At 65.9% G+C, this 54,630-nt stretch carries 55 protein-coding genes, 2 tRNA genes and 1 pseudogene (2 of these 58 only partly in view); 33 read left to right on the top strand and 25 right to left on the bottom strand.

The genetic code is table 11. The features are described from left to right. Positions 1-614: the 3' portion of an SDR family oxidoreductase gene (locus NFE57_RS05340; RefSeq protein ID WP_353653864.1), read on the top strand. It extends 211 nt beyond the left edge of the window; 614 of the gene's 825 nt are visible here — the last part of the coding sequence; its start codon lies off the left edge, out of view; it ends in the stop codon at positions 612-614. Positions 615-823: 209 nt separating this feature from the next. After that, positions 824-2,761: an alpha/beta hydrolase family protein gene (locus NFE57_RS05335; protein ID WP_252134523.1), complete on the top strand. Its 1,938-nt coding sequence runs from the start codon at positions 824-826 to the stop codon at positions 2,759-2,761. Between the two features lie 155 nt (positions 2,762-2,916). On the opposite strand, the gene NFE57_RS05330 is transcribed toward NFE57_RS05335, so the two are convergent. Then, a complete protein-coding gene (locus NFE57_RS05330) occupies positions 2,917-3,369 on the bottom strand; it encodes a copper chaperone PCu(A)C (RefSeq protein ID WP_252134522.1) in 453 nt (150 codons plus the stop codon). 91 nt (positions 3,370-3,460) lie between these two features. Here NFE57_RS05330 and NFE57_RS05325 point away from each other — a divergent pair, with 91 nt between their 5' ends. The 5 genes from NFE57_RS05325 to NFE57_RS05305 all read left to right on the top strand — a co-directional run bounded on the left by NFE57_RS05325 (position 3,461) and on the right by NFE57_RS05305 (position 7,175). Then, a complete protein-coding gene (locus NFE57_RS05325) occupies positions 3,461-4,528 on the top strand; it encodes an ABC transporter substrate-binding protein (protein ID WP_353653863.1) in 1,068 nt (355 codons plus the stop codon). Next, positions 4,525-5,163 carry an SCO family protein gene (locus NFE57_RS05320; RefSeq protein WP_252134520.1) on the top strand — a complete coding sequence of 213 codons (639 nt, stop codon included), beginning with the start codon at positions 4,525-4,527 and terminating at the stop codon, positions 5,161-5,163. The genes NFE57_RS05325 and NFE57_RS05320 overlap by 4 nt, the downstream gene beginning before the upstream one ends. Further along, positions 5,108-5,620 (top strand): cupredoxin domain-containing protein, encoded by a 513-nt coding sequence (locus NFE57_RS05315; protein WP_252134562.1) that lies wholly within the window; start codon positions 5,108-5,110, stop codon positions 5,618-5,620. The genes NFE57_RS05320 and NFE57_RS05315 overlap by 56 nt, the downstream gene beginning before the upstream one ends. A 63-nt stretch (positions 5,621-5,683) precedes the next feature. Further along, positions 5,684-6,454 carry an ABC transporter permease gene (locus NFE57_RS05310; RefSeq protein ID WP_252134519.1) on the top strand — a complete coding sequence of 257 codons (771 nt, stop codon included), beginning with the start codon at positions 5,684-5,686 and terminating at the stop codon, positions 6,452-6,454. Next, complete coding sequence (locus NFE57_RS05305) at positions 6,444-7,175, top strand: ABC transporter ATP-binding protein (protein ID WP_252134518.1); 732 nt, start codon at positions 6,444-6,446, stop codon at positions 7,173-7,175. Before NFE57_RS05310 ends, NFE57_RS05305 begins: the two co-directional genes overlap by 11 nt. A gap of 246 nt (positions 7,176-7,421) precedes the next feature. Here the strand turns inward: NFE57_RS05305 and NFE57_RS05300 are convergent. Next, positions 7,422-7,935: pseudogene (locus tag NFE57_RS05300) on the bottom strand (NAD-binding protein); the annotation flags it as partial. 66 nt (positions 7,936-8,001) lie between these two features. On the opposite strand from NFE57_RS05300, the gene NFE57_RS05295 reads away from it, so the two are divergent. Next, on the top strand, positions 8,002-8,913 hold the full coding sequence (locus NFE57_RS05295) for a LysR family transcriptional regulator (protein WP_252134517.1): 912 nt from the start codon (positions 8,002-8,004) through the stop codon (positions 8,911-8,913). Positions 8,914-8,928: 15 nt separating this feature from the next. Here the strand turns inward: NFE57_RS05295 and NFE57_RS05290 are convergent, their stop codons facing one another. Then, positions 8,929-9,696: an AraC family transcriptional regulator gene (locus NFE57_RS05290; RefSeq protein WP_252134516.1), complete on the bottom strand. Its 768-nt coding sequence runs from the start codon at positions 9,694-9,696 to the stop codon at positions 8,929-8,931. 155 nt (positions 9,697-9,851) lie between these two features. Here NFE57_RS05290 and NFE57_RS05285 point away from each other — a divergent pair, with 155 nt between their 5' ends. Next, a complete protein-coding gene (locus NFE57_RS05285; protein WP_252134560.1) occupies positions 9,852-11,066 on the top strand; it encodes an MFS transporter in 1,215 nt (404 codons plus the stop codon). A gap of 13 nt (positions 11,067-11,079) precedes the next feature. On the opposite strand, the gene NFE57_RS05280 is transcribed toward NFE57_RS05285, so the two are convergent. Continuing rightward, the gene (locus tag NFE57_RS05280) at positions 11,080-12,081 is read right to left on the bottom strand and encodes a LacI family DNA-binding transcriptional regulator (RefSeq protein ID WP_252134515.1); all 1,002 of its coding nucleotides are present in this window, start codon (positions 12,079-12,081) and stop codon (positions 11,080-11,082) included. 126 nt (positions 12,082-12,207) lie between these two features. Between NFE57_RS05280 and NFE57_RS05275 the strand changes: the two genes are divergently transcribed. The 9 genes from NFE57_RS05275 to NFE57_RS05235 all read left to right on the top strand — a co-directional run bounded on the left by NFE57_RS05275 (position 12,208) and on the right by NFE57_RS05235 (position 20,414). Continuing rightward, positions 12,208-13,461: an MFS transporter gene (locus NFE57_RS05275; protein ID WP_252134514.1), complete on the top strand. Its 1,254-nt coding sequence runs from the start codon at positions 12,208-12,210 to the stop codon at positions 13,459-13,461. Then, complete coding sequence (locus tag NFE57_RS05270; protein ID WP_252134513.1) at positions 13,458-14,522, top strand: sugar phosphate isomerase/epimerase family protein; 1,065 nt, start codon at positions 13,458-13,460, stop codon at positions 14,520-14,522. The genes NFE57_RS05275 and NFE57_RS05270 overlap by 4 nt, the downstream gene beginning before the upstream one ends. 35 nt (positions 14,523-14,557) lie before the next feature. Continuing rightward, positions 14,558-15,706: a Gfo/Idh/MocA family protein gene (locus tag NFE57_RS05265; RefSeq protein ID WP_252134512.1), complete on the top strand. Its 1,149-nt coding sequence runs from the start codon at positions 14,558-14,560 to the stop codon at positions 15,704-15,706. Then, the gene (locus NFE57_RS05260; RefSeq protein WP_252134511.1) at positions 15,703-16,092 is read left to right on the top strand and encodes a c-type cytochrome; all 390 of its coding nucleotides are present in this window, start codon (positions 15,703-15,705) and stop codon (positions 16,090-16,092) included. The genes NFE57_RS05265 and NFE57_RS05260 overlap by 4 nt, the downstream gene beginning before the upstream one ends. Positions 16,093-16,142: 50 nt before the next feature. Then, entirely contained in the window at positions 16,143-16,982 is an 840-nt protein-coding gene (locus tag NFE57_RS05255; RefSeq protein ID WP_252134510.1) for a 3-keto-disaccharide hydrolase, read from the top strand. Continuing rightward, on the top strand, positions 16,979-17,548 hold the full coding sequence (locus NFE57_RS05250) for a gluconate 2-dehydrogenase subunit 3 family protein (RefSeq protein WP_252134509.1): 570 nt from the start codon (positions 16,979-16,981) through the stop codon (positions 17,546-17,548). The genes NFE57_RS05255 and NFE57_RS05250 overlap by 4 nt, the downstream gene beginning before the upstream one ends. After that, positions 17,548-18,390: a sugar phosphate isomerase/epimerase family protein gene (locus NFE57_RS05245; RefSeq protein WP_252134508.1), complete on the top strand. Its 843-nt coding sequence runs from the start codon at positions 17,548-17,550 to the stop codon at positions 18,388-18,390. Before NFE57_RS05250 ends, NFE57_RS05245 begins: the two co-directional genes overlap by 1 nt. Positions 18,391-18,432: 42 nt before the next feature. After that, a complete protein-coding gene (locus NFE57_RS05240; RefSeq protein ID WP_252134507.1) occupies positions 18,433-20,106 on the top strand; it encodes a GMC oxidoreductase in 1,674 nt (557 codons plus the stop codon). 74 nt (positions 20,107-20,180) lie between these two features. Beyond that, complete coding sequence (locus tag NFE57_RS05235; RefSeq protein ID WP_252134506.1) at positions 20,181-20,414, top strand: hexameric tyrosine-coordinated heme protein; 234 nt, start codon at positions 20,181-20,183, stop codon at positions 20,412-20,414. 3 nt (positions 20,415-20,417) lie between these two features. Here the strand turns inward: NFE57_RS05235 and NFE57_RS05230 are convergent, their stop codons facing one another. From NFE57_RS05230 to gltX, 4 genes are all read right to left on the bottom strand, one after another. Further along, the gene (locus tag NFE57_RS05230) at positions 20,418-20,912 is read right to left on the bottom strand and encodes a methylated-DNA--[protein]-cysteine S-methyltransferase (RefSeq protein ID WP_252134505.1); all 495 of its coding nucleotides are present in this window, start codon (positions 20,910-20,912) and stop codon (positions 20,418-20,420) included. 100 nt (positions 20,913-21,012) lie between these two features. Beyond that, the gene (locus NFE57_RS05225) at positions 21,013-21,213 is read right to left on the bottom strand and encodes a hypothetical protein (protein ID WP_252134504.1); all 201 of its coding nucleotides are present in this window, start codon (positions 21,211-21,213) and stop codon (positions 21,013-21,015) included. A 3-nt stretch (positions 21,214-21,216) separates the two neighbouring features. Further along, positions 21,217-22,500, bottom strand: coding sequence for a citrate synthase (locus NFE57_RS05220; protein WP_252134503.1), 1,284 nt, complete (start codon positions 22,498-22,500; stop codon positions 21,217-21,219). Positions 22,501-22,525: 25 nt separating this feature from the next. Continuing rightward, the gene (gene gltX, locus NFE57_RS05215; RefSeq protein WP_252134502.1) at positions 22,526-23,959 is read right to left on the bottom strand and encodes a glutamate--tRNA ligase; all 1,434 of its coding nucleotides are present in this window, start codon (positions 23,957-23,959) and stop codon (positions 22,526-22,528) included. Between the two features lie 28 nt (positions 23,960-23,987). On the opposite strand from gltX, the gene NFE57_RS05210 reads away from it, so the two are divergent. Then, the gene (locus NFE57_RS05210; RefSeq protein WP_252134501.1) at positions 23,988-26,207 is read left to right on the top strand and encodes a ComEC/Rec2 family competence protein; all 2,220 of its coding nucleotides are present in this window, start codon (positions 23,988-23,990) and stop codon (positions 26,205-26,207) included. Positions 26,208-26,320: 113 nt separating this feature from the next. On the opposite strand, the gene lexA is transcribed toward NFE57_RS05210, so the two are convergent. Then, positions 26,321-27,004, bottom strand: coding sequence for a transcriptional repressor LexA (gene lexA / locus NFE57_RS05205; protein ID WP_252134500.1), 684 nt, complete (start codon positions 27,002-27,004; stop codon positions 26,321-26,323). 54 nt (positions 27,005-27,058) lie between these two features. Continuing rightward, positions 27,059-28,258 (bottom strand): molybdopterin molybdotransferase MoeA, encoded by a 1,200-nt coding sequence (locus NFE57_RS05200; protein WP_252134499.1) that lies wholly within the window; start codon positions 28,256-28,258, stop codon positions 27,059-27,061. 257 nt (positions 28,259-28,515) lie between these two features. Here NFE57_RS05200 and NFE57_RS05195 point away from each other — a divergent pair, with 257 nt between their 5' ends. Beyond that, the gene (locus NFE57_RS05195) at positions 28,516-29,427 is read left to right on the top strand and encodes a hypothetical protein (RefSeq protein ID WP_252134498.1); all 912 of its coding nucleotides are present in this window, start codon (positions 28,516-28,518) and stop codon (positions 29,425-29,427) included. Continuing rightward, positions 29,424-29,798: a GNAT family N-acetyltransferase gene (locus NFE57_RS05190; protein ID WP_252134497.1), complete on the top strand. Its 375-nt coding sequence runs from the start codon at positions 29,424-29,426 to the stop codon at positions 29,796-29,798. The genes NFE57_RS05195 and NFE57_RS05190 overlap by 4 nt, the downstream gene beginning before the upstream one ends. 67 nt (positions 29,799-29,865) lie before the next feature. On the opposite strand, the gene NFE57_RS05185 is transcribed toward NFE57_RS05190, so the two are convergent. The 3 genes from NFE57_RS05185 to NFE57_RS05175 form a co-directional block, all read right to left on the bottom strand. Further along, complete coding sequence (locus tag NFE57_RS05185) at positions 29,866-30,678, bottom strand: sterol desaturase family protein (protein ID WP_252134496.1); 813 nt, start codon at positions 30,676-30,678, stop codon at positions 29,866-29,868. Between the two features lie 178 nt (positions 30,679-30,856). Then, complete coding sequence (locus NFE57_RS05180; RefSeq protein ID WP_252134495.1) at positions 30,857-31,552, bottom strand: Crp/Fnr family transcriptional regulator; 696 nt, start codon at positions 31,550-31,552, stop codon at positions 30,857-30,859. Then, on the bottom strand, positions 31,539-31,871 hold the full coding sequence (locus NFE57_RS05175; protein ID WP_252134494.1) for a DUF6522 family protein: 333 nt from the start codon (positions 31,869-31,871) through the stop codon (positions 31,539-31,541). The genes NFE57_RS05180 and NFE57_RS05175 overlap by 14 nt, the downstream gene beginning before the upstream one ends. 106 nt (positions 31,872-31,977) lie before the next feature. Here NFE57_RS05175 and NFE57_RS05170 point away from each other — a divergent pair, with 106 nt between their 5' ends. Next, positions 31,978-32,454 carry a hypothetical protein gene (locus tag NFE57_RS05170; RefSeq protein ID WP_252134493.1) on the top strand — a complete coding sequence of 159 codons (477 nt, stop codon included), beginning with the start codon at positions 31,978-31,980 and terminating at the stop codon, positions 32,452-32,454. A gap of 12 nt (positions 32,455-32,466) precedes the next feature. On the opposite strand, the gene moaC is transcribed toward NFE57_RS05170, so the two are convergent. From moaC to NFE57_RS05150, 4 genes are read right to left on the bottom strand one after another with little or no spacing between them, the layout of a single operon-like run. Beyond that, positions 32,467-32,934 (bottom strand): cyclic pyranopterin monophosphate synthase MoaC, encoded by a 468-nt coding sequence (gene moaC / locus NFE57_RS05165; RefSeq protein ID WP_252134492.1) that lies wholly within the window; start codon positions 32,932-32,934, stop codon positions 32,467-32,469. Positions 32,935-32,936: 2 nt separating this feature from the next. Further along, positions 32,937-33,722 (bottom strand): indole-3-glycerol phosphate synthase TrpC, encoded by a 786-nt coding sequence (gene trpC, locus NFE57_RS05160; protein ID WP_252134491.1) that lies wholly within the window; start codon positions 33,720-33,722, stop codon positions 32,937-32,939. Beyond that, a complete protein-coding gene (gene trpD, locus NFE57_RS05155; RefSeq protein ID WP_252134490.1) occupies positions 33,719-34,714 on the bottom strand; it encodes an anthranilate phosphoribosyltransferase in 996 nt (331 codons plus the stop codon). The genes trpC and trpD overlap by 4 nt, the downstream gene beginning before the upstream one ends. Beyond that, complete coding sequence (locus tag NFE57_RS05150) at positions 34,711-35,313, bottom strand: anthranilate synthase component II (protein WP_252134489.1); 603 nt, start codon at positions 35,311-35,313, stop codon at positions 34,711-34,713. The genes trpD and NFE57_RS05150 overlap by 4 nt, the downstream gene beginning before the upstream one ends. A 169-nt stretch (positions 35,314-35,482) precedes the next feature. On the opposite strand from NFE57_RS05150, the gene NFE57_RS05145 reads away from it, so the two are divergent. Next, positions 35,483-35,923, top strand: a complete 441-nt coding sequence (locus tag NFE57_RS05145; protein WP_252134488.1) for a hypothetical protein — start codon at positions 35,483-35,485, stop codon at positions 35,921-35,923. A 140-nt stretch (positions 35,924-36,063) separates the two neighbouring features. On the opposite strand, the gene trpE is transcribed toward NFE57_RS05145, so the two are convergent. Then, positions 36,064-37,569, bottom strand: a complete 1,506-nt coding sequence (trpE, locus tag NFE57_RS05140; protein ID WP_252134487.1) for an anthranilate synthase component I — start codon at positions 37,567-37,569, stop codon at positions 36,064-36,066. Positions 37,570-37,723: 154 nt separating this feature from the next. After that, entirely contained in the window at positions 37,724-39,667 is a 1,944-nt protein-coding gene (locus tag NFE57_RS05135) for a peptidylprolyl isomerase (protein ID WP_252134486.1), read from the bottom strand. 114 nt (positions 39,668-39,781) lie between these two features. Between NFE57_RS05135 and tpiA the strand changes: the two genes are divergently transcribed. Then, positions 39,782-40,537, top strand: coding sequence for a triose-phosphate isomerase (tpiA, locus tag NFE57_RS05130; RefSeq protein WP_252134485.1), 756 nt, complete (start codon positions 39,782-39,784; stop codon positions 40,535-40,537). Positions 40,538-40,679: 142 nt separating this feature from the next. Here the strand turns inward: tpiA and NFE57_RS05125 are convergent, their stop codons facing one another. From NFE57_RS05125 to NFE57_RS05100, 6 genes are all read right to left on the bottom strand, one after another. Further along, complete coding sequence (locus NFE57_RS05125) at positions 40,680-41,354, bottom strand: CDP-alcohol phosphatidyltransferase family protein (RefSeq protein WP_252134484.1); 675 nt, start codon at positions 41,352-41,354, stop codon at positions 40,680-40,682. 77 nt (positions 41,355-41,431) lie between these two features. Beyond that, entirely contained in the window at positions 41,432-42,817 is a 1,386-nt protein-coding gene (locus NFE57_RS05120; protein WP_252134483.1) for a leucyl aminopeptidase family protein, read from the bottom strand. Between the two features lie 12 nt (positions 42,818-42,829). Beyond that, the gene (locus NFE57_RS05115) at positions 42,830-44,239 is read right to left on the bottom strand and encodes a serine hydrolase domain-containing protein (protein ID WP_252134482.1); all 1,410 of its coding nucleotides are present in this window, start codon (positions 44,237-44,239) and stop codon (positions 42,830-42,832) included. Positions 44,240-44,262: 23 nt separating this feature from the next. After that, complete coding sequence (locus NFE57_RS05110; protein WP_252134481.1) at positions 44,263-44,862, bottom strand: methyltransferase family protein; 600 nt, start codon at positions 44,860-44,862, stop codon at positions 44,263-44,265. Positions 44,863-44,864: 2 nt separating this feature from the next. Beyond that, positions 44,865-46,613 (bottom strand): M1 family metallopeptidase, encoded by a 1,749-nt coding sequence (locus NFE57_RS05105; RefSeq protein ID WP_252134480.1) that lies wholly within the window; start codon positions 46,611-46,613, stop codon positions 44,865-44,867. After that, complete coding sequence (locus NFE57_RS05100; protein WP_252134479.1) at positions 46,613-48,340, bottom strand: M1 family metallopeptidase; 1,728 nt, start codon at positions 48,338-48,340, stop codon at positions 46,613-46,615. The genes NFE57_RS05105 and NFE57_RS05100 overlap by 1 nt, the downstream gene beginning before the upstream one ends. Before the next feature lie 139 nt (positions 48,341-48,479). Here NFE57_RS05100 and lon point away from each other — a divergent pair, with 139 nt between their 5' ends. The 9 genes from lon to NFE57_RS05055 form a co-directional block, all read left to right on the top strand. Continuing rightward, the gene (gene lon / locus NFE57_RS05095) at positions 48,480-50,873 is read left to right on the top strand and encodes an endopeptidase La (RefSeq protein ID WP_252134478.1); all 2,394 of its coding nucleotides are present in this window, start codon (positions 48,480-48,482) and stop codon (positions 50,871-50,873) included. 143 nt (positions 50,874-51,016) lie between these two features. Then, positions 51,017-51,289, top strand: a complete 273-nt coding sequence (locus NFE57_RS05090) for an HU family DNA-binding protein (RefSeq protein WP_252134477.1) — start codon at positions 51,017-51,019, stop codon at positions 51,287-51,289. A gap of 100 nt (positions 51,290-51,389) precedes the next feature. Next, positions 51,390-51,464: transfer RNA gene (locus tag NFE57_RS05085), tRNA-Val, on the top strand. Positions 51,465-51,645: 181 nt separating this feature from the next. Beyond that, positions 51,646-51,722, top strand: a tRNA-His gene (locus tag NFE57_RS05080). A 137-nt stretch (positions 51,723-51,859) separates the two neighbouring features. Continuing rightward, positions 51,860-52,912 carry a Glu/Leu/Phe/Val dehydrogenase family protein gene (locus NFE57_RS05075; RefSeq protein WP_252134476.1) on the top strand — a complete coding sequence of 351 codons (1,053 nt, stop codon included), beginning with the start codon at positions 51,860-51,862 and terminating at the stop codon, positions 52,910-52,912. Positions 52,913-53,084: 172 nt separating this feature from the next. Further along, positions 53,085-53,807 (top strand): heme ABC transporter permease CcmC, encoded by a 723-nt coding sequence (gene ccmC, locus NFE57_RS05070; protein WP_252134475.1) that lies wholly within the window; start codon positions 53,085-53,087, stop codon positions 53,805-53,807. Continuing rightward, complete coding sequence (gene ccmD, locus NFE57_RS05065; protein ID WP_252134474.1) at positions 53,804-53,929, top strand: heme exporter protein CcmD; 126 nt, start codon at positions 53,804-53,806, stop codon at positions 53,927-53,929. The genes ccmC and ccmD overlap by 4 nt, the downstream gene beginning before the upstream one ends. Then, positions 53,926-54,360 carry a cytochrome c maturation protein CcmE gene (gene ccmE, locus NFE57_RS05060; protein ID WP_252134473.1) on the top strand — a complete coding sequence of 145 codons (435 nt, stop codon included), beginning with the start codon at positions 53,926-53,928 and terminating at the stop codon, positions 54,358-54,360. The genes ccmD and ccmE overlap by 4 nt, the downstream gene beginning before the upstream one ends. After that, positions 54,357-54,630: the 5' end (the start) of a heme lyase CcmF/NrfE family subunit gene (locus NFE57_RS05055; RefSeq protein WP_252134472.1), read on the top strand. Its footprint extends 1,700 nt past the window's final position; the window shows 274 of its 1,974 coding nt (coding positions 1-274); its start codon is at positions 54,357-54,359; the stop codon falls past the right edge of the window. Before ccmE ends, NFE57_RS05055 begins: the two co-directional genes overlap by 4 nt.

The raw sequence follows: 54,630 nt of genomic DNA, 5'->3' as shown, positions 1-54,630 counted from the left end.
AGGTTCGGACCATCGCGCTCGACGTGACCGATCCGGCCAGCATCGCGAATGCCATCGCGGCGGCGGGCCCGATCGATGCGCTCGTCAACAATGCCGGCATCGGCTTCCTCAATGCTCTCGAAGGTACGCCGATGGCGATCGCCCGCGACATGTTCGAGACCAACACGCTGGGCACCATCGCCATGACCCAGGCCGTCATGCCGCAGTTCCGCGAACGTCGGGCGGGCGTCATCGTGAACGTGACTTCGTCGGTCACGCTCAAGTCGCTGCCATTGCTCGCGGTCTACACGGCCAGCAAGGCGGCGGTAAATGCCTTTACCGACAGCGTTGCAATCGAGCTCGAGCCGTTCGGGGTGCGGGTCCGCGCCGTGCTGCCCGGACGCGCGCCCGACACCCGCTTCGCCGAAAACGCCGGGGCGCGGATGGTCGACGGATTTCCCGAGCCTTATGCCGAGATGGTGCAGCAGGTCTTCGCGAGCTGGGAGCAGGATAGCGGGCCGGTCACCGCGGCCAGCGACGTGGCGGAAGCGGTGTGGCGGGCCGTGACCGAGGCAACGTCGCCCGCCTATATCCCGGCTGGGGCCGATGCGGTGATCTGGGCGCAGGAACGCTGAGACGGCGGGCGCCGGCGAGGTGTGATCCCGTCGGCGCCCACACAGCATGGCGACATCGTTTTCGAGAAAATTCGTTATTTTTTAACACGAAAGCACTCGAATTGTGCGACGGACCGGTCTAGCGTGTAGACATACGGATTCGAACTGGCTTTTCGGCCAGTTAGATGAGTGAGGGGGGAATGATGCGGGCGGTCGCCTTGGCCTTGGCCATGATCTTGGTTGCTGTTCACGCTGTCTCGGCACGCGCACAAGATGTCGATGCCAAGACGGCAAGCCAGACCACGGCAACCACGCAATTGTCCGTCAGCGCGTTTGCGCGACTTCCCTTTGTCGAACATGCCGCGCTCTCGCCCGACGGCACCCAGATGGCCGGACTTTTCGCGATCGACGGCCAGCAGCACATCCTGATCACGCCGGTTGTCGGCGATCGAAGCGCAAGGGTCGTCGTTGGTATTCCGGACCAGACCCAGGTCGGCTGGCTGCGCTGGGTCGGCAACGACAATATCGTCGTCGGGCTTACCGCCTTGCTGCGTGTCCAGATGGACAATTGGTATGTTTCCCGCCTGATCGGCGTCAACCGCGCCACGGGCAAGGTCACCAAGTTGCTGTGGGATGCCGGCGGCCAGAATGCGGCCGACGTCTTATGGGTTCCAACCGACGACACGACCGAAATACTCGTTGCGGCGCAGCAGTCGATCTACAGCAATCTGCCCGAGTTCTGGCCGACGGTGTACCGGGTTGACGTGACCACCGGGCGCAAGCGGATCGAGGAACGGCCGCGAACCAATGTCCTGTCCTGGGGAGCCGATCACCTCGGGCACGTTCGCTATGGGATCGGCTATCGGGACCATTCGACCCGATCGACGCTAGTGTATCGGCCGGACGGCCGGGGCGCCTTCAGGACGATCGATCGTGCCAAATTGATCGACGAAGAGGAACTGGCCGTTCCTTTGCTGTTCAATCCGGGAAGCGACCACGGGTTGGTCATCAAGGAAGACGAGACAGGGCGGTCGATCGTCGCCGAGGTCGACCTTGTGAGCGGCAATGATATCCGGGTCGTGTACGCCGCGCCCGAGGCGGACGTCGAAGCGATCCGGCTATCGCTCGATGGGTCGAGACTGCTTGGGGTGTACACGACCGATCGCGACCAGCCGGTTCACTGGATCGACCCGGTCATGGCGGCGTATCAAAAGGCCATGCAGGCCGCCTCGCCGAAATCGGACGTGCGCATCGTCAGCTACAATCAGGATTTGAGCAAGTTGCTGGTCCGTTTCAGCACGGCCGACAGCCCGGGTTTGCTCTTTTATTATGATGACACGGCAAAGGATCTGGTCCAGCTCGCCGAGATCAACGCGGATATCGGCGCCCGACGGCTCGCCCGCCCCAAATTCATAAAATATAAGGCGCGCGACGGGCTGGAGATCGAGGGCGTGCTGACGCTTCCGCGCGGCGTGGCCGCAAAGGCACTGCCTTTCATCGTCATGCCGCATGGCGGCCCCTGGGCGCATGACGATCTGAGCTATGATTATTGGGTCCAGTTCCTTGCCAATCGCGGTTATGCGGTACTTCAGCCCAATTTTCGCGGATCGACGGGTTATGGCGCCGCCTTTTCGAAAGCCGGGCAGGGCCAGATGGGGTTCGCGATGCAGGACGACATCAGCGACGGCGTCCGGTGGGCGATCGCAGAGGGCATTGCCGACCCGAAGCGCGTCTGCATCGTGGGCGCCTCTTACGGTGGCTATGCCGCGATGTGGGGCATAGCGAAGGACCCGGATCTTTACCGGTGCGCGGTGTCGATCAACGGCGTGTCCAACCTGCGACGCGAGGTCAACGATTTCGGCGGTACGGTTCGCGAGACGCTCTATCGCGGCCAATGGGAGAAGATGACGCCCGATTTCGCGGCGGTTTCACCGATCAATGCGGTCGATCGGATCAAGACGCCGCTGTTGCTGATCCACGGCAAGAAAGACGTCACGGTCGATCAGGTGCAATCCGTAAAGATGAACGCGGCGATGGCCAAGGCCGGGAAGGCCGTCGAGTTCGTCTCGATCCCACTCGCTGACCATTATTTCACCCGTGAAGCAGACCGCATCACGTTGCTCGCCAGCATCGAGGCCTTTCTGCAAAAATACAATCCGCCCGATTGACCGTCGGTTCTTGCTCGGGCGTTCGGCCTGGGGATGGCCTCCACGGCGCCGTCTAAAGTCGATCCGGTTCTTATTGAACCGGGTCGACTCTGGATTTTTATTTGTTTGCCGTGATTTCCGAGTCGCCAGATGAATCCATCTGGCTCGACATCACTCTAGGCGCCGGTTTCCGAAACGGGCGGCGCGGCGGTCGGCTTGATGATCGATACGGTGATCTGGCGATCGCCCGCATGTTCGAATTTCAGGGTCAGCGGAAAGCGCTGGCCGGCCTGGAGTGGTTGGTTCAGGCCCGCGAGCCAGACGTGCAGACCGGCCGGATCCAGGCTGACGGGCGTGCCGGCCGGGATATCGATGCCATCGAGATATTTCATTCCCATCGTGCCGCTGTCGTCGGTCATCGTCATGAGGTCGGTCTTCTTCGCGGCCGGCGTGGAGGCGGCCATCAACCGGTCCGCCGTCGGCGACGTGATCGTCATGAACACCGCCGCGTTGGGCGTGCTGGCGATGGTCTCCCGCGTCCAAGCGTCTTTGACCTCGAGCGATGCCGGCTGGTGACAGCCGCCAATCATCAGTGATAGCGATACCGCGAAAGCCAGACGCATCCTCATAAACCCCCCCTGTCTCCACCGATATGCCGGTGCGATTGTGGGCCTCGCGTGTTGCGGCCGGCCAGCAATTTGCTACCCTGATCGCCGACCCATGGAAAGCAACCCTTCTTCTGCTGGCGGCATTGGCCGGCGTGTCGATCGCCGGCTGGTGATGCGTGGCGCCGTTGCCGCCGGCATAGCGGCCGCCGTGGCGCTTCCGGCGCGCAGGTTGCTGGCGCCCGCCGCGGTGGCCGAGCCGTTGAAGGTTGGCGGTCTCGCCGTGACATGCAACTTGACGTTACCGATCGCATGCGCCGCCAATGACGCGGCGAATCGGTTCGGCGACGCAGGTCCGCTCGCCTTCGGTTACAGCCGCTACAGCGGATTCCCCGAATTGAAGGAATCGCTGATGTCTGGCGACATTCAGGCGGCGTATATGCTGGCGCCGCTGGTGATGGATCTTGCCGACAAGGACGTTCCGGTGAAGATCGTATCGATCGGCCATCGCTCGGGCGCGGTGATCATGGTCCGCACCGATTCGGGCTATCGGAGATTCAGAGACCTTGCCGGCAAGCGCATCGCCATCCCCAGCCGCTTCGCCGTGGACTATTTGTTCCTGCGCAAGCTGCTGGCCGACGAGAACATGACCCCCGACGATGTCGAGATCGTCGAGATGGCGCCGCCCGACATGCCTGCGGCGCTCTATGTGAAGGGGATCGCCGCTTACTGCACCGGCGAGCCATTCGGTGCGGCAGCGCAAAAGGCCGGTTATGCGCGGGTATTGCGCATGACGCGCGATGCCTGGCCCCGATATATGTGCTGCGTGCTGACGGTGCGCGAGGAATTGATCCGGCGGAATCGGCCGCTGGTGCAGAATATGGTCGATTACGTTCTCGCCGCCGGAACATGGCTCGACGCGCGGCATGAGAACCGGGAGAGGGCGGTCGAGATCGCCGCGAAGCGCGAGTATTTCAACCAGGATCCCGACATCCTCCGCTTCGTGATGGAGAACCCGTCCGACCGCGTGACCTATGGCGACCTGCGCATGATCCCGCGCGAGTTCGACGAAATGATGGAACTGGCGGTGGCGGCCGGAGCGCTGTCGCGCCCGGTTCCGTACGCGAAATATGTCGACGAGAGCTTCGCGCACGCCGCACGACCCGCGTCGATCGCGCTTTGACGACGCGTTCCAGCCCTTGGCTCGTGTCTCTTGCTGCGGCACTGCTGCTGCTGCTCGCCGGCGCGGCGGTGATACGCGCTGCCCGGCCTGACAGACCGCCGGAGGAACCGCCCGGTGCGCCGCCGCAGGCGATGACGGCCGGCGTTTTCACGCCAGCCTATGCGGCACCCGATTTCAGGTTGCGCGGCACCGATGGCGCCGACGTGACGCTGGCGCGCTATCACGGCAAGGTCGTGCTGCTCGAATTCGGGTTCACCTATTGCGCAGCGGTATGCCCGACCACGCTGGCGACACTCGCGCAGGCCCGCAGCACGCTCGGCAAGGCGGCGGATTCGGTGCAGGTGATCTTCGTGACCGTGGACCCCGCACGTGACGATCTGGCCCATTTGCGGGAATATCTGGCGGCGTTCGACCACAGTTTCATTGGCGCCACCGGCGCGCCCGGCACGCTGGCGACGGTACGGGCGGCCTATGGCGTCACGGCGGTCAAGCAGGGGACAGGCGCCGATTATGCGATCGCGCATACATCGTCGGTCTTCCTGATCGATCGCGCCGGCAAGTTGCGGGCGATGATGCCTTATGGGCACGACGCTGCCGATTTCGTACGCGATATCCAGTTGCTGCTTGCGGATTAATCGTCAGATGCGCCTGCCTTTCCCGAAACGCTCGATCCACGGCCGCGCCATTGCGGTGGCGTTGGCGCTGCTGCTGTTCGGCGGGGTCGCATGGGCGGCGCTGGCGCCGATCAGGGACGTGTCGCACGACGCGCTGTTCACGATTCCGCGCGGTACCTACGCGCAGCGTATGGCTGGACAGAAGGTCGATATCTTTCCGCAAACCATCCGGCTGACGCTTGGCCTCAACGATGTGCTCGTGCTCCAGAATGACGATATTGTACCGCACATCTTCGGTCCGGCGCTGATCATGCCGGGCCAGCGCTTTCGCTTGCCGTTCGTGCAGGCGTCGACCTACAGTTTCGAGTGTTCTGCACATCCCAACGGCGGCCTTAACGTGATCGTCGACCCGGCGCCCGCTCCGGGATGGCAAAGGCTCCAACGGCGTTGGCTCAACCTGACAAACAATGGAGAGTGAGACGGCGGGCTTTGGAACGCGCGCGGAGATGATGGCCCGACAGGCGCAATTCGTGGGGGGAATGTGAGGGACACCGACAACAGGCTGATGAAGGTGGTGGCGCCGACGCTGATGATCGCGCTTCTGATCGCCATCTGGTGGCTGATCGTCGCGAACAGCGACAATCCGATCTTTCCGACACCGGGGCAGGTCGCAACCGGGGCCTGGGCGCTCGTGCAGGACGGCACCTTGTGGCAGCATATCGAAGCATCGCTGTTTCGCGTGGAGATGGGCTTCGGGCTGGCCTTTCTGGTCGCCATTCCACTGGGCCTGTGGATGGGCTGGGTTGGCGCGGCCTATTACACGCTCAATCCGCTGTTCCAGATGCTGCGGCCGATTTCGCCGATTGCCTGGATTCCCGTCGCGATCCTCTGGTTCGGGGTCGGCGACTTTTCGCCGATCTTCCTGATCTTCATTTCGTCGGTGTTTCCGATGATGGTGCAAACGATCGTGGGGGTGCGCACGATCGACCGGCGCTACTTGCGCGCCGCCGCCAATTTCGGGGTCTCGCGTTCGGTGCTTTTCCGCCGCGTCGTCTTTCCCGCGGTCCTGCCGGAGATCATCGTCGGGATGCGCATCGGCCTCGGCGTCGCGTGGCTGGTGGTCGTCGCCGCGGAAATGATCGCGCTCAATTCGGGCCTTGGCTATCTGATCATGGATTCTCGCAATGCGGGCAACCGCTACGACCTCGTGATCGCCAGCATGATCATCATCGGCATGATCGGCTTGCTGCTCGACGGCGCCACGCGCCTGCTCGAGCGCATGAACACCGTGAAGTGGCGCTATGTCCGATAAAAAGATTGCCGTCGACGGAATCGCCAAAGGCTTCGGCGCTCTCTCGGTCATCGGCGGGGTAAGCCTCGATGTGCGTGACGGCGAGTTCGTCGCGATCGTCGGCCCTTCAGGCTGCGGCAAATCGACCTTGCTCAATATCATCGCCGGGTTCGAGCGCGCGGATCGCGGCGCCGTCCGGATCGATGGCGTCGAGAGCACCGGGCCGAGCCGGAACGGGATCATGATTTCACAGCACGGATCGGTGTTTCCCTGGCTGACCGTGCAGGAAAATCTGCTGTTTGCGCTGAGCGGAACCCGGTATAGCGACCCGGTAGCCCGCGCCGACCGCTACATCGCGATGGTCGGGCTCGCCGGGTTCGAGTCGGCCTACCCGCACGAATTGTCGGGCGGCATGCTCAAGCGCGTCGAGATCGCCCGCGCGCTCGTGGTGACCCCCGAAATCCTGTATATGGATGAGCCGTTCTCGGCGCTGGATGCGCTGATGAGCCTGAAGATGCAGATCGAACTGCGGCGTATTCTCGATGAAGAGCGCCACACGGTTCTGCTGATCACGCACGATGTCGAGGAAGCGATCTATCTTGCGGATCGCATCCTGGTGCTGTCGCCGCGTCCGACGACGATCCAGGCCACGTTCGCGGTGGACCTGCCGCATCCGCGCAAATTGTCGGGCCCCAAGGCGCAGAGGCTGCGCGAAGCCATCCTGAAGGAATTGGGGGTTTGATGCGGCGGGCATGGATGGCGCGTCCGCGGGCCGCGCGATCGGATGGCCGATGGAACGGCAGCGCGGCGCGGCGGCGGGTGCAATCGAAAAGGGCTCGCAGGGAGGGGCCTGTCTTGCCTTTTCCTTGCCGGAAGAAACGAGCCTCAGAGTGAGTTCGAGCCAGATGGAATCATCTGGGGACTCGGAAATCATGGCAAACAAAGGATAATCCAGAATCGGTGCGGTTCTGTCAGAACCGGACCGATTCTAGAGGCTGTTGTCCGGGCGACGCGCGCGCGTGTTGATGGCGGAGAAGTCGAGTGCGGCATTGCCCTGGGCGGCGAAGGCTTCGTAGAGGTCGCGGGCTTTGGTGCCCAAGGGGGTGTCGGCATCGACGCTCGCCGCTGCCTCGATCGCGAGGCGCAGGTCCTTGAGCATCAGCGCGGTGACGAAGCCGCCTGCATAATCGTGATCGGCGGGGCTTTCGGGGCCGACACCGGGGACCGGGCAATAGCTCGTCATCGACCAGCTCTGGCCCGAGGAGACCGAGGCGATATCGTAAAAGGCCTGCGCGTCGAGCCTGAGCTTGCTGGCGAGCGCGAACGCCTCGCACGTCGCGATCATCGTCGCGCCGAGGATCATGTTGTTGCAGATCTTGGCTGCCCGCATTCGCCGCCGCGATCCCGCCCGAGACGGGCGCGTCGACCGCGGTCAGCCCCTTGGCGGCGGCGGCATCGGCGACGCGCTTTGCGGTCGTGACATCGATCGTCGAGCAATCGATTGGTCCTTTTCTCCTCTTTATGGAGCCCAAGGTGGGCCTTCGCATTGTTGCAGGTAGAAAGTGTATATGCAATATCGCCCTGCATATATGCAGCAACTCCCCTGGAACGACCTGCAGGACTTCCTGGCAATCGCACGCGCAGGCAAGCTTTCCCGTGCGGCGGCGCGGCTCGGCGTCGATCCGACCACCATCGGCCGCCGGTTGCGCCGCCTCGAACGCCGGCTTGGCCGCACGCTGTTCGAGCAAACCCGTGAAGGACAGGTGCTCACCGAAGCGGGCGAGGCGCTGCTCGCGCATGTCGAGGCGATGCAGCGCGCCGCCGAGCGCATCAGCGAACAACCCAAAGGGCATCCGCTTTCGGGGCTGCTGCGCATCAGCGTTTCCGAAGGCTTCGGCACCTGGTTCGTCGCGCATCACCTGCATGATTTCGTCGATCGCTATCCGCAATTGACCGTCGATCTGGTCGCAACCAGCGGGTTCCTCAGCCCCTCGAAGCGCGAGACCGACGTCGCCTTGCTGCTCGCCCGCCCGCAGGCCGGCCCGGTGGTGAGCAGCAAGCTTTCGGATTATCGGCTATGTCTTTATGGCGGCAGCGATTATCTCGCGCGCCACGGCACGCCCGGAACGCCCGACGAGCTGACCGGGCATCGGTTGATCGGCTATATTCCGGACCTGCTCTATGCCCCAGAACTGCGTTATCTGGGCGAGATCAACGAGAATTGGGTGGCGACCGTGCGCAGTTCGAGCATCAACGCGCAATATCGGCTGATTCAGTCGGGCAGCGGGGTGGGCGTGTTGCCGCGCTTCATCGGTGACGCCGACCCGACGCTGGTGCCGTTATTGCCCGGAATCGAGATCACCCGCTCATTCTGGATCGTCACCCATAAGGATACCCGCCAGCTCGAGCGCGTGCGGGTGTTCAAGGCATGGCTGCTCGAGACGGTGCGGCGTCATCGCATCCGGCTGCTCGGCGGGTGATTGCCGGGAGAACGATCACGGCCGATAACTGCTCGGAGGAAGGCCCAGTAGCCGTTTGAACATCGCGGAAAAATTCGCCGGGCTATTGTAGCCGAGGTCGAGCGCGATCGTCGTCACGGGATCGCCGGCGGCGAGACGGGGCAGCGCGGCGGACAAGCAGGCCTGCTGGCGCCATTCGGCGAAGCTCATGCCGGTTTCGTGCCGGAACAGGCGGGTAAAGCGCCGTCGGTTCATCGCCAGCGAATCCGCCCAATGATCGATCGTGTCGCTGGCCCAGGGGCGTTCGAGAAACGCGTGGCATCGGGCCGCCAGCGCGGGATGCGCCGGGAAAGGGACCGCAAGCGGGATCACCGGCGCCCGTGCGATCTCGCTGACGAGAAGCGCCATGATCTGCCCGTCGCGCCCCGCCATGTCATATTCGATCGCCACCTCGGCGGCGGCGACGAGAAGCTGGCGCAACAATGGTGAGATGGCGACGACGCGGCAGGCATCGCCAAGCGCCGGGCAGGCATCGGGTTCGATCAGCACGCTGCGCGTCCGGACCACGCCGACCATGCGCACCGCGTGCGGTGTGCCGCCCGGAATCCAGACGCCGCGCTCAGGCGGCGCGACCCATGCACCCTGTGGGGTGCTCACCGCGACGACGCCGTGCGCGGCATACAGAAATTGCGCGCGCCGGTGCCGATGTTCGGCCAGTTCGAAGGAGGGCGGATAGTCGTTGCCGATGGCGATGACGGGACGCGGTACATTTTCATCGACGTGGGGCGAGAGATGGTCGGCCATATTGTCCCGAATTCATAAGAGAATGACCCATATGTCAATGCGGGACGGGCCGACTCTGGATTATCTTTTGTTTGCCGCGATTTCCGAATCGCCAGATGATTCCATCTGGCTCGAAGTCACTCCAGGCGCCTCCGGAGGAATGACGTGTGAATGATATGACGATGGCGGCGCGCGGGCCACGAGCAGCGGCGGCGGACGGCACGGTGTACAGCGTGATCGTGGCGATCAGCCTGTGCCACCTGCTCAACGATATGATGCAGTCGCTGCTTCCGGCGATCTATCCGCAACTCAAGACCGATCTGGGGTTGAGCTTCGGGCAGATCGGTGTGGTGACGCTGGTGTATCAGATGACGGCCTCGATCCTGCAACCGCTGGTCGGGCTGTATGCGGACAAGCGCCCGACGCCGCACGCCTTGCCGGGCGGGACATTGTTCTCGCTCGCCGGGCTCGCGGTGCTCGCGGTCGCACACAATTATGGGCTCATTCTTGCGGGCGCCGCGTTGCTCGGCATGGGATCGTCGGTGTTCCATCCCGAAGCCTCGCGGGTCGCCCGGATGGCGGCAGGCGGGCGCCACGGCCTTGCGCAATCGCTGTTCCAGGTCGGCGGCAATGCCGGTCAGGCGCTGGGACCGCTCGCGGCCGCGTTGATCGTGGTGCGCTGGGGCCAGTCGAGCATCATGCTGTTTGCGTTGCTCGCGCTGCTGTCGGGCGGCATCCTGTGGAATGTCGCGACCTGGTATCGCCATCACGGGCTGGAGCGTTTGCGGACCGAGGGTCGGTCGCACCGCGCCGTGAGGTTGCCCAAGGGCGTGGCGACGGGTGGCGTGCTGATTTTGCTGGCGCTGATTTTCTCCAAATTCGTCTATCTCGCCAGCCTGACCAGCTATTTCACCTTTTACCTCATCGAGCGCTTTGGCGTGTCGGTGCAGAACTCCCAGCTCTATCTGTTCGCTTTTCTGGCGGCGGTGGCCGCGGGCACGGTACTGGGCGGGCCGCTGGGCGATCGGTTCGGGCGCAAATATGTGATCTGGTTTTCGATTCTGGGCATCCTGCCCTTCACGCTGCTGCTGCCGCATGTCGGCCTGTTCTGGATCGGGCCGCTGACCATCGTCATCGGCCTGATCATGGCATCGGCGTTCCCCGCGATCGTGGTGTTCGCGCAGGATCTGGTGCCGGGCAAGGTCGGGATGATTTCGGGGCTGTTCTTCGGCTTTTCGTTCGGCATGGCCGGTCTTGGCGCTGCCGGGCTGGGATGGCTGGCCGATCTGACCAGCATCGATACCGTCTTTCACCTCTGCGCCTTCCTGCCGGCAATCGGGTTGCTCACCGCGTTCCTGCCGGACATCAAGCGTTTGGGGACGCCGACGTGAAGCTGCCCTGACCCTAGGCGCGCACCGGCCCGGTGCTGTCCCGGATGATGAGATCATGCGGCAGCGTCACCTGGCCGACCGCGGTCTGGCCGTTGCGCAATATCTCGACGAGCAAGTCGACGGTCTGGCGGCCGATCAGGCTTTTGGGCTGGGCGATCGTCGTCAGCGCGGGCTGGAAGAAGCGTGCGAGCGGCAGATCGTCGAAGCCGACGATCGAGACGTCGCCGGGGCACGACAGGCCGGCCTGGCCGATCGCGCTGACCGCGCCCATCGCCATTTCGTCGCTGAAGCAGAAGATCGCGGTGATGTTGCAGGCGATCAGTTCGCGGGTCTGCTCGAACGCCGACCGGGCGGAATAGTCGCCGGTGCGTACTTGCAACCGGTCGCGCAGCCCGTGCCGCTCGGCCGCGCGGAGCGCCCCGGTGAGACGATCGCGGCTGATCGGGCTGATCGACGGCCCGGTGATGATCCCGATATCGCGATGCCCGAGCCCGATGAGGTGCGCGATCGCATCGTCGCTCGCCGCCGCGTTGTCGATATGGACGCTGGGGACGCCGATATCGGGGCTATATTCGCAACCGTTGACGATCGGCGCCGCAGCCGCCTGGCGGGTCAGCAGCGGCGCCAGGCTGTCGGGCAGGCGGTGGCCCAGAAAGATGAGCCCGTCGACCTCGCGCCGCGACAGCATCCCGGCATATTGGTCTTCGACATGCGGATCGTGGCGGGTGTCGCCGACGACAATCGCGTAGCCCGCATCGCGCGCTGCTTCTGCCGCGCCGCGGATCACGCTTGCGAAAAACGGGTTGGAGATGTCGGGCACCGTCAGCAGGATTTTGGCGGCGCGCAGCGTGCGTAGCGTGCGTGCCGCCACATTGGGGGCGTAGCCCAGCGCCTTGACGACATCGAGGACGCGCTGACGGGTCGGCGCCGACACGCGTTCGGGATGGTTCAACACCCGCGACACGGTGGCGGTCGAGACTCCAGCGGTCGCAGCGACTTCGATGATCGTCGGCATGGCGGGCTCATGTCGCTTATTCGGCAGCGTGTCGACAGAATTAGATGTAATCCTTTACATCGGCTTTTGGCCTGCGTAGCCTTCGCGCCACCAAACAGGCCGATTGCACCAGGGAGAGGGGCGCACATGACCGTTGCGGAAGAGGCGTTGGGGGTGACGGATCGCCCGCCGGAGAAAATGCTGACCGGGCGCCTCAGTGCGCTGATGTTCATGCAGTTCTTCGTCTGGGGCGCGTGGAGCGTCACGCTCGGGCTGGTGATGCAGACGGTCGGGATCGGCGACCTGATCGGCAATGCCTTCTCGGTCGGCCCGATCGCCTCGATTGTTGGCTCGTTCCTGCTCGGCATGGCCGCCGCCCGCTATCTGAGCCCCAGGATGCTGATGGTGATCCTGCATCTGGTGGGGGGCGCGATCCTGTTCGCGCTGCCGTCGCTGGTGACGCCCGAAAGCGGCGGCACCTTCGTCTGGCTGCTGCTCGGCTACATGGTTTTCTACATGCCGACGGTCGGGCTCGCCAATACGATCGCACTCAAGAGCTTCGGCGAGCGCGTCGATAATTTTCCGTTCGTGCGCGCGTTCGGTACGCTCGGCTGGATCGCCGCGGGGCTTATCATCGGCTGGATGGGACTTTCCGCCAGCCCCAAGATCTTCGTGGTGGCCGGCGTCGTTTCGATCGCACTGGGCCTTTACAGTTTCACGCTGCCCAATGTCGCCGCCGATGCGCCGCGCGGCGAGGGGGTGGTGCGGCAGGTGTTGTGTGTCGAGGCATTCGGGCTGCTCAAGCAGCGCTCGTTCCTCATCTTCATGACCTGCGCGACGCTGATTTCGATCCCGCTCGCGATGTATTACGCTTATGCCTCGCCTTATGTGGGCGCGACGGGGATCACCAATGTCGGCGGCACGCTTGCCATCGGGCAGATGTCCGAGCTGGTTTTCATGTTCTCGATGCCGTGGTTGTACCGGAAGTTCGGGGTCAAGCCGTTGCTGCTCGTCGGCATGGTGGCCTGGGCGCTACGCTATGCGCTGTTCGCGATCGGCGACGGCGGCGCATCGCTCTGGGCGGTGTATGTCGGGGTGGCGTTGCATGGCATCTGTTATGACTTCTTCTTTGTGGCCGGCGCGATCTACACCGGGACGATCGCGACCCCCAAGGGCGTCAATGCGCAGGCGCAGGGGATGCTGACGCTGTTCACTTATGGCGTGGGGATGCTGCTGGGCGCGCAGATCGGGGCGTTGCTTTATGCGCAACTGCCCGCGTCGCCGAGCATCGCCGACTGGCAGCATATGTGGTGGTATCCCGCGATCGCCGCGGCGCTGATCGCCATCCTGTTCCAGTTCACCTTCCGTGACGACAGCCGCAAGGTGGAGGCCCGGGCATGACGGCGATGAAGGGACCGGCGGTTTTCCTCGCCCAGTTTCTCGGCGACGAAGCGCCGTTCGACACGCTGGAGAACCTTGGCAAATGGGCGGCGGAGCTCGGCTATGTCGGCGTCCAGATTCCCTGCGATCCGCGGCTGATCGACCTGTCGCTGGCGGCCGAGAGCCAGAGCTATTGCGACGATCTCAGGGAGATGCTCGACCGGCACGGGATCGCGGTGACCGAGCTGTCGACGCACCTTCAGGGGCAATTGGTGGCGGTTCATCCCGCCTATGACACGCTGTTCGATGGCTTCGCGCCCGCGGCGGTGCATGGCAATCCCGAGGCTCGGCAGGTGTGGGCGGTCGAGCAGGTCAAGCTTGCCGCCAGAGCCAGCGCGCGGCTGGGATTGGCGGCGCACGCGACCTTTTCGGGAGCGCTGGCCTGGCCCTATGTCTATCCGTGGCCGCAGCGCCCGGCCGGGCTGGTCGAAGAAGCGTTCGCCGAGCTGGCGCGGCGCTGGATTCCGATTCTCGACGTGTTCGACGATGCCGGGGTCGATTGTGCCTTCGAAATCCATGCCGGCGAGGATGTGCACGACGGCGCATCGTGGGAGCGCTTTCTTGCCGCGACCGGCAATCACCCCCGCGCGCGGCTGTTGTACGATCCCTCGCATTTCGTGCTGCAACAGCTCGATTATCTCGACTTCATCGATCGTTATCACGATCGTATCTCGTGCTTCCACGTCAAGGATGCCGAGTTCAATCCGACCGGGCGTTCGGGGGTCTATGGCGGCTACGAAAGCTGGGTCGATCGCGCGGGGCGGTTCCGGTCGCTCGGCGACGGCCAGATCGATTTCGGCGCGATCTTCAGCAAGATGGCGCAATATGGCTATACCGGCTGGGCGGTGCTCGAATGGGAGTGCGCGCTGAAACACCCCGAGGATGGCGCCCGCGAAGGCGCGCCGTTCATTCGCGATCACATCATCCGCCTGACCGAGCATCCGTTCGACGATTTCGCGGCGAGCGGGATCGATCGGGACGCGATCCGCGCGATCCTGGGGCTTGCGCCGCAGCGGCGTTGAACGCGGATTAGCTGAGTTAAGGATTTAGACGCTTCATGGTTCGACACAGGCTTCGGCTAGGCATGGTGGGCGGCGGGGAAGGCGCCTTTATCGGCGCGATCCACCGGATGGCCGCGGCGCTCGACGGCGATTGGACGCTGGCTGCGGGCTCGTTCAGCACCGATCAGGGCCGCAACAGGCGGACCGGCGATCTGCTGGGGCTGGCACCCGAGCGCGTCTATGCGTCGTTCGAGGCGATGCTGGCCACCGAAGCCGCGTTGCCCGCCGAGGCGCGGATCGACGCGGTCGCGATCGTGACGCCCAACCATCTCCACGCACCGATGGCGATCGCGGCGCTCAACGCCGGGTTTCACGTCTTTTGCGAAAAGCCGATGGCGATCAGCGTCGCCGAGGCCGACGCGATCGCGGCGGCGGCACAGGCAAGCGGCCGCCGGTTCGCGCTGGCCTTCACCTATAGCGGCTATCCGCTGATCGAGGAGGCGCGGGCGCGGGTCTTGCGCGGCGATCTGGGCGCGATCCGGTTGGTGCAGGTCGAATATCTTCAGGGCTGGCTCAGCGAGCCGATCGACGATGCCGGCAACAAGCAGGCCGCGTGGCGGACCGATCCCGCGCGCGCGGGGCCCGGCGGATGCCTGGGCGATATCGGCACGCACGCGTTTCAGCTTGCCGAGCATGTCTCGGGGTTGCAAGTCGAGGCAGTGTCGGCCGATTTGTCGACCCATGTTCCCGGCCGGCGGCTCGACGACGATGTGAGCGCGCTGCTGCGCTTCGCGAGCGGCGCGCGCGGCGTGCTCAAGGCCAGTCAGGTCGCCGCGGGCGAGGAAAACGGGCTCCGGTTGCGCATCCATGGCGCGCGCGGCGGGCTCGAATGGGCGCAGATGGAGCCCAATACGCTCACGATGCGCTGGCTTGACCGCCCCGCCGAAATCGTGCGCGCGGGTGGGCCGGGGCTCGGTGCGCCGGCGGTGCGTTTGCTTCGGACCCCGTCGGGGCATCCCGAGGGCTATATCGAAGCGTTTGCAAATCTTTATCGTGCTTTTGCCGCCGCCATACGGGGTGGCGAGCAACGCTGGTTTCCGGGCGTCGTCGACGGGTTGCGTACGATGCGGTTCATCGAGGCGGTGGTAAGCAATGCCGCATCGGACCAGAAATGGACCAGAATTGAGTCGGGAGACGAAGGATGAAACTGCTCGCATGTGTAGGAGTGGCGACTGTTGCGGCGGTGACGGCGCTGATCGCAGGCGCCCCCACGGCGGCGCAAACCGCGCCGGCCGCCGCACCGTCGGCGTTCGCTGCCTGCCAGGCGTGCCATACGGTGAAGAAGGACGGCAAAAACGGCCTCGGCCCCAATCTGTATGGCGTGGTCGGGCGGCCCGCGGCGTCGGTGCCCGGCTTCAATTATTCGGCAGCGCTCAAGAAATCGAACCTGCGTTGGGATGCCAAGACGCTCGACGGCTTTATCGCGGCGCCGACCAAGACGGTGCCGGGCACGCGGATGGCGATCGGGATGGCCGATCCCGCCAAGCGTGCGGCGATCATCGCCTATCTGACCGCCGAGGGTGCGCGTTGAGCGTGACGCCACCCCGCCGCCGCGTCGAACCGGAACGAGGGAGAGCGAGGATGATGCCGATCCGCAGCGTTATTCGTCCAACCCTGGGCCTGATCGCGGGGCTGGGCGCGGTGGCCGCATGGCCGCTTGCCGCGCAGGAGAAGCCGGGATTCAAGGACACGCCGATGCTGCCTGACGGGCAATGGCACGTCCATGATTCGGATCGGCCGGCGCCGCAGGTGGTCGCCCCCGCGGCAACGCCGGGCGGGGCCCCCGCCGACGCGATCGTCCTGTTCGACGGCCGTTCGACCGACGCGTGGCGCGCCGAGCGCAAGGCCTGGCCGGTCAAGGACGGCGCGATGACCATTCCGTCGCGCGCCAGCAGTGGGGGCGAAAACAGCCTCATCTCGAAGCAGAGCTTCGGCGACGTCCAGCTTCATCTTGAATTTCGCTCGCCCAATCCGCCGACCAGGACCTCGCAGGACCGTGGCAACAGCGGCATCTGGTTCATGCAGCGCTATGAGGTGCAGATTCTCGACGGTTATCAGAACCCGACCTATGCCGATGGCAGTGTCGGCGCGATTTACGGCTGGAAGCCGCCGCTGGTGAATGCCGCGCGCCGCCCCGGTGAATGGCAGAGCTATGACATCGTCTTCGAGCGGCCGCGCTTCGGCGCCGACGGCACGCTGCTTCGGCCCGCTTATGTGACGGCCTTCCTGAACGGCGTGCTGGTGCAGAACCATCAGGCGCTGCTCGGTACGACGATCTGGCGGCAGGTTGCGCATTATGAGCCGCACCCCGATGCGGCGCCGTTGCAGTTGCAGGACCACGATTCGCCGGTGTCGTTCCGCAATATCTGGGTGCGTCCGCTGCCCGCGGCGGCGATTGATCTTGGAGGTGACAGCAAATGATTGACCGCAGAACCGCCCTCGCCGGCGTGATCGGCATGTTCGGTGCCTCGGTATTCGCGCCGATCGCCCGCGCTGCCGGTGCCGCGCAGACGGCCAAAATTCCGGTCATCAGCGAAGGCCCGCCGAGCGTCGCGGTGTTCAACCCGGCCCAGCGGGCGCTGATGACCGCGCTCAGCGAACGGGTGATTCCGACCACCGATACGCCGGGCGCGATCGCCGCCGGGGTGCCCGCCTTCATCGAGAAAATGCTCGCCGATTGGGCGATGCCGGAGGACCGGATGCCGATCCTCGCCGGGCTCGATGCGATCGCGGCCCGCAGCCTCGCGGATTATAAAATCGCTGCCGCCGAGGCGAGCGCGGCGCAGCAGGATGCGCTGCTGACGCTGGCGATGAACGACCGGATCCCTGCAGGCGGGGCCTTTTTCGAGGCGTTCCGGCAACTTGTGATCACCGGTTATTACACATCCGAGATCGGTATGACGCAGGAGCGCGAGTATCTGCCCGTGCCCGGCGAGTATAACGGCGAATTTCCCTATTCTCAGGTCAACAAGGTGTATTCGGCATGATGATCGATCGTAGAAATATGCTTGGCGGTGTTGGCAGTGTTGCGGCGCTCGCGCTGGCCGGTTTGTCGGTCAGCCCTGCGGCGGCCGCCCGGATCAAAGCCATCGGGCTTCAGCTCTACACCATCCGCGACATCTTCGCGAAAGACCCGGTCGGGACGCTCGAGAAGGTCGCGCGCATCGGCTATCGCGAGGTCGAGTTCGGCGGCGGCGGCTACGATACGATGGACCACGCCATGCTGCGCAAGGCGATGGACCGGTTCGGGCTGAGGGCGCCGTCGATCCATGTCGGCTATGACCAATTGCTCCAGCAGTTCGACCAGTTGGTGGCGATGGCGAAGACGCTCGGCGCGGACACGATCGTGCTGCCGAGCATGGCGACCGAGCATCGCACCGAACAGGGCTGGACCGCCGCGCTGGCCAATTTCAACCGCTTCGCCGCCGATCTGAAGAAGGTCGGGCTGGGCTTCGCCTATCACAATCACGATTTCGAATTCACCACCAGGCCGGGCGGCATCAGCCTGTACGATCGGCTGATCGCGGGGACCGATCCGGCGCTGGTGAAGATCGAACTCGATATCTATTGGGCGGCCTTTGCCGGTGCGGATGTGGCCGCGCTGATCGACCGGCTGGCGGGGCGCCTCTATTCCTATCACGTCAAGGACATGCGCGCCGACCGCAGCATGTCTGCGGTGGGCGAGGGGACGATCGATTTCGCCGCGCTGTTCAAGCTGAAGGGCAGCGCCGGCGTTCAGCATTTCTATGTCGAGAACGATCAGGCGCCCGCGCCCTATCTCCCCGACATCACGACAAGTTTCAAGACGCTGCGCGCGCTGCGGTTCTGATCGCGTGCGGCAATTCTGATCGGGTATTGGGAAAGGAAGATCATGGGTTCGACCAACAGGTTCGACGCCATCGTCATTGGTTCGGGTGTGAGCGGCGGGTTTGCGGCCAAGGAACTTACCGAAAAGGGGCTGCGCGTGCTCATGCTCGATCGCGGCGTCATGGTCGAGCATGGCGAGGACTATCGTTATGACGGGACACCAGCCTATGAGGTGCCCGCGCGCAACATCATGCCCAAGGCATTGATCGACAGCGACTATTTCATCTCCAAGCACGGCTATATCTCGCCGAGCAACCGGGCCTTCTACAATGACGACCGGTTGAATCCCTATGCCTTTGACGAAGGCAGCAAATTCTACTGGATTCGGCCTGCCGCGGTGGGCGGCAAATCGCTGATCTGGGGACGCTGGAGCTTCCGTTGGTCGCCGGACGATTTCGAGGCCAACAAGCGCGAAGGGATCGATGGCGAATGGCCGATCGGCTATGACGATCTCGCGCCCTGGTACAGCTATGTCGAAAAATATATCGGCGTTTCAGGGTCGCGCGAGAATTTGCCCTATCTGCCCGACAGCGAATTCCAGCCGCCGATGCCGATGAACATCGCGGAAAAATGGCTCAAGCAGCGGCTCGAAACGCAATTCCCCGGCCGCAAGCTCATCAACTCGCGGCTGTCGAACATGACCGAGGACAAGCCCGAGCAGAACCGGACCAAATGCCAGTTCCGCAACCAGTGCGCCAACGGCTGTTCGTTCGGCGCCTATTTCTCGACCCAGGCGGTGACGCTGCCCGCCGCGCGGGCGACCGGGCGGCTGACGCTCCAGTCGGACGCGGTGGTGACCAGCCTCGATTATGATCCGCAGCGCAAACGCGTGACCGGGGTGCGCTATATCGATGCCAAGACCGGACGGGCCGAAACGGTTTCGGCCGATCTCGTCTTCCTGTGCGCCTCGGCGATGGCGTCGACCCAGATCCTGATGAACTCGCGCCCCGCGGGCAGCGATCGCAGCCATTTCGATGCCAGCGGGACGCTCGGCAAATATGTGATGGATCACATCTTTCGCGTCTCGATGCGGGGCCAGGTTCCAGGGATGGACGACTATATCGAATATGGTCGCCGCCCGGGAGGGGTGTACATCCCGCGCTTCCGCAACCTCGGGGATGGCGAGGATGTCGGCTTTAAGCGCGGCTATGGTTTTCAGGGCAACGCCCGCCGCGAACCGTCGCCGCCTGTCGGGTTCGGTGCGTCGATGAAGCACGGGATGCGCAAATACGCCCCCTGGCGGTTCGAGATGGGCGCGTTCGGCGAATGCCTGCCCTATGAGGACAACAGCGTCTCGCTGCATCCGACCAAGGTCGATCGGTTTGGCGTGCCGATGATGAAGTTCGATGTCCGTTTCCGCGAGAACGAGATGCGGATGATGGCCGATGCGCGCGTGCAGGGCGAAGCGATGCTCAAGGCCGCGGGGCTCCTCAACGTTACGAGCAAGGCGGACGAACATGTCCCCGGCGATGCCATTCACGAAATGGGCGGCGCACGCATGGGGACCGATCCGCGCCGATCGGTGCTCAACCGCTGGAGCCAGGCACATGACGCCGACAATCTGTACGTGACCGATGGCGCGCAGATGGCGTCGTCGTCATGCGTCAATCCGTCGCTGACCTTCATGGCGCTGACGGTGCGGGCCGCGGATCAGGCGGTGAAACGCTTGCGGGCTTAAAGCGAGGCGCGGTGTGCTCGACCGAGCGGTGGCGAGATCGTAGGGTCCGATGACCCGAACGATGGAAAGGGACGATGATGACCGATAGCTGGTTGCCCACGCTCAAGACCGCGAACCCGCAGGAAGGGTTTGAACTTGCCAGCAAGCTTGCGCGGCTTGGCGTCAAGCTGACCCAGCCGTCGGCGGACGTGCGCACCGAATTGCGGCCCGATTACGAGCATGACGCGGGCCATTTGATCGCGGCGTCGCAGGTGATTGCGGTCCATTTCCAGACCGTCGCGGCCGCCAACGATTATTGGCGAAGCTGAGGCTTATCCTCCTGCGAGGGCCTGCCGCTCCAGGGCGAGCAGGAAGTGTTTGGCCCTCAGCCCGCCGGCAAAGCCGGTGAGCGAGCCGTCCATGCCGACGACGCGGTGGCAGGGCGTGATGATCGACACCGGGTTGCGGCCGTTGGCGGCGCCGACCGCGCGCGCTGCGCCGGGCCGGCCGATGCGGCGCGCGATCTCGCCGTAACTGCGCGTTTCGCCGAACGGAATCGCGCGCAGCGCGGCCCAGACCTGGTGCTGGAAATCGGTGCCGGCCATGTCGAGCGCGACCGAAAAGTGTGTACGTCGCCCGACGAAATACTCGCCAAGCTGGCGTTCGGTCTCGACGAGAATCGGGTGATCGGGCGTGTCCTGTGCCGGGGCGAGCCGGACGCGGCCTGGCCGGTCCTTTTCCCATAGCACCGCCGTAAGGCCGCGACCGCTGGCAACCAGCGTCAGCGCACCGACCGGCGAGGCGATCGTTTTGGTATGAAGCGGCATGGCGTGTCTCCCTCGTATCGGTGAGGGAGATGTAAGCGATCGATCGCCGCGCCGCTGCCCGCTTCTTGCGGTCAAAGGCACGCCGATCGATCGCGCGGCGTTACCGCAGCCGCCGCGCGACGATGACGATGAAAAGCCCCAGCACCGCGAGCCCCGCGCCGTAATTCACCCAAAGCACGTCGCCGACCATCGAACTGCCGGCGGGCCAGCGGATGATCGCGAGGCCCTGAAGCAGGAACACGGCACCGACCACCGCCAGCGCGAAGCCGGCGGCGATCAGAAAGGAGCGAACGCGGCGCATCGTTCAGCGCTTGGCGACGGGAACATAATCCCGCTGCGTCGGCCCGGTGTAGAGCTGGCGCGGGCGGCCGATCTTCTGCGCGGGGTCCGAGATCATCTCGTTCCACTGCGCGACCCAGCCCACGGTGCGGGCAAGCGCGAACAGCACGGTGAACATCGAGGTCGGGAAGCCGATCGCCGACAGCACGACGCCCGAATAGAAATCGACGTTGGGGTAGAGCTTCTTCTCGATGAAATATTCGTCGTTGAGCGCAATATGCTCAAGCTCACGCGCGACATCGAACACCGGATCGGTGACGCCGAGCTTATCGAGGATCTCGGCGGCGGTCTTCTGCATCACCTTCGCGCGCGGATCGTAATTTTTGTACACGCGGTGGCCGAAGCCCATCAGCCGGAACGGATCGTTCTTGTCCTTGGCGCGGGCGATATATTCGGGGATGCGATCGGGGGTGCCGATCTCGTGCAGCATGTTGAGCGCAGCTTCGTTGGCGCCGCCATGCGCGGGGCCCCACAGGCAGGCGATGCCCGCGGCGATACACGCGAACGGGTTGGCCCCCGACGAGCCGGCGAGCCGGACGGTTGAGGTCGACGCGTTCTGTTCGTGATCGGCGTGGAGGATGAAGATGCGGTCCATCGCCTGTTCGACCACGGGATCGATCTCATATTCCTCGGCCGGGACGCTGAACGTCATGCGCAGGAAATTGGCGGTGTAGGACAGATCGTTGCGCGGATAGACGAACGGCTGGCCGGCCGAATATTTATACGCCATCGCCGCGATCGTCGGCATCTTGGCGATCAGCCGGTGGCTGGCGACCATCCGCTGGTGCGGGTCCGAAATGTCGGTCGAATCGTGGTAGAATGCGGAGAGCGCGCCGATCACGCCGCACAGCACCGCCATCGGGTGCGCATCGCGCCGGAAGCCGCGATAGAAGGTCGCAAGCTGCTCGTGCACCATCGTGTGGTGGGTGATCGTGTGGGTGAAGGTATCGAGTTCGGTCTGCCGCGGCAGTTCGCCGTTGAGGAGCAGATAGGCGACCTCCATGAAGGTCGATTTTTCGGCGAGCTGGCTGATCGGATAGCCGCGATGGAGCAGGATACCCTCGTCGCCGTCGATATAGGTGAGCCCCGATTCGCAACTCGCGGTGGAGGTGAAGCCCGGATCGTAGGTGAACATTCCCGCCTGAGCGTAAAGCTTGCGGATATCGACGACACTCGGTCCGACCGATCCCGACAGTACCGGATAGTCCTGATCTTTTCCGGCGATGCTCAGTTTCGCGGAGTCACTCATGCGGCTTCCTTTCGTTCACTCTCTCTCAAGCAGCAGGTGCCATCCGATCGGCAATCCGCCCCAGGCTCTCCTCCCGCCCGAGAAGATCGAGCACGTCGAAGATGCCGGGCGACGTCTTGCGTCCGGTCAACACCGCTCGCAGCGGTTGTGCGACGGCCCCCAGTTTCACGCCCTCAGCCTCGGCAACCGTGCGTATCACGGCCTCCGCCGCAGCAACGTTCCAATCGTCGAGTGCCGCGAGCGCGTCGTGAACACGCGCCAGCAACTTAGGTGCGTCGCCCTCTAGCAGATTGGCGGCAGCGTCGTCCATTTCCAGTGGGCGTGTGCGAAAAAGAAACTGCGCACCGTCTGCAAGTTCCAGCAAATTGGCGGCACGCGGTTTGAGAAAAGCCATGCTGCGTTGCAAGAGCGCACGCTGATCGTCCGATGGCGCGAAGCCCAACCGCGCAGTCACGAGATCGGTGAGCCGCGCATCGTCCGCCTCGCGGATATAATGGCCGTTGAGATTTTCGAGCTTCTTCAAGTCGAAACGCGACGGCGATTTGCCGACGCCGGCGAGATCGAACCATTCGATCGCCTGTGCCCGGCTGATGATCTCGTCATCGCCATGCCCCCAGCCGAGCCGGAGCAGGTAATTGTCGAGCGCCTCGGCAAGGATTCCCATCTCGTCGCGATAGGCATCGACGCCGAGCGCGCCGTGGCGCTTGGAAAGTTTCGCGCCGTCGCTGCCATGGATCAACGGGATGTGCGCATAGACCGGATCGGCCCAGCCGCCCTCGATTGCGTTCATCGCGCGGATGATCGGCAACTGGCGGAACGCGTTGTTGAGATGGTCGTCGCCGCGGATGATGTGGGTGACGCCCATGTCGTGATCGTCGACGACGACCGCGAGCATATAAGTGGGGGTGCCGTCCGACCGCAGTAGGACGAAATCGTCGATCTCGGCATTCTGGACGGTGACATCGCCCTGGACCCGGTCGCTGATCGTCGTCGCGCCCTCACGCGGGGCCTTGAGACGAACGACAAACGGCAGGCCCTCGGGGGCGTCGGCCGGATCGCGATCGCGCCAGCGGCCGTCATAGCGGATCGGCTTGCCTGCTGCGCGCTGCTCCTCGCGCAGGGCGGTCAGCTCCTCAGGCGTCGCGTAGCATTTGTAGGCGTGGCCGGCGGCGAGCAATTGCGCGGCGACCTCGGCATGGCGCCCGGCGCGCGCGAATTGGTGGACTTCGTCGCCGTCCCAATCGAGCCCGAGCCAGCGCATCCCATCAAGGATCGCGTCGATTGCGGGCTGGGTCGAGCGGGCGCGATCGGTATCTTCGATGCGCAGCAGGAATTTGCCGCCGTGATGGCGGGCGAACAGCCAATTGAATAGCGCGGTGCGCGCACCGCCGATGTGGAGGAAACCCGTCGGCGACGGGGCGAAGCGCGTGACGACCCCGGTATCAGACCTTGCGCTCAACTGCGCCTGCTCCCAAGCTGGAAAAAAGATGGCCAGTTCAGCCGCGGACGCCCCTAGCACGGCATTGGGGCCGCTTCAATTCGCGGCGGGCGGTTGGTTGCGTCGTGGCCGCGAGGCGCTCGAAACGCGGCTCGAGGCCGAGCGCGATCAACTTCCCTTATGGGTGCCGGTGATGTTCGGCGGCGGGATTTCCGCGTGGTTCGTGCTGCCCGATTCCAATCAGTGGGTCGCGGCATTGCTGCTGCTGGGCGCGCTGGCGTTGCTGGGGATCGCCTTGGGGCGCGGCGGGCGGGCGGGGCGCGCGCTTGCGATCGCCGCTGTCACGGCGGCGCTTGGGCTGGGGCTGATCTGGGGGCACGCCACGCGGGTTATGGCGCCCGTGTTGGCACACCCGACGGTAGCGGCGTTCGAGGGGCGGATCGAGGCGGTGGCGCCGTTGCCGGCGCGCGGGCTGGTGCGGGTGCGGCTTGCCCCGATCGGGGATGTGGGCATGCCGCCGCATGTCCGCGTCAATATCGCCGAGCAGGATGTGCCGGCGGGGCTGGCGACGGGGGCGGTTATCCGGCTGCGCGGCTGGTTCATGCCGCCGCCCGAGGCGAGCGTGCCCGGCGCATACGATTTCGCGCGGATCGCGTGGTTCGACCGACTGGGGGCGACCGGGCGGGCGTTCGTCCCGGTGACGCTCGTCAGTGCGGGGGCATCGCCCGGATCGGCGCTGCGCGCGCGGTTGTCGGCACACATCCAGGGCGAGGTCGCCGGCGGGCCGGGGGCGATCGCGGCGGCGCTGGCGACGGGCGACCAGGGCGCGATCGGTGCGGAGGATGCCGAGGCGATGCGTCGCGCCGGGCTGGCGCATCTGCTCTCGATCAGCGGGTTGCACGTGACCGCGGTGGTGGGCGCGACGATGCTGATCGTGCTCAAGCTGCTTGCGCTGAGCCCGATGCTGGCGTTGCGGCTGCGGTTGCCCTTGATCGCGGCGGGGGCCGGGGCGGTCGCGGCGGTCGGCTATACGTGGCTGACGGGAGCGGAAGTACCGACGATCCGGTCGTGCGTTGCCGCGCTGCTGGTGTTGCTCGCGATCGTCATCGGGCGGGAGGCACTGACCTTGCGGCTGGTCGCGGCGGGGGCGCTGCTGGTGCTTCTCGCGTTCCCGCAGTCGCTGGTGGGACCGAGCTTCCAATTGTCGTTCGCGGCGGTGACGGCGATCATCGCGCTGCACGAGCACCCGCGGGTGAGCGCATGGTTTGCCGCGCGCGGGGACGGCGCGGCGCGGCGGCTGGGGCGGGAATTGCTCGCGCTGCTGCTGACCGGGCTGGTCGTCGAGATCGCGCTCGCGCCGATCGCTTTGTACCATTTCCATCGCTCGGGCGTGTACGGCGCGCTTGCCAATATCGTCGCGATCCCGCTGACGACGTTCATCGTGATGCCCGCCGAGGCGCTGGCGCTGGGGTTCGATGCCGTGGGGCTGGGGGCGCCGTTCTGGTGGGCGGTCGATCACGCGCTGCGGCTGTTGCTGTGGATCGCGCATAGGGTGGCCGACGCGCCGGGGGCGAGCGCCGCCTTGCCGGCAATGCCCGACGGTGCGTTCGGGTTGATGGTCGCCGGCGGGCTGTGGATCGCCTTGTGGCGGACGAAGTGGCGGCGATTGGGCGCGGTACCGCTGGCGATCGGCGCGGCATGGGCGCTGGCGACCCCGGCGCCCGATCTGCTGATCACCCGGGACGGCCAGCATCTCGCACTGGCGACGCCCGAGGGGCTGGCGCTGCTGCGCGAGCGGGCGGGGGATTATACGCGGACGACGCTCGCCGAGAATAGCGGGGTGACCGGCGCACCGCTGGCGATGGCCGATCTGGCCGACGCGCGGTGCAGCCCGGATCTGTGCATTGCCGATCATCAGGCGGGCGGACGAACGTGGCGGATCGCCGCGATACGGAGCAACAATTTCGTCGATTATGACGCGCTGATCCGCACCTGCACCGATGCCGACATCGTCGTCAGCCCGCGCGGCCTGCCGCGGGCGTGCCGGCCGCGCTGGTTGCGGCTCGACCGGCAGACGTTGGCGCGTACCGGCGGGGTCGCGATCTCGCTGGCGAACGGGCGGATCGTGACGGTGCGGCGGCCCGGCGCCGATCAGCCGTGGCGGGACCCGCCGACGATCGCGCCGCCACGGGGGCGGCACGCGACAATGGACGTGCGATCGACCGGGTCAAAGAGCATCGGCGAGCGTGGCACGAAGGCGGGGTTGTAGGACAGCGAAAACGGGGAGGGGCGGGGCGGAAAACAAGAACGGCCCTTCGACAAGCTCAGGGCGAACGGATGGGTTTTCAGCGCGGGGCGTTTTGCCTTCCTTTCCCCCGCGCTTCAATCGTAGCGGCGCAGCAGCCCGGCGAGACGGCCCTGAACGCGGACTTGCGCGGGGGCGTAACGCTGCGGATCATAGGCGCGGTTGGCCGGATCGAGCCGGATCATCGCGCCTTCGCGGCGGAAAAACTTGAGCGTCGCCTCGCTGTCCTCGATCAGCGCCACGACGATCTCGCCGTCGCGCGCCGTCTCGGTGCGGCGGATGAGCGCGTAATCGCCGTCGAGGATGCCCGCCTCGACCATCGAATCGCCCGCCACTTCGAGCGCATAATGATCGCCGCTGCCGAGCAGCGCGGCGGGCACCGACAGGGTCGACTGGCCCTCGATCGCCTCGATCGGCACGCCCGCGGCGATGCGGCCGTGCAGCGGGATTTCGAGCACATCGTTGGCGGGCTCCGGCGCCGGCGCGACGCGCGCGGCCTCGGCCCTGGAGAGGATGCGGGCGACGCCCTTGCGGTGCGGCGTCGGGCGGTCGGGCATCCGCAGCACTTCGAGCGCACGGGCGCGATTGGGCAGGCGGCGGATGAATGCGCGCTCTTCCAGCGCAGAGATCAGGCGGTGGACGCCCGATTTGGACTTGAGATCGAGCGCGTCCTTCATCTCCTCGAACGACGGCGAAACCCCGGTTTCGGCGAGGCGATCGTGGATGAAACAGATAAGCTCATGCTGCTTGGCGGTCAGCATCCCAGGTCTCCCAAAGAACAGACACGGAACGTTTATGTATTGTTCGCGTCACTGTCAAGCAAGCGGCAGGATTTGCACCATGTCGCCGGCCTGGGCCGGGGGGGCGTGGGGGGCGCGCACGACCAGGCAATTCGCACGGGCGAGCGTGGCGAGCATCGAGCTGTCCTGGATCGTCGCGGTATGGACGCGGCCCTCGCGCTGCTCGGCACGCAGATAATCGGTGCGGTCGCCGTTGGCGGGCAGATCGTCGCCGAGGATCGCGGCGGCGGTGACGGGCAACGGATCGGCGGCACCCGCCAGCGCCGCGATCATCGGCCGCACGAACAGCAAGGCGGTGACGAAGGCGGAGACCGGGTTGCCGGGGAGCGCGAGCACCACCGCATCGCCCAGCCGCCCCGCGAGCATCGGCTTGCCCGGACGCAGCGCGATCCGCCAGTAATCGACGCTGCCGCCGGCGGCGATCAGCGCGGGGCGGATGAGATCGTGATCGCCGACCGATGCGCCGCCGGTGGTGACGATCAGATCGGCGGTGGTGGAACATGACGCGAAGGCGCGGGTGAGCGCATCGAGATTGTCGGGGACGATGCCCAATCCGGCGAGGTCGATCGGCAGGCCGGCGAACAGTGCGGCGAGCATCAGCGCATTCGATTCGGGGAGTTGAGACCCGGTGACGGGGGTGCCGGGGGGCACCAGTTCATCGCCGGTCGCGAGCGTCGCGACGCGGATCGGGCGGCGGACGGGGAGCGTCGCGAGGCCGGCGGTGGCCGCCAGCGCGAGCCGGGCGGGGGTGATCCGCGCGCCGGCCGCGAACAGCAGGTCGCCGGTGTTGAAATCGAGCCCGCGCACGCGGACGTTGCGGCCGCAAAAGGCCGGGCCGTCGCCGTCGAGATGGATCGCGTCGCCCTCGCGCCGGGCCTCCTCCTGCACGAGGACGGTATCGCTGCCGCCGGGCAGCGCGGCGCCGGTCGAGATCCGCACCGTCTCGCCCGCGCCGACCTGGCCCGCAAAGGGATGTCCGGCGGCGCTTTCGCCGATCAGGCGGAACGGCCCCGGCAGATCGGCGAAGCGCAGCGCATAGCCATCCATCGCCGACAGATCGGCGGCGGGCTGGGTACGGCGGGCGTGGACCGATTCGGCGGCCCAACGGCCCGCGGCGTCGCGGAGCGCGACGTGTTCGGTCGCGATCGGGGGCGCCAGCGCGAACAGCCGCGCCTGCGCCGCGTCGATGGGGAGAAGCGGGGCGGAATCGGTCACGATCGGCGCTGCAAAGTTGACAAAGTTGACACGCTGGAGGGGGTAGCGCGCGGTCGACGCGGGGGGCGGCCGACAACGGCGCCGCCGACGCGGCGGATGGGGAAGGGGGAGCATGAGGTCAAAGCAGGAACATCATGGCACGAAGGCGGGGTTGTAGGAAAGGGGCACTGCGCGGAGCGAACCAGCGTCGGTGACCGCGGTTTGATTTGCGGGCGTGGCCAATAGCCTTCATGTTCGATTCGCAAAGGGGGGGAGCAATGCAGGACACATTATTCTGGCGATGGCTGTTTTCGGCGGTGCGGCTGACGATCACGGCACTGTGCGTTGCGGTGGCGGTGGCGGTGATTCGCTGGCTGATCATCGCGCACGGGCCGGGCTTCGATCTGAAGCCGCTCACCACCCCCGATCTGATCTCGATCGTTACCGCGTCGATTGCGTTGGCCGCGTTCCTCGTCGCTTTCTGGTTCAACCGCGGCACGCGGCAAGATGCGGCGCGAGTCGAAAAATCCACCGCCTATCTCAACCTCGAGATCGCCTCGAGCGAGGTGTTCAAATATGAAGCGGAGAAGGATGCGCAGCTTCGGCCCTATCGCACCGTCGATGTCGAGCCCGCCGAACGCGCGCGGCTGGCCGAGATGCCGGACGCCAAGGTCGCCTACAATCTCTATTTCCAGACGCTCAACCTGTTCGAGATTTGCGCGCGGTTCCGTCGCCAGGGGATCATCGAGCATCAGGTGTTCGCAAGTTGGGTCGCGTGGTTTTACGACACGCTCGACGATTGGTATTTCCGTGAGATGTGGTCGGATTTCCGCACCAATTATACCGAAGATGTCCGCGACATTTTCGACCTTGGCACCGCGATTTTTGCCGGTCATCTGGGGAGCGCGCCGGCCAACGACGCGGATGAGGAGGATCGGGACCGTCTTCGCAGAGAGGCCTTTTACGATGCCGTGGCGGGTCATATGCAATGTACGGAGATCGGGAAATGGCTGAGCAAGACCAGGGAAAAAGCGACCGAGGCGCCGGCATTGCGGGGCCCGGTGATGCGCGCGCTGTTCTCGTTTGGGATCGCACCGCCGCCACCGCCGACGCGGTTGCGCATTTCTTCGCCCGAACCATCGGCGGCGACGCTCGATATATCAGCCATGGTGAAATCCAGGGCGGGTTGAGCGACGACGGGGCCGATTGGCATCACGACCTGGACGCGCGTTTCGTCGAGGATTTGCGCGCGCTGGACGACGATTCCAGCCTGCTCGTGGCGCGCGCGCCCGATGGCGGGCTGGTGGGCGCCGCGATCGTGGAATGGACCGTCGGCCGCCGTGTCCGCTTCGCGACGCTCGCCGACCTCACGATCGAACCGGCCCAGCGCTCCTCGGGGCTGGGCGCGCAAATGGTCGCCGAAATCGAACGGGAGGCGCGCCATCGAGGCATGCAGTGGATCTTCCTCGAAAGCGGCAAGGACAATCGTCGCGCCCATGCCTTTTTCGAGCGACACGCCTTCCATGAAATCTCGCATGTCTTTGGTAAGGCGTTGACCTGAACAGATCCATGCCCCGACAGGCGCAACGGTCGTCAGGGGTTTCGTATGAGCTGTGGCGCGTGGGCGCCTAGATTTTTTGGCCTGTTCCGAGATCGCTCTGTCGGGAATATTTGACAGGAAACTCGACCCATTCCGCTATCCCATGTGGTTCAGCGATTTCAGCGAGGCCGACATCGGGCCATTCATCGCGCGTTGGGAAATAGGCGGTGCCAAAGAGGCGATCCCACAGCGTGGTAAATGCGCCAAAGTTCTTGTCGAAATGCCTTTCGTCAAGAGAGTGATGAATCCGGTGAAAGCGATTGTCGACCAAAGCAATGCGGAGGATGCCGAAATTGGCTTTGGTCGGCGAATGTATCCATACGATGTGCAGCCAGAGGCCAAAAACCACGAATGGCAACGCCGACCCCGCATTTGTCGCAATGAGGCTAGCTGGAATCGTATAAAATATTAGCGCGATGAACGCTTCACTGGGGTGGTGATAGGAATTGACCGCGTTCAAATCACGAATGGAGTGGTGAACGGTATGCCACCGCCATAGCCAGCGGTGCTGGAGCCGATGAAACCAGTAGAAGAAGAAATCGTTGACGATGGCGCCAACAAGCCCCGCAACCACCCCTGCCAGCGGGCCTGCCCAATAGATGTTGGCGGGATTGGGCAACGCGATGAGAGGCGATACCCCGAATGTATCTCGCAAATTGGCCCAGAGGGCGAGAAATGCAGCGGTCAGTGGTATGAAGATTGCCCAAAAAATGGCGCCATTGACACGCTTTTTGAGCGGTTGATCCTCAAGCGGGTTCAACATTTCAAAAAGAGTCAGGATCAGAAAAACAGCGAACCAGCCAATGTAGCTGTATCGCACGGAGTGCGTGATCTCTGCCATCAAATCCATGCAGAGAGCATGATCCAGAGACAACTAAGATCCTGTAAATATTGACGATGTCGTCCTGGCCTTTTTGTCCTCGGTTCGAGCGGGGCGGTGCGGGAGGGCAGCGTTCCACCAACACGGCGCCTTTTCGCTTTGGCCCTTTATGCCGCGTCGGCGCGCTTCTCGCGTGGTTTTACCCCGCCGCGATCTGCTCGATTCCCGCCATGGAGATCAGGGTCAATCGGCGCCGGCCCGCGATCAGACCGTCGCGTTCCCAGGCGTTGAGCGTTCGGCTGACGGTGTAGAGCGTCGTCCCCGCGATGTCGGCGATGTCCTTGCGGCGCAGGGGGAAGCCGATTTCGGTGCCGTTCCGGGTGGGCCGCCCGGCCTGACGCGCGAGGCGCAGGAGGGTGTTGGCGATGCGGCGATCGGTGCGCTGGGTCGCCATTTCGCGTACCCGATCCTGCAATTCGGCAAGCCGGTGGCCGACGATGCCGATCAGGTTGAGCGCGATCCGCGGATGACGCTCGATCAGGCCGTGCCAGACGGCGTGATCCCAGCTTACCTCGACCGACTCGGTCATCGCGATGCCATCGGCGGGATAGCGCCGATCGGTGAAGATCGCGACGCTGCCGAAAATCTCGCCGGGGCCGATGAAGCGCAGCACGACCTCGCCGCCGTCGCTGCCTGCCTGCGCGATGCGGACTGCCCCCGACAGCAGCACATGCGCGCGCTCGACCGGTTCGCCCTGATCGAACGTCCGTGCGCCGTGCGCGAGCGCGCGGATATGGGCCCGCGCGCAGACCTCGGCGAGGGCCGTCGCGGGCAGGCCGTCGAACAGGTCGAGCGCGGCGATCGCGGCGGCGTGATCGGGGTCATGCAGGCTCATACGGCGATCCTTGCTGGCCGATCGGGCGTGATGAAGGCGGCGGCGGTGCGACTGTATCCGCCGGGGGATCGGCGGTAGTGAGCGTCGAGCGGCGGAGGACGTTGCCGGCGTCGTCCACCGTCACGCGGAAGCGCCGGTTGCCGCGAAAGAAGCTCAGCCGGTGGGTGCCGGCGTGCTCGTCGATCCCGCGCTCGCAGCGTGCCGTGATCTGCCCCGCCTGCATTTCGGCGGGGACGTGCTCGGGGGCGATCCGCAGCCCCTCGGCGATGATCGCCGCGTCGACCTCGATTCCCCCGTCGTCGAATCTGATCCGCGTCATGGCGCCAGCATAAACCCCCTCGCACTCACGCATTTGCGCCAGCGCAACGTTGATCGGTGCGAAGAGCGTAGAGACACGGGCGTCCCTTTTGAAGGAGGCTCGTATCATGGATGACCTTGCGCTTGCCCGCGCGCTCCACGTGCTGGCGGTTGTCGTCTGGATCGGCGGGGTCGCGATGGCGACCAGCGTGGCGATCCCCGGCGTGCGTCGCGGCGATTTCGGCAGCGATCGGCTGCGCGCGTTTCATGCGATCGAGCATCGCTTCGTGTGGCAGGCGCGGTCCGCCGTGCTGCTGGTGGGCGCCACCGGGCTCTATATGGTGGCCAGGCTCGATCTGTGGGATCGCTTCCGCAGCCTGGATTTCTGGTGGATGCACGCGATGGTGTGCGTGTGGGCGATCTTCGCGTTCGTGCTGTTCATCGGCGAGCCGCTGATCCTGCATCGCCGCCTTCCGCGCTGGGTGGCGCAAGACCCCGAGACCGCCTTTACGCGGCTCCACCGGGCGCATGTCGTGCTGCTGACGCTGGGGCTCATCACCGTGTTCGGCGCGGTGGCGGGGAGCCATGGCTGGTCGATTTTTTGAGCGCGGGGGCGTTCAGGCGCGGACGTCACCCGACCTGCCGCCGGTCTTGCTGACGAGGCGAATGCCCTCGATCGTCATCGCCTTGTCGAGCGCCTTGACCATATCGTAAATTGTAAGCAGCGCGACCGAAGCCGCTGTCAACGCTTCCATTTCGACGCCGGTCTTGGCGTCGGTGGCGCAGGTGGCGGTGGCGGTGACGGCATTGGCCTCGACCGTGAGCTCGAGCGACACACGCGTCAGCGGGAGCGGATGGCACAGCGGGATCAAGTCGCTGGTGCGCTTGGCGGCCATGATGCCGGCCACGCGCGCGACCGCGAGCACGTCGCCCTTTTTGGCGGTGCCGTCGCGAATCGCGGCCGCGGCCGCGGGGGTCATCATGATGCGGCCGGTCGCGATCGCCTCGCGCGCGGTGACCGGCTTGGCCGAGACGTCGACCATTTGCGCGGCGCCGCTGGCGTCGAGATGGGTGAGGCGGGGCATCGTCAGCCGACCAGCGCTTTCGTGGCGGCGGCGATATCGGGCTGGCGCATCAGCGACTCGCCGATCAGGAAGCAGTTGATGCCGCGACCGGCGAGCGCATCGAGATCGGCGCGGGTCGAGAGGCCGCTTTCGCTGACCAGGGTCGCGTCGGCGGGCGCCCGGTGCGCAAGCTCGACCGTGCGATCAAGATCGACATCGAAGGTTTTGAGATTGCGGTTGTTCACGCCGATCAGGCGCGACGTGAGCTTGACCGCGCGATCGAGTTCGTCGGCGTCGTGAACCTCGACCAGCACATCCATTCCGCACTCGATCGCGGCGGCCTCGATTTCGGCCATCTGCCCGTCGTCGAGCGCGGCGACGATGATGAGGATCGCATCGGCGCCGATCGCGCGCGATTCGAGCACCTGCCACGGATCGACCATGAAGTCCTTGCGCAGCACGGGCAGTGCGCAGGCCGCGCGCGCGGCGATCAGGAACGATTCATGGCCCTGAAACCAGCGCTCGTCGGTGAGCACCGAGAGGCAGGCGGCGCCGCCCTGTTCGTAGGCGATGGCATGAGCCGGAGGGTTAAAATCAGCGCGGATTAGCCCCTTGGACGGGCTTGCTTTTTTGATCTCTGCGATCAGTGCATGGCCGGTCCGGCGACGCGCATCGAGCGCGGCACGAAAACCGCGCGGCGGCGTTTGCGCCGCGGCGCGCGCGCTCAGCTCGGCGACCGGAATCGTTGCCATTCTGGTGGCGACCTCGGCACGCTTGGTTTCAAGGATTTTGTCGAGCATCGTGCTCATGAATAGGCAATCCAGGCATCGAGGAGGGAGTTGGCGCTGCCGCTGTCGAGCGCCGCGGCGGCAAGGGGGACGGCATCTACGAGCGTCGCGGCTTGCCCGGCGACGACGAGCGCGGCCGCCGCGTTGAGCAGCACCGCATCGCGATAGGCGCCGCGTTCGCCGGTGAGCAGGCGGCGCAGCGCGAGCGCGTTATACGCCGGATCGCCGCCACGGATCGCGGCGATCGGATGACGCGGCAGCCCGGCATCGTCGGGGGTGATGAGCGCGGGCATCGCAAGGCTGCCGACCGCGACCGCGACCGTGGGGCCGGCGCCCGAGACTTCGTCGAGCCCTTCCTCGCCCGAGACGACGAGCGCGGCTTCGGTGCCGAGCTGTTCGAGCGCATCGGCATAGAGGGGGGCGTAATCGGGACGCGCGATGCCGATCAACTGGCGCGTGACGTGCGCGGGATTGGCAAGCGGGCCCATCAGATTGAAGATCGTGCGGCGGCCGATCTGGCGGCGGATCGGGGTGATCCGTTTCATCGCCGGATGGTGGTTGGCGGCGAACAGGAAGGCGATCCCGAGATCGGCGAGCGTCGCTTCGGCCAGCGTGCCGGCGCGTTCCATGTCGAGCCCCAGTGCCTCGAGCGTATCGGCGGCGCCGGCCTTGGACGAGGCGGCGCGGTTGCCGTGTTTGGCGACGGGGACGCCACAGGCGGCGACGACGAGGCTGACCGCGGTCGAGACGTTGAGCGTGTGGTGGCCGTCGCCGCCAGTGCCGCAAACGTCGATCGCACCGGCGGGCGCGTCGATCGGCAGCAGGCGTTCGCGCATCGCGCGCGCGGCCTCGGCGATTTCGGTGCTGGTCTCGCCGCGCTGGCTCAAGCGAATCAGGAAGTTGGCGATGTCGTCTTCACTGGCGCGCGCATCGAGGATGTCGGCGAACGCCTGCGCGGCGACGTCGCGGGGAAGCGGGGCGGCGGGATCGGGAAGCGCGACGACGCCGGTCAATTGCCTTCACCCGCGGCAGGGAGAGGAGTGTGCGCGATGCCCGCGATATTCAGGAAATTGGCGAGCAGCGCGTGGCCGTGCTCGGTGGCGATGCTCTCGGGGTGGAACTGGACACCGTGGATCGGCAGCGTCGCGTGGCGCAGCCCCATTACCGAGGCGTCGGCGGCGGTGGCATTGGCAAGCAGCGCCGCGGGCACGTCCTCGACGATCAGCGAATGGTAGCGAGTCGCGGTGAAGGGTGAGGGGAGGCCGGCGAACACCCCGGTGCCGTCATGGCTGACGGGCGAGGTCTTGCCGTGCATCAGCCCGCCGCGCACCACCTTGCCGCCGAAATACTGGCCGATCGCCTGATGGCCGAGGCACACGCCGAGCAACGGCCGCTGCGCCTCGGCGCACGCCGCGACCAGATCGAGCGAGATGCCCGCCTGGCTGGGGGTGCACGGGCCGGGCGAAATCAGGAAGGCCTGCGCGCCGGTGGCAAGCGCCTGCGCGGCGGAGAGCGCATCGTTGCGTTCGACGCGGACCTCGACACCCAGTTCCATCAGATAATGGACCAGGTTCCAGGTGAAGCTGTCGTAATTGTCGACGACCAGGATCATGCGCGTCGCCATAGCCGATGCGCAGACGAGCGCAACCACAGGCCGGTTTGCACGGCGCGTGCTTTTTGTGCCGCGATGCCTTGGTTTGGCCGTGAAGGCGCACCAGATGTGGCTTGTTCAGCCCGACGTCATCACGCCGGGTGGATATTGGGGATGTCAGGAGTTTGCCATGTTCGGTTCGCTTGCGCTGATTGCGTTGATCGCCGCCCCGGCGCCCGCGCTCGCGATGGTGCAGGAAACGCCGCAGGCGACGCCGACCGGCGACGGCCAGCAAGGCACGCCGCCCGAGAAAATCCGCAACGTCACCGTCTATGGCAATGAGGCTTGCCCCAAGGCCGAGGAAGGCGAAGTGGTGGTGTGCAGCCATCTCGATGCCAACGAGCAATTCCGCATTCCGCAGGAATTGCGCGAGACGCATTACACCCCGGCCAAGAACAGCTGGGTCAACAAGGCGCAGGTGGTCGACGAGGTGAGTCGTACCGCGGGCGGGCTGCCCGATACCTGTTCGCCGGTTGGCAGCGGCGGGCAGACCGGGTGCTTCATGCAGGCAGGCCGCGCGGCGGCGGCCGAGAAGCGCGAACGGGCGCGGGCGCAGGAATCGATTCCTTAAAGGGCGGGCTGGTTGCGCGCCGCTTTCGGTTCGGGCTGAGCTTGCCCAAGCACCGTTCTTTCTTTCGGCACAGAGAAGAAGAACGGCCCTTCGACAAGCTCAGGGCGAATGGTGGGTAGTACCCGCAGCGTGTGCGGGCGTTATTGCCCGAAGCCGGGTTCGCCGGCCCTGGCGATCGCTTCGCGGGCAGCGGCGAGGAGTGCGCCGGCCTTGGCCTGGCATTCGCGTTGCTCATAGGCCGGGTCGCTATCGGCGACGATCCCCGCGCCTGCCTGAACGTGCATCACGCCGTCCTTCACGATCGCGGTTCTGAGCACGATGCACGAATCCATCGACCCGTCGGGCGAGAAATAGCCGACGCCGCCGGCATAGGCGCCGCGTACCTCGGGTTCGAGCTCGGCGATGATCTGGCACGCGCGGACCTTGGGCGCGCCCGAGACGGTGCCCGCGGGGAAGCCGGCGAACAGCGCGTCGAGCGCATCCTTCGCCGGATCGAGCCGCCCGACGACGTTCGAGACGATGTGCATGACGTGGCTGTAAAATTCGATGCCATAGCTGTCGGTGACGCGCACGCTGCCCGCTTCCGCCACGCGGCCGACATCGTTGCGGCCGAGATCGAGCAGCATCAGATGTTCGGCGCGTTCCTTGGGATCGGCGAGCAGGCTGATACGGTTGGCCTCGTCCTCATGGGCGGTTTTCCCTCTGGGGCGGGTGCCTGCGATCGGGCGGATCGTGATCTCGCCGTCGCGCACGCGCACCAGAATCTCGGGGCTCGATCCCGTCAGCGCGAAGCCGGGCAGATCGAGGTGATAGAGGAACGGCGAGGGGTTCACGCGGCGCAGCGCGCGGTACAGCTCGAACGGCGGCAGCGTGAAAGGGACGGTGAAGCGCTGCGCGAGCACGACCTGAAAGATGTCGCCGGCGACGATATAGTCCTGCGCGGCGGCGACCATCTCGGCATAGCGACCGGGGGGAAGCTGCGGCGCGAGATCGACCGCTATCGCCTCGGCGCGCGCGGGTGGCGGCAGCGCGGTGGCGGCGAGGCGGTGCTGCGCAGCCTCGATCCGATCGCGCGCGGCGGCGATCAGCGCGTCCGCGTCGCGCCCCGCTTCGGGCCAGACGGGCGCGACGGTGAACAGCGCGTCGCTCAGCCGGTCGAAGATCAGGATCACCGTCGGGCGCACGAACATCATGTCGGGCAGGCCGAGCGGATCGGCGGCAGGACGCGGCAGATCCTCGACCAGCCCGAAGGTTTCGTAGCCGAAATACCCGACGAGGCACGCCAGCGCGGGCGGCAATGCGGCGGGAACGTCCATCCGACACGCGGCGACGAGCGCGCGCAACGCATCGAGCGTCGGCTCGGCGCAGGGCGCGAAAGCGTCGCGATCGGAGAGCCAGCGCGGGTTGATCGCGGCCTGGTTGCCGGCGGCGCGGAACACCAGATCGGGGGCGAGCCCCAAGAGGCTGTAGCGGCCACGCACCGCGCCGCCTTCGACTGATTCGAGCAGGAAATCGCCGCGCCCCGGCTCGATCAGCTTGAGCGCCGCCGCGACCGGGGTCTGGCGATCCTCGATCGTGCGCTGCCAGACCAGCGCGGGGCGGCCGGCGGCAAGCGCAACGCTGGCAGCGGCGGTGCCGTCGATCATGGCCGCGGGCTCATGTCACGGCCCGTTCGAGCGTGATCATTCATTCCCCGTTCGTGCTGAGCGTGTCGAAACACTGCTTTTCCTTCGTCGGACAAGAAGAACGGCCCTTCGACAAGCTCAGGGCGAACGGATCGGGTGAAGGGCTGGCGCCCGGTTACTGGACGTCCTCGCCGGTCAGCGCGGCGCGGACGTCGGCGATCGCCTTGGCGTTGCGCTGGACGCCGACGTGGCGGCGGACCGCCTCGGCGAATTGCTCGGCATATTCGGCGCCGACCTGACGCGACAGATCGGCGCGTGCGGCGGAGATGACGTCGTTATGCCCCTTGGGATCGACGCGTTCGATCTTGTCGAGCACGACGATGTAGAAGCCCTGACCGCCGGGCGCTTCGAGCTGCTTCGCGTTCTTTTCGGCCATCGCGAACATCAGCGCGAGCGGCGGCGGGGCGCCGTTGCGGTTCTGAAGCAACTGCGCGCGCGTCGCGTTGAGCGGCTCGGGCGCGGGCAGTTTGACCCCGGCTTCACCCAGCGCCTTGGCGAGGCTTTCGCCCTTGTTGACCTTGGCGACGATCGCCGCTGCGATCCCGCGCACGGCGGTCCGCGCGCGATCGGCCTGGAAATCGGCGACGACGCGGTCGCGAATCTCGGCCAGCGGGCGCGGGGCGGCGGCGACGACGCGGTCGAGCGTGACGAGTGCGAAGCTGCCGTCCTGACCCACCGCGACGAGTTGCGGGGCATCGCCTTCCTGCGCGTCGAAGCCCGCGGCGACGACCTGTGCCAGCGCCGGGTTGGGCGTGCTGGCGGGATCGAGCGGGTTGACGCCGGTGGTGGTCAGCGGTGCCGTGGTTTGCGCGGTGAGTTTCTTGTCCGCTGCGATCTCGGCGAAGGTGCTGCCGTCGACGATCGACTCGTCGATCGAATCGCGCAGATCGGCCATCGCCTCCTGCAATTTGGCGGCGGCGACTTCGCTGGTGAGCGTGGCGCGTGCCTCGGCGAGCGTCTGGCCGGGAACCCTGGTCACCTTTTCGACGCGCGCGATCGCGAAACCGAACGGGGTCTGGACGGGGCCGACCACCGCCCCCTGTGCCGCGGCGAAGGCGGCGTCTGCGGCCGCCGCCGAGGCCTGTTTGGCATAATCCTGTTTCTGGACATCGGCGATCGTCGAGGCTTCGAGCCCCGCTGCGCGCGCGGCGGCGTCGATCGCGGTGCCCGCCGTAACGCTTTTGGCGAGCGCATCGGCAGCGGCGCGATCGGCGACGATGACCTGCTTCAGCGTGCGCGTTTCCTTCGCGGCGAAGCGGTCTTTGTGCTCCTCATAGGCCTTGCTGATGTCGGCATCGGTCGGCTTGGCGGCATCGGCGACGCGATCGGACGTGACGATGGCATAATGCATCACCCGGCGTTCGGGCACGGTGTAGCGCGCGCTTTCATGGCCGTAGAAGGTTGCGATCTCGGCATCGGTGGGCGCCTTGCCGGCGGGCGCCGCGCTGGTGGGGACGAAGCCGACATGACCCTGCCGCTTTTCGAGCAGCAGCGCGGCATAGGGCAGGGCGACCTGCATCGGCACCTGCGTGGCGCCGACCGTGGGCACGATCAACTGACGGGTGATGATCTCGCGCGTCATATCCGCGCGCAGCGCCGCGTCGGTCAGCCGCTGCTGCGCGAGCACGTTCTTGTAGATTTCGAGGCTGAACTTGCCGTCGGGGCCCTGCAGCGCGGGGATGCTCGCGATCTGGCCGTCGACGAGGCGCTTGCTCACGCGCATCCCCTGATCTTCGGCGAATTGGCTGAACGCCACGCCGTCGATCAGCCGCGAGAGCGCGCCCTCGATCCCGCCGCCGGCAACGAAGGTGGTGATATCGAGCTGCGGCTGCTGCTGGCGATAATTCTGCAGATCCTGCTGCACCCCGTCGCGCAGCGCGGTTTCGTCGATACTGGTGCCGCCCACGGTGGCAACCGTGGTGGGGGCGATCCCGCTGGAGCTGGGGGTGATCCCCATCATATCACCCGCCGCAAAGGCGATCGCGATCACGCCCAGCACGATGAACGTGATCACGAGGCCGATCTTGGAGCCGGTGATTTTGCGGATGATGCCGAGCATGCGTGACCGATCGTTGGAGAAGCGAAAGGGCCGCTTTACGGGGGGAGCAGGCGCGCTTCAAGCTTGCGTGCGTGGCCCGCCTTGTTAGAGCCGTCGCAAATGGGAGGGTAATGAATGACGCGGCGTAAATTTGTGGCAGCGAACTGGAAGATGAACGGGCTGCGCGCGGACCTGCCCGAGATCGAACGAATCGCGGCGGCGGCGGCACAGCACGACGGGGTCGATGTCGCGATGTGCGTGCCGTTCACGCTGATCGAGGCGGCGGCGCGGGTGGCGCCGGGGCTGCCGATCGGCGCGCAGGATTGCCACGATGCCGATTGGGGCGCGCATACCGGCTGCGTCGCCGCACCGATGCTGGCCGAAGCCGGCGCGCGCGTGGTGATTGTCGGCCATAGCGAACGTCGCGGCGACCAGAACGAGACCAGCCAGGACGCGTGGGGCAAGGCCGCGGCCGCGCACCGTCACGGGCTGAACGTCATCCTGTGCTGCGGCGAGACCGAGGCCGAGCGCGACGCCGGCCGCGCCGAGCGCGTGGTGCAGGCGCAGATCGAGAAATCGGTGCCCGATGACGCGGCGGCGCGCTGGTTCACGCTGGCCTATGAACCGCGCTGGGCGATCGGGACGGGGCGCACGCCGACGCTCGACGAAATCTCCTCGATCCACGCGATCGCGCGCGCCAAGCTCAGGCAATTGGTGGGCGACGAGGCACAGGGCATCCGCATCCTCTATGGCGGATCGGTGACGGGGGCGAACGCCGGGGCGATCCTGTCGGCGCCCGATGTCGATGGCGCGCTGGTCGGCGGCGCGAGCCTGACGGCGGCGAAATTCGTGCCGATCATCGAGGCAGCGGCGGGGTGTGGCGCGGGGTAACGAGGGCGCGCCCGACGCCATGACTCCATCCGCATCCGCAAGCGAACAGGCTGCCGTGCTGGAGAGATAGACCCCAGCCTTCGCTGGGGTGACGAAACGGGGGACGGGTGACAGTTGCGCCGGATGAGGGGCGTGGGTGGCCTCAGCGGCGGTCGAGGTTGGCGAGGTGGCGGCCGGTGGAAATGGTCTGGTAGACGAACAGCCCGATCAGCACCGTGCCGACGCCGCCGATCAAGAGGTCGTAGCCCGAATAATCGCCGAGCACGCCGGCAGCCTTGCCCTGGACGTACATCACGATCGTGAGGGTGATGAGCAGCACGCGCAACTCGGTGGGGCCGGCGGCGAGATAGGAGAGTTTGAGTTCGCCCATCACCCGCGCCGAGAGGAAGGCGTGGATCGAGAGCAGGAGATAGCCCGCGAGCGCGATCAGCGCGATGTCCATCGTCACGAAGGGGCTGAGGCCCATGCCCGCGAGGATCAGCAGCACCGCAAGGCCATCGCAGCTATGATCGATGAAATAGCCGTAGGAAGGGCGCTCGATATGGCGGAAGCGCGCGAGGCTGCCGTCGAGCGAATCGCCGAGCCACTGGACGACATAACCGCCGAGCGCGAGGAACAGCCATTCGGGCGCGAAGGTGCTGAGCGCATAGCCGAGGAAGATGGCGACCGCGCCCACCATGCCGATCGAGGTCAGCTTGTCGGGGGTCACCCAGGCCGGCAGGTGCGCGCACAGCCAGGTGAGCAGACGGCGTTCCGACCGCGCCAGAACATTCTGTTGAATGCGTGCGAGCGCCTGATTTTCTGGGGGAGGAGTCATGCGGCCTTATCGGCCTGCCGGGACAGGCGCGCAATCCCCCCACCGGATGACGTATCGCCGCGCGCGGGCGGCCAGGCTCAGCCGTAGCGCCGCCTGAGCAATTCCCACGTCGCGCGCAGGCCATAGGCATCACCGCCTTTGGGGCGGCCGGGCCTGGCCGCGGGGCGCCACGCGAAGGTATCGAGATGCGCCCATAAGGTGCCGTCGGGGACGAAGCGGCGCAGGAACAGCGCCGCCGTGACCGCGCCGGCCATCCCGCCTTCGGGGGCGTTGACCATGTCGGCGATGTCCGATTTGAGCATCTCGTCATAGCCGTCCCACAGCGGCATCCGCCACAGCGCATCGTGGACCGAGGTGCCCGCCGCGATCAGATCGGCCGCGAGCGCGTCGTCATTGACGAAGGTCGCGGGCAGATCGGGGCCGAGCGCAACCCGCGCCGCGCCGGTGAGGGTCGCGAAATCGAGGATCAGCTCGGGCGCCGACTCGCCTGCCTTGGCGAGCGCATCGCCGAGGATCAGCCGGCCTTCGGCGTCGGTATTGGTGTTTTCGACCGTCAGGCCCTTGCGCGACGCGAGCACGTCGCCGGGGCGGAAGGCGTTGCCCGCGATCGCATTCTCGACCGTGGGGATGACGAGGTGGAGGCGGATCTTGAGATGGTTCGCCATGATGAGCCCGGCGAGCGCGATCGCGTGCGCGGCGCCGCCCATGTCCTTCTTCATCAGCTTCATCCCGGCGGCCGGCTTGATATCGAGCCCGCCCGAATCGAACACCACGCCCTTGCCGACGATCGCGACGCGCGGGGCATCGGGCGGCCCCCATTCGAGCTCGACGAGGCGCGGCTCGCGGCCCCGGGCGGCGGCCTTTCCGACCGCGTGGATCATCGGATAGCCCTTGACCAGCGCGTCGCCATGCGTCGCGGTGACGGTGGCGCCATGCGCCTTGGCGAGCTGGACGATCGCGGCCTCGATCTCGGCCGGGCCGAGATCGGCGGCGGGGGTATCGACCAGATCGCGCACCAGCGCGGTCGCCTCGGCAAGCCGGATCGCGTCGGCAATCGCGGCGGGATTGGGGGTGAGCAGGACGCGCGGGCCGGTGTCACCCTCTGGCTTGCGATAGCGCGTGAAACGGTGCTGCGCGAGCAGCCAGCCGAGCGCGGCGGGGCCGGGATCGCCCTCGGCGAGGCGGTAGGTGCCCTCGGGCAGCGCGCGTGCGCGCGACGCGATCCGCCACGGCGAATGCGTCGCTTCGTTGCAGACCAGCAGCGCCGCCCAATCCTCGGGCGCGTCGCCGGGCAGGATCGCGGCATTGCCGGGCTTGCCGGTGAGACGGTTGGCGGCGGCGATCGCGCGAACCCGCGGCGGCTGCTGGCCGAGCCAATCGGCCCAATCGTCAGGATGGACGATGTGGAGCGTGCGGGCGGGCTGGCCCTTGTCGGGCTGGAGGAGGGTAGTGAAATCGGTCATCGTATCGGGACTCTAACTTATGGGGGCGACGAGGAATTGCTCGTATCGCCCGTTTTCGCCGGGTTCGGCATAGGTGCTGACCGACACTTTGCGGTCGCGATAGGTGACGAGATAGCCGCGATAGACGAAGCCGCCGCGTAATTTGGGGCCGCCGCGCGGCGCGAAGGCGATGGGCTCCCCCAGCGCGGCGAGGCTGGTCTTGTAGTCGGCGAGCGCTTGCGGCGTGAAATAGTAATTGGCGTTTTCGGTCAGCGCCGCGCGATCGAGGCTGCCGTGGACGAGTTGATCGTAGATCGCGCGTGCCTGCGCGGTTTTCGCGGTTTCATCGGCGGCGGGCGCGGCGGCGGCGATCGCGGGGAAAGCAGTGGCGACGATCCCTTGCGCGATCGTGGCGAAGGCGTTCGAGAAATCGCTGTTCACGAACACCGTGACCGCGGCCTTGTCCTTGGGAAAGACGATGTTTTCCGACAGAAAGCCGACCGCCTCGCCGCTATGCTCGATATAAAGATGGCCGTTCTTTTCGCCGATGCTCACCCCGAGGCCGTAGCCGGTATCCTTGCCGTCGCTGAGCCGAACCGGGGTTTCCTGCGCCTGCCAATCGTCGGGCGACAGCAGGCTGCGGTTGATGCGCGCGATGTTCCATTTGGCGAGATCGCTGGCGGTCATCGCGAGTTCGCCCGCGGCGTAGAGCCAGCCGGCGGCGGCGGGCTTTTCGGGGCGCAGCGGGCCGAGCGCGTAGCGATGATAGCCGATCGGATAGCCCTTGCCGATGGCGAGATCCTGATTGATCGGGTGCATATCGAGCTTGGTGAAGATGTTCTGCTTCAGGAAATCGAGCAGCGTCATCCCTGCCACTTTCTCGACGACCATCCCCGCGACGACATAGCCGGTGTTCGAATATTGCCACTGCGTGCCGGGCGGGAAATCGAGCGGCTTCTTGGCCCAGCGGTCGACGATCTGCTGCGGCGTCACCGGATGCTCCATCGCCGCGAAGCTGTAATCCTGCGGCCAGTAATCCTGAAGCCCCGAGGTGTGGCTGAGCAGTTGGCGCAGCGTGATCTGATCGCCTTGCGTGATGCCGGGGATGTATCTGGCGACGGGATCGTCGAGGGTGAGCTTGCCCTGATCCTCGAGCAGCAGCAGCGCGGCGGCGGTGAATTGCTTCGAGACCGAGGCGATCTGATACGGCACGTCGGCGCGCGCCGGTGCGATGTCGGGCGATTGCTTGCCCCATGCCTTCGCGAACACCAGTTTGCCGTCGCGCACGACCGCAACCGAGGCGGAGGGGACGCCGGTTTGGGCGAGCGTATTGGTGACGAGCGTGTCGATCGCTTGCGTTTCCGCGGCCGTCAGCGCCTGTGCGAGCGCGGGGGCCGACGCGAACAACACGAGCGTGGCGACGGTAAAGCGAAGCGGCTTCATGCTATTCCCCGATCGGTAAAGCGTCAGAAAAGACCCGGAACGAAACGTTTCACGCGCCCGGCATAGGTATCGTAGCCGGCGCCGAACATCGTGCGGAGCAGGCGTTCCTCGATCACGACGCGCTGCCCGGTGGCGAGCGCATAGAGCGGCAACGCGACGAGCAGCGCGGGCCAGCGCGCCAGGCCGATTGCAAATGCCAGCAGCATCAGCGCCAGCGCCGCATAGATCGGATGGCGGACATAAGCGAACGGCCCCGAGGTGACGAGTTGGTGATCCTCCCGCGTGCGCGCGACGATGCTCCAGTTGCGGCCCATCGTGCGCGTCGCCCAGACGAACAGCCCGACCGCCGCCGCCATCAGCAGCGCGACGGCGGCGGCCTGAACCAGCGCCGGGGCGCCGAGCGGATCGAGCGTGGGGGACTTTACGTCGACGGCGAGGATCGCGAACGCTGCCGCCTGCCCGGCAATGCCCGCCGTGGATCGCAGCGAGAATTGGCGTGCGCCGCGCTCGGCGCCGCGTCGCAGCCGGACGGTGACGAGCGCGATGACGAACGCGAGTTCGCCGAGCGCCAGTGCCGCAAAAGCAGGCAGCCCGGTTTGGGAGAACCCGATCTGCGACACCATTGTCAGTCGGCCTTCGCGGCGGCGCGCTTGTCGTTCTGCGCCTTGATATAGGCCTGATAGGCGTCGATCGCGTCGGATTGCTTGAGGATGCGATCCCACGGATCGACGACGACATGCGCATCGGCGGGCACCGGCAGCGTGCCGCTGCCCGTGGTCATCGGCAATTTGGTGACCTTGCCGTCGACCTGCACCTCGACCGGCATCGGGAAGGGCAGGTTGGCGGGGGCCTGCCAGACCAGCGTCAGCGTGTCGGCGTCGCGCGTCTGGAGCAGCTTGGGCAGGGCCGCCTGACGCAGATAGACGTTGAAGAACCAGCCATAGTCCTTGCCCGTCACCTGTTTGACGAAACCGAGATATTCGTCCGTCGAGCCGAAACGCGGGGCGAAATTGCCCGGTTTGGGATCGGCACGGCCATAGACCGCGCGCTGCGTCACCTGCTTGAAGGCCTGATCGCCGATCAGGTTGCGCAGCGTGTGGAGCATCCACGACCCCTTGTAATAGATGTCCTGGCCGGGGCCGCCCTTGTCGGCTTCGTAGACTTCCTCCTCGGTGCGCAGCGTGCCCGAGACGATCGGGGCCTGGTTCTGGATCATGTTGCGTTGCTGGAGCATCATCGCGGCGTAGCGCGCCTCGCCCTCGCGCCAGCGGCCGTAGAAAGGCTGCATGTAGCTTTCATAGCCCTCGTGCAGCCAGTAATCGTCCCAGTTCGCCGCGGTAAGCTGGTTGCCGAACCATTCGTGGCCGAATTCGTGCTGGAACAGCCAGTCGAACCCCTCGGGCGCCTTGGCATATTCGTTGCCGTACGCGTTGATCGTCTGGTGCTCCATGCCCTTGTGCGGGGTTTCCACCACGCCGACCTTTTCGTCGGCGAACGGATAGGGGCCGACCACGCTTTCGTAGAAATCGAGCGTCGGGGCGAATTCGGCGAACAGCTCCTTCGCCTGCGCTTCCTCGCCGGGCAGATACCAATAGAACATCGGGATCGTGTTGCCGTAGCGGCTCTTGTAGGTGCCCGAAATCTCCTCATACGGGCCGATGTTGAGCGCGACGCTGTACGGATTGGGGCTGCGTGCGCTCCAGTTCCAGGTCGTGCGGCCATCGGGATGCGTCTCGACGCCCTTGAGCACGCCGTTGGCGGGCGCCTTCAGCCCCTTGGGCACGGTGATATGGAGATCGACGCGGGCGGGTTCGCCCTTCGGGAAATCGAGGCACGGCCACAGCAGGTCGCAGCCATAGCCTTCGGAGGTGCTCGCGATCCACGGGCGGCCATCGGCGGTCTGGGACCAGACGAGGCCGTCGTCCCATGGCGCGCGCACCGCGACGTGCGGGGTGCCGCCATAAGCGATCTGCGCGGTCACCTTGCCGCCGGTGGCGATCGGTTTGGGCAGGGTGATCGTGAGCTGGCCGTCGGGGTTGGACCATGATTTTCGGAGCAGCGGCTTGCCGTCGATCGCAATCCGCTGCGGCCCGAGATTGGTGTCGAGATCGATCACCAGCGTGGTGAGTGGTGCGGTGGCGGTGAAGCTGAGCGTGGCGACGCCCGTCAGCGTGCGCGTCTCGGGGAATACCTCGATCGCCAGATCGGCGTGGTCGAAGCGCATCGCGTGCTGCGCCGCGGGGCGCTCCCCGCCGGACTTTTCGGTCTGCGCGCTGATCGGCGGCTCGCCCTTCTCGGGCAGCTTCTGCGCCGGCGCTGCGGCGACGAGCGCGGCGAGCGAGACCGCCGCGAGGATTGTCGGGATCGGGCGCATCAATCGGCCTTTCGCTTGTCGGTCTGGGCTTGCCGCCACGCCCGGAAGGCATCGACGGTATCGGATTGCCTGAGAATTTTCGCGCGCGGATCGGCGACGATATGAACCGACGCCGGCACGGCGAGCGTGCCGGTGCCATCGCGCATCGCCAGCGTCTCGATCCGATCGCCGACGCGCACCTCGAGCGGCATCGGAAACGGCTTGTCCTCGGGCGTCTGCCAGGTGAAGGTCACGCTGTCGCCGGTGCGCGTCTGGACCAGCCGGGGGAGTGCGGCGTCATAGATATAGACGTCGAACAACCACCGATAATCCTTGCCGGTCACCTGGTTGACGATGCGGATGAAATCGGGAGTCGTGCGGAAGGTCTGCGTGTAATTGCCCGGTTTCGGGTCGGTGCGGTCGTATACCAGCAGCCGTACCGCGTCGAAAAAGGCCTTGTCGCCGATCAGGTTGCGCAGCGTGTGGAGCGTCCATGCCCCTTTGGTGTAGATGTCGCCGCCGCGACCGGGGTCTTTTTCATAAACGTCTTCGGCCGTTTGCGGGATACCACGGACGACCGGCGATTGCGCGGCGATCCCGAGCCGGGATTGCGCGAGCATCACATTATAGGACCAGTCGCCGTCGAGCCACTCGCCGTAGAGCGGCTGCATATAGGCCGCGAAGCCTTCGTGGAGCCAGAAATCGTCCCAGTTCGCTGCCGTGAGCTGGTTCGCGAACCATTCATGGGCGAATTCGTGCTGGAACAGATTGTCGAAGCCAAACGGCGTCTTGGCGTATTCGTTGCCATAAGCGTTGATCGTCATATGCTCCATGCCCTTGTGCGGCGTTTCGACCACGCCGAGCTTCTGGTCGCCGAAGGGGTAGGGGCCGATCACGCTTTCGAAGAAATCGAGCGTTTTCGAGAACTCGGCGAACAAGGCGGATGCTTGCGCTTTCTCGCCCGGCAGATGCCAGTAGAACATCGGAATCGAATTGCCGAAACGGCTCTTGTAGGTGCCAGATATCTCCTCATACGGCCCGACATTGAGCGCGATGCCGTAGAGCGTCGGCTGGACGACGCTCCAGTGCCAGGTGGTGCGGCCGTCGGGAAGCGTCTGCTTGCCTTTGAAAACGCCGTTCGAGGGCGCGGACAGCCCCGCGGGCACGGTGATGTGGAGATCGATCCGGCCGGGTTCATAGGTGGGGTAATCGATGCACGGCCAGAACAGGTCGCAGCCTTCCATCTGCACCGCGGTTGCGACCCAGGGCCGGCCGTCGGGGGTCTTCGCCCAAACGAAGCCACCATCCCACGGCGCGCGGACCGCGACATGGGGGGTGCCACCATAGGTAATCGTCGCTGCAACCGTGCGCCCGGCGGGGACGGTCTTGCCCAGCGTGATCGTCATGCGGCCTTCGGGGTTCGACCACGCGCCCTTGGCCAGCGTTTTGCCGTCGATCGCCACCGCCGAGACCGGCAGGTTGCGATCAAGATCGATCACCAGCCGCGAAACAGGGCGTTTGGCGGTGAAATGCAGCGTCGCGACACCGGCGATCGCTTCGCGCTCGGGGAAGATTTCGAACGCGAGGTCGGCGGTGTCGAAGCGCACGGCCTGCTGTTCGGGGGCAAGCGCCGCACCAGAGGACGAGGTGTGGGCGGTGATGGGCGGCTGGCCCTTTTCGAGCGCCGGTGGCGGCGCGGCGGCGACGAGCGCGGCGAGTGAGGCGGCGGCCGCGAGGCGTGCGAACATTTTATCCCCCCGAATTGCGTGTTTGCTTTATCTATTGCGCTGCTGCGCGCGCGGAGTCGAGCAGGTGATTGATGGCGGCAGGGTGCTTCCCATATAAGGCCCGGAAGGCGCCCCGGGTTCGGGCGCCATTGGAGTATTCATGACCCAGCGTTTCCCCGTTCTGCCGCTGCGCGACATCGTCGTGTTTCCGAACATGATCGTGCCGCTGTTCGTCGGCCGCGACAAATCGGTCGCGGCGCTTGAGGCGGCAATGGAGGCCGACAAGGAGATTTTCCTCGTCGCGCAGCTCGATCCGGCCGAAGACGATCCCGATCGCGACGATCTGTTCGATATCGGCGTCAGCGCGACCGTGCTCCAGTTGCTCAAGCTGCCCGACGGCACCGTGCGCGTGCTTGTCGAGGGCAAGCAGCGCGGCTCGCTCGAGGCGATCGAGGCAACTGGCGCGCATTTGACCGCGACCGTCGCGTTGATCGAGGACGTGCCGAGCGAGGGCGCCGAAATATCGGCGCTGATGCGTTCGGTGGTCGATCAGTTCGAGAATTACGCCAAATTGAACCGCAAGCTGCCCGCCGAGACAGCGGTGCAACTGAGCGAGATCGAGGATGCGTCGCGGCTGGCCGATGCGGTGGCGGGCAATATCTCGATCAAGGTCAGCGACAAGCAGACGCTGCTGGTCGAGCGCGACCCGGCCAAGCGGCTGGAGATGGCCTATGCCTTCATGGAGGGCGAACTCGGCGTCCTGCAGGTCGAAAAGAAGATCAAGGGCCGCGTCAAGCGCCAGATGGAGAAGACCCAGCGCGAATATTATCTCAACGAGCAGTTGAAGGCGATCCAGCGCGAGCTGGGCAATGAGGGCGAGGAAGAAGGCGACGAGATCGCCGAACTCACCGGCAAGATCGCCAAGCTCAAGCTCTCCAAGGAAGCGCGCGCCAAGGCGACCGCCGAATTGAAGAAATTGAAGACGATGGCGCCGATGTCGGCCGAGGCCACCGTCGTGCGCAATTATCTCGACGTGCTGCTCGGGCTGCCCTGGGGCAAGAAATCGAAGCTCAAGAAGGATATCGCGACGGCGCAGGCGGTGCTCGACGAGGACCATTATGCGCTCGAGAAGGTCAAGGACCGGATCGTCGAATATCTGGCGGTGCAGGCGCGGACCAACAAATTGAAGGGCCCGATCCTGTGCCTCGTCGGCCCGCCGGGCGTGGGCAAGACCAGCCTGGGCAAGAGCATCGCCAAGGCGACCGGGCGCGAGTTCATCCGCCAGTCACTGGGGGGCGTGCGCGACGAGGCCGAGATTCGCGGCCATCGCCGGACCTATATCGGCTCGCTGCCGGGCAAGATCGTCACCAATCTGCGCAAGGCGGGGGCGTCGAACCCGCTGTTCCTGCTCGACGAGATCGACAAGCTCGGCCAGGATTTCCGCGGCGATCCGGCGTCGGCGCTGCTCGAGGTGCTCGACCCCGAACAGAACAACAAGTTCAGCGACCATTATCTCGAGATCGACATCGATCTGTCGGACGTGATGTTCGTGACCACCGCGAACACATTGAACCTGCCGCAGCCGCTGCTCGACCGGATGGAGATCATCCGGCTTGAAGGCTATACCGAGGACGAGAAGGTCGAGATCGCCGAGCGCCATCTGCTCGCCAAGCAGATCGAGGCGCATGGGCTGAAGGACGGCGAGTTCACGCTCACCACCGAGGGGCTGCGCGCGCTGATCCAATATTACACCCGCGAGGCCGGGGTGCGCACGCTCGAGCGCGAGATCGCCAAGCTGGCGCGCAAGGTGCTGCGCAAGATCCTCGAAGGCAAGGAAACGAGCGTGACGATCACGCCCGAGAACCTTTCCGAATTCGCGGGGGTGCGCAAATATCGCTATGGGCTGTCCGAGGAAGAGAACCAGATCGGCGCGGTGACCGGGCTCGCCTGGACCGAGGTCGGCGGTGAATTGCTGACGATCGAAAGCGTGACGGTGCCCGGCAAGGGGCAGGCCAAGACCACCGGCAAGCTGGGCGATGTGATGAAGGAATCGGTCGAGGCCGCGTTCAGCTTCATCAAGGCGCGCAGCCCGAGTTATGGCATCAAGCCGAGCCTGTTCAACCGCAAGGATGTCCATATCCATCTGCCCGAGGGCGCGGTGCCCAAGGACGGGCCGTCGGCGGGGATCGGGATCGTGACCTCGATCGTCTCGACGCTGACCGGGATTCCGGTGCGGCGCGAGGTGGCGATGACCGGCGAGGTCACGCTGCGCGGGCGGGTGCTGCCGATCGGCGGGCTCAAGGAGAAGCTGCTCGCAGCGCTGCGCGGCGGCATCGAGACCGTGCTGATCCCCGAGGAGAACGAAAAGGATCTCGTCGAGCTGCCGCAGAACATCAAGGACGGGCTCAAGATCATCCCCGTCGGGCATGTCGACGAGGTGCTGCGACTCGCTCTGACCGCGCCGATCGAGGCGATCGATTGGACCGATGCGGACGAACTTGCGGCCCAGCCGCCGGTTGGGACGCCGGGCATCAGCGGCGAAATGCACCATTGAGGAGCATAATCACCGAAAAATGGGGCGACTTGCCCCGGATTCCGTTGATTTCCCTTTGACTCGGGCTGGTTCAATGGCCTTACTGCGCGACCGGCTCAGGCCGCGATTCCTTTTTTGACCAATCAAACGGGGGTTCCCAAGGGATGAACAAGCAAGAACTGATCGGCGCCGTCGCCGACGCGTCGGGTCTCAGCAAAGGCGACGCCAGCAAGGCGGTTGAGGCTGTGTTCGAATCGATTTCGGGCGCGCTCAAGAAGGGCGACGAAGTTCGCCTGGTCGGCTTCGGCACCTTCTCGGTCTCGAAGCGCAAGGCATCGACGGGCCGCAATCCGCGGACCGGCGAGCCGATGACGATCAAGGCATCGACCCAGCCCAAGTTCAAGGCGGGCAAGGGCCTCAAGGACGCGGTCAACTAAAGACCGGCATTCCCTTGGCGTGCGGTCTGGACATGTGCCGATCGCCTGCTAAAGGGCTGCGAACGCGAAGCGGCGGCGCAATCCGCCGCTTCGTCGTTTCGGGCGCGTAGCTCAGTGGTAGAGCACTGTGTTCACACCGCAGGGGTCGCTGGTTCAATCCCAGCCGCGCCCACCAGTTTTGAAGAAGGGTCGGCCGCGTATCGCGCGTGCCGGCCCTTCTTTGTTGAGGGACAAATAGCGGCGGATGCCCCTCCTGCCGGCGGCCGTCTCCCCTTACAGGGGAGACGATCGACGCGCAGGCGGTGCGCGGCGCTTGACCTTGGGGCGGTGTCGCCGCTAGGGGCCTCGCGTTCACGGCGACCGTAGTTCAATTGGTCAGAGCGCCGGCTTGTGATGCCGGAAGTTGCGGGTTCAAGTCCCGTCGGTCGCCCCATTTCTTGTTCAGGGCCGGCATCGCTGAACGCGGTGCGGCCTGCTCCCCACCCGACGCCCGTGCAGCGGTTGTTCGAGGGCGGTCGATCAGGGGAGCGGCCGGTGCCGCCCGATCGAAGGCCCCATTGAAGGATGGCCATGACCAGCGGCTGGGGCTTCCACGATTTCGACGCGCATGAAGGCGTCCATTTGTTCACCGATACCGCCACCGGGCTGCGCGCGATCATCGCGATCCACTCGACGACGCTGGGCCCGGCGATGGGCGGGGTGCGGTTCTGGCATTATGCCGATTCGGATGATGCGATCACCGACGCGCTGCGGCTGTCGCGCGGCATGAGCCTCAAGAACGCGATGGCGGGGCTCGCGCTGGGCGGCGGCAAGGGCGTGGTGCTGGCCGAGCGGCCGGGCGACACGATCAGCGATGCGCAATTGCAGGCGTTCGGGCGCGCGGTCGAATCGCTCGGCGGGCGGTATGTGACCGCCGAGGATGTCGGCATGTCCGAAGCGCGGATGAAGGTGATCGGCGGGGTGACGCGTTATGTCTCGGGGCTGCCGGTGGCTGAGGGCGCCGCGGGCGGCAACCCGGCGCCCTATACCGCGCGCGGCATCTATCTGGGCGTGCGCGCGGCAGCCCGGCGCGCGCTGGGCGCCACCGACATGAAGGGCGTCCATGTCGCGATCCAGGGCGTGGGCAATGTCGGCGGCGGGCTTGCGCGGTTGCTCGCACAAGACGGCGCGCGGCTGACGCTGGCCGATGTCGATGCCGACCGGGCGGCGGCGCTGGCGGCCGAGCTTGGTGCCGATACCGCCGATGCCGACACGGTGCTGACCATCGAGGCCGATATCGTCAGCCCCAATGCGCTGGGCGCGGTGCTGACCGAGGCGGTGATTCCGCGGATCCGGGCGAAGGTCGTCGCGGGCGCGGCCAACAATCAGCTCGCGACCGCCGCCGATGGCGACCGGCTGTTCGAACGCGGTATCCTCTATGCGCCCGATTATGTCATCAACGCGGGCGGCGTGATCAACGTCGGGCTCGAATATCTGGGGGCGGGCGACGAGGCCGCGGTGATGGCGCGGATCGACGCTATCCCCGCGCGGCTGGCCGACGTGTGGGACGAAAGCGCCCGCACCGGGCGTTCCGCAGCCGAGGTGGCCGATCATATCGCCGAGCGGCTGATCGGGCGGGGGTAGACATTTTGTCCACCCGGCCGCCCCCGACCGGACCCGATGGCGGGGCAGAGCGCTGAAAGCGGCGCGCGCGGGCGGCCTGGATCGGATAAACGACCGGCGATGGCGTGGCGCGAAGAGGCGTGCGCGCGAGTCGCGGCTGGATTCGGGCGCGGCGATCCCCTAACGAGCGGCGGTGTCCGTGTTCCACGCCCTTGCCAACCCGACGCGCTTCCTGAAGATCGCGCGACCGTTGACGCCGATCCTGTTCTGGCTCGGCGTCGCGCTGTTCGCGGTCGGCGCCTGGGGCGGGCTGACGCAGACCCCGCCCGATTATCTTCAGGGCGAGACCGTGCGGATCATGTACATCCACATCCCCACCGCATGGCTGGGGATGGGCGGATGGAGCGGAATCGCGATCTCGAGCATCGTCTTTCTGGTCTGGCGGCACCCGCTGGCGAGCGTCGCGGCGCGCGCGATCGCGGTGCCGGGGGCGGTGTTCGTTGCGTTGTGCCTCGCCACCGGATCGATCTGGGGACGGCCGACCTGGGGGACGTGGTGGCAATGGGACGGGCGGCTGACCTCGATGCTGCTGCTGTTCTTCGTCTATCTCGCCTATATCGCGCTTGCGCGGGCCGATCGCGATCGCGGCGGCGACGGACGCATCCCGGCGATCTTCGGGATTGCGGGCACCGTGCTGCTGCCGATCATCCGCTATTCGGTGGTGTGGTGGAACACGCTGCATCAAGGGCAGAGCATCGGGCTGAGCGGATCGACGATCGATTTCGTCATCCTGTGGCCGCTGTTCTGGACCTTGGCGGGCGCGAGCCTGTTCTTTTCGGGGGTGGTGCTGATGCGGATGCGCACGCTGGTGGCGGCGCAGCGCGTCGAAGCGCGGCTGCGGCGGCTCGCGGCATGACGCATTGGAGCTTCGTGGCAATGGCGTACGGCGTGACGCTGATCGCCGCCGGCTGGCTGGCGCTGGCGAGCTGGCGCGCGATGGTGAAGGCCGAGCGCGCGGTTGAGGATTTCAAACGATGAAGGCGAAGCATCAGCGGCTGGTGCTCGTGCTGCTCGCGCTGGTCGCGGTGCTGGGGGCGAGCGCGCTCGCGCTGTCCGCGCTCAAGGATCAGGCGGCGTTTTTCTATGCGCCCGGCGATGTCGCGCGTGACGGACCGCCGCTCGACAAGCATGTGCGGCTGGGCGGGATGGTCGCCAAGGGCTCGATCGTCAAACAGCCCGATGGCGTGTCGATCGCCTTCGCCGTCACCGATGGGGTGGCGACGGTGCCGGTTCGTTTCCGCGGCGTCGTGCCCGACCTGTTCAAGGAAGATTCGGGCGTGGTCGCCGAAGGGCGGTTCCAGCCCGACGGCAGCTTCGTCGCCGACAATCTGCTCGCCAAGCATGACGAGAAATACATGCCCCCGCAGGTCGCGGGAGCGATGCACGAGACGACGTCGCTCGAACCATGATCGCCGAAGCCGGTCTTGCAGCCCTGTGGCTCGCCGCCGCGCTGGCGTTGTTGCAGCTCGTGCTCGCCGCGATGGGCGTGCGGGCGTCGGCGGTTGGGGAAAGGAACGGGTCTTCGACCGGCGCGGGGCAAGCGGGCGACGCATTTGCCGAGCTGCTCGCCGCGGTACGCCCGGTCGCGGTGGTGCAGGGCGGGCTCGCGGCGCTGGCGATGGGGCTGTTGATCGTCCTGTTCCTGCGCAGCGACATGTCGGTGCTGCTGGTCGTGCAGA

It is taken from the genome of Hephaestia sp. MAHUQ-44 (assembly GCF_023806085.1).
In the GTDB taxonomy this organism is placed as follows: domain Bacteria; phylum Pseudomonadota; class Alphaproteobacteria; order Sphingomonadales; family Sphingomonadaceae; genus Sphingomonas.
This window is presented reverse-complemented; position numbering and strand designations above follow the sequence as displayed.

Excerpts from the sequence above, each read along its gene's own strand:
- NFE57_RS05335 (WP_252134523.1), top strand. The coding sequence starts at position 824 with ATGATCTTGGTTGCTGTTCACGCTGTCTCGGCACGCGCACAAGATGTC.
- NFE57_RS05330 (WP_252134522.1), bottom strand. The coding sequence starts at position 3,369 with ATGAGGATGCGTCTGGCTTTCGCGGTATCGCTATCACTGATGATTGGC.
- NFE57_RS05325 (WP_353653863.1), top strand. The coding sequence starts at position 3,461 with ATGGAAAGCAACCCTTCTTCTGCTGGCGGCATTGGCCGGCGTGTCGAT.
- NFE57_RS05315 (WP_252134562.1), top strand. The coding sequence starts at position 5,108 with ATGGGCACGACGCTGCCGATTTCGTACGCGATATCCAGTTGCTGCTTG.
- NFE57_RS05305 (WP_252134518.1), top strand. The coding sequence starts at position 6,444 with ATGTCCGATAAAAAGATTGCCGTCGACGGAATCGCCAAAGGCTTCGGC.
- NFE57_RS05295 (WP_252134517.1), top strand. The coding sequence starts at position 8,002 with ATGCAATATCGCCCTGCATATATGCAGCAACTCCCCTGGAACGACCTG.
- NFE57_RS05290 (WP_252134516.1), bottom strand. The coding sequence starts at position 9,696 with ATGGCCGACCATCTCTCGCCCCACGTCGATGAAAATGTACCGCGTCCC.
- NFE57_RS05285 (WP_252134560.1), top strand. The coding sequence starts at position 9,852 with ATGACGATGGCGGCGCGCGGGCCACGAGCAGCGGCGGCGGACGGCACG.
- NFE57_RS05280 (WP_252134515.1), bottom strand. The coding sequence starts at position 12,081 with ATGCCGACGATCATCGAAGTCGCTGCGACCGCTGGAGTCTCGACCGCC.
- NFE57_RS05275 (WP_252134514.1), top strand. The coding sequence starts at position 12,208 with ATGACCGTTGCGGAAGAGGCGTTGGGGGTGACGGATCGCCCGCCGGAG.
- NFE57_RS05270 (WP_252134513.1), top strand. The coding sequence starts at position 13,458 with ATGACGGCGATGAAGGGACCGGCGGTTTTCCTCGCCCAGTTTCTCGGC.
- NFE57_RS05265 (WP_252134512.1), top strand. The coding sequence starts at position 14,558 with ATGGTTCGACACAGGCTTCGGCTAGGCATGGTGGGCGGCGGGGAAGGC.
- NFE57_RS05260 (WP_252134511.1), top strand. The coding sequence starts at position 15,703 with ATGAAACTGCTCGCATGTGTAGGAGTGGCGACTGTTGCGGCGGTGACG.
- NFE57_RS05255 (WP_252134510.1), top strand. The coding sequence starts at position 16,143 with ATGATGCCGATCCGCAGCGTTATTCGTCCAACCCTGGGCCTGATCGCG.
- NFE57_RS05250 (WP_252134509.1), top strand. The coding sequence starts at position 16,979 with ATGATTGACCGCAGAACCGCCCTCGCCGGCGTGATCGGCATGTTCGGT.
- NFE57_RS05245 (WP_252134508.1), top strand. The coding sequence starts at position 17,548 with ATGATCGATCGTAGAAATATGCTTGGCGGTGTTGGCAGTGTTGCGGCG.
- NFE57_RS05240 (WP_252134507.1), top strand. The coding sequence starts at position 18,433 with ATGGGTTCGACCAACAGGTTCGACGCCATCGTCATTGGTTCGGGTGTG.
- NFE57_RS05235 (WP_252134506.1), top strand. The coding sequence starts at position 20,181 with ATGATGACCGATAGCTGGTTGCCCACGCTCAAGACCGCGAACCCGCAG.
- NFE57_RS05230 (WP_252134505.1), bottom strand. The coding sequence starts at position 20,912 with ATGCCGCTTCATACCAAAACGATCGCCTCGCCGGTCGGTGCGCTGACG.
- NFE57_RS05225 (WP_252134504.1), bottom strand. The coding sequence starts at position 21,213 with ATGCGCCGCGTTCGCTCCTTTCTGATCGCCGCCGGCTTCGCGCTGGCG.
- NFE57_RS05220 (WP_252134503.1), bottom strand. The coding sequence starts at position 22,500 with ATGAGTGACTCCGCGAAACTGAGCATCGCCGGAAAAGATCAGGACTAT.
- NFE57_RS05210 (WP_252134501.1), top strand. The coding sequence starts at position 23,988 with ATGGCCAGTTCAGCCGCGGACGCCCCTAGCACGGCATTGGGGCCGCTT.
- lexA (WP_252134500.1), bottom strand. The coding sequence starts at position 27,004 with ATGCTGACCGCCAAGCAGCATGAGCTTATCTGTTTCATCCACGATCGC.
- NFE57_RS05195 (WP_252134498.1), top strand. The coding sequence starts at position 28,516 with ATGCAGGACACATTATTCTGGCGATGGCTGTTTTCGGCGGTGCGGCTG.
- NFE57_RS05185 (WP_252134496.1), bottom strand. The coding sequence starts at position 30,678 with ATGGCAGAGATCACGCACTCCGTGCGATACAGCTACATTGGCTGGTTC.
- NFE57_RS05180 (WP_252134495.1), bottom strand. The coding sequence starts at position 31,552 with ATGAGCCTGCATGACCCCGATCACGCCGCCGCGATCGCCGCGCTCGAC.
- NFE57_RS05175 (WP_252134494.1), bottom strand. The coding sequence starts at position 31,871 with ATGACGCGGATCAGATTCGACGACGGGGGAATCGAGGTCGACGCGGCG.
- NFE57_RS05170 (WP_252134493.1), top strand. The coding sequence starts at position 31,978 with ATGGATGACCTTGCGCTTGCCCGCGCGCTCCACGTGCTGGCGGTTGTC.
- moaC (WP_252134492.1), bottom strand. The coding sequence starts at position 32,934 with ATGCCCCGCCTCACCCATCTCGACGCCAGCGGCGCCGCGCAAATGGTC.
- trpC (WP_252134491.1), bottom strand. The coding sequence starts at position 33,722 with ATGAGCACGATGCTCGACAAAATCCTTGAAACCAAGCGTGCCGAGGTC.
- NFE57_RS05150 (WP_252134489.1), bottom strand. The coding sequence starts at position 35,313 with ATGATCCTGGTCGTCGACAATTACGACAGCTTCACCTGGAACCTGGTC.
- NFE57_RS05145 (WP_252134488.1), top strand. The coding sequence starts at position 35,483 with ATGTTCGGTTCGCTTGCGCTGATTGCGTTGATCGCCGCCCCGGCGCCC.
- trpE (WP_252134487.1), bottom strand. The coding sequence starts at position 37,569 with ATGATCGACGGCACCGCCGCTGCCAGCGTTGCGCTTGCCGCCGGCCGC.
- NFE57_RS05135 (WP_252134486.1), bottom strand. The coding sequence starts at position 39,667 with ATGCTCGGCATCATCCGCAAAATCACCGGCTCCAAGATCGGCCTCGTG.
- tpiA (WP_252134485.1), top strand. The coding sequence starts at position 39,782 with ATGACGCGGCGTAAATTTGTGGCAGCGAACTGGAAGATGAACGGGCTG.
- NFE57_RS05125 (WP_252134484.1), bottom strand. The coding sequence starts at position 41,354 with ATGACTCCTCCCCCAGAAAATCAGGCGCTCGCACGCATTCAACAGAAT.
- NFE57_RS05120 (WP_252134483.1), bottom strand. The coding sequence starts at position 42,817 with ATGACCGATTTCACTACCCTCCTCCAGCCCGACAAGGGCCAGCCCGCC.
- NFE57_RS05115 (WP_252134482.1), bottom strand. The coding sequence starts at position 44,239 with ATGAAGCCGCTTCGCTTTACCGTCGCCACGCTCGTGTTGTTCGCGTCG.
- NFE57_RS05110 (WP_252134481.1), bottom strand. The coding sequence starts at position 44,862 with ATGGTGTCGCAGATCGGGTTCTCCCAAACCGGGCTGCCTGCTTTTGCG.
- NFE57_RS05105 (WP_252134480.1), bottom strand. The coding sequence starts at position 46,613 with ATGCGCCCGATCCCGACAATCCTCGCGGCGGTCTCGCTCGCCGCGCTC.
- NFE57_RS05100 (WP_252134479.1), bottom strand. The coding sequence starts at position 48,340 with ATGTTCGCACGCCTCGCGGCCGCCGCCTCACTCGCCGCGCTCGTCGCC.
- lon (WP_252134478.1), top strand. The coding sequence starts at position 48,480 with ATGACCCAGCGTTTCCCCGTTCTGCCGCTGCGCGACATCGTCGTGTTT.
- NFE57_RS05090 (WP_252134477.1), top strand. The coding sequence starts at position 51,017 with ATGAACAAGCAAGAACTGATCGGCGCCGTCGCCGACGCGTCGGGTCTC.
- NFE57_RS05075 (WP_252134476.1), top strand. The coding sequence starts at position 51,860 with ATGACCAGCGGCTGGGGCTTCCACGATTTCGACGCGCATGAAGGCGTC.
- ccmD (WP_252134474.1), top strand. The coding sequence starts at position 53,804 with ATGACGCATTGGAGCTTCGTGGCAATGGCGTACGGCGTGACGCTGATC.
- ccmE (WP_252134473.1), top strand. The coding sequence starts at position 53,926 with ATGAAGGCGAAGCATCAGCGGCTGGTGCTCGTGCTGCTCGCGCTGGTC.